Here is a 57,671-nt window from a genome sequence, read left to right on the forward strand (position 1 = left end):
ATGACGGAACAGCCCATCTCTGAGACATGGGCGACGGTCCTGGACCGGTTGGGGGGCGACGCGTCGATCACCCCGATGCTGCAGGGCTTCCTGAACCTCGTCGAGCCGAAGGGCATCGCCGCCGGCACGTTCTATCTCGAGGTCCCGAACGACTTCACGGCGAGCATGCTCAACCAGCGCATGCGAGTCCCGCTCCTCCAGGCGATGGGCGTCATCGAGTCGCCGAGTCCGGTCACGTCGTTCTATGTGGTCGTGAACCCCGAACTCGAGGAGCCGCGCCTGCCCGAGACCCCCGGGCCGGGCGGTGCGGGTCACGCCGGAGGCGGCGCGTACACCGACGACTACCCCGACGCGGCCGAGGTCCCCCAGACTCCGCACTCGGTCTTCGAACAGACCGCCGGCGATCGCCCGCGCGATGCCCGGCTGAACCCGAAGTACTCGTTCGACAGCTTCGTGATCGGCCAGTCCAACCGGTTCGCCCACGCCGCGGCGGTCGCGGTCGCGGAGGCTCCGGCGAAGGCGTACAACCCGCTGTTCATCTACGGCGATTCCGGGCTGGGCAAGACGCACCTGCTCCACGCCATCGGCCATTACGCGATGAGCATGTACCCGGGGATCCGGGTGCGGTACGTGAGTTCCGAGGAATTCACGAACGACTTCATCAACTCGATCGCGAACAACCGCGGGTCGCTGTTCCAGCAGCGGTACCGCAACGTCGACATCCTGCTGATCGACGACATCCAGTTCCTGCAGGGCAAGGCGGAGACGCAGGAGGCGTTCTTCCACACCTTCAACAACCTGCACGACCACAACAAGCAGGTCGTGATCACGAGCGACGTGCCGCCGAAGCATCTCACGGGCTTCGAGGATCGCATGCGCAGCCGGTTCGAGTGGGGACTCATCACGGACGTACAGGCCCCTGACCTCGAGACGCGTATCGCGATCCTCCGGAAGAAGGCGCAGTCCGAGCGACTCGAGGTGCCCGCAGACATCCTCGAGTACATGGCGTCGAAGGTCTCGAGCAACATCCGCGAGCTCGAGGGCACGCTGATCCGCGTGACCGCCTTCGCGAGCCTCAACCGGACCCCGGTGGACATGCCGCTGGTGCAGACCGTGCTGAAGGACCTGATCACCGACGACACCGACAACGTCGTGGCGCCGGTCGACATCATCACGGCGACCGCCGATTACTTCAAGCTCACGGTCGACGACCTGTACGGCTCGAGCCGGTCGCAGGCGGTCGCGACGGCGCGTCAGATCGCGATGTACCTCTGCCGTGAGCTCACCAATCTGTCGCTGCCGAAGATCGGCCAGCTGTTCGGCAATCGCGATCACACCACGGTCATGTACGCGAACAAGAAGATCTCCGAGCTCATGAAGGAGCGGCGGTCGATCTACAACCAGGTCACCGAGCTCACCGCGCGCATCAAGCAGAACGCCCGCTTCCGCTGATCCGCCGCCGGTCGCCATCCCCCACCGGTCGCGATCCCAGACCGGGTGCGGCACCACGCCGGTCGCGATCCCCCATGGGGGGCCGGATGCCTCCACGCGTATCCTCAGCCCGCCTGGCAGCCGTTTCCCCACAAGTGTGGAAAACCTGTGGAATGTTAACGAGTAACCGCCTGAAGGCTGTTGAACAGCGTGCGGCGCCTGTGCACAACCCCGTCGAGCACCATGCCGCCCGTGCGGCCACCCCCTCGTGATTCCACACACCGTGCACACGTCCGACGGGCCCCGATCGGCGTCGATCCGGGGATCTCTGCACACCATCCACAGTTTCCACAACGGTTAACACCGTTAAGAGAATTAAGAATTCAATGGGCGCTCGGCAACCTGAGCGGTTCAGCCCGCGGATCGGGCCCGATCCGAACCGGAGCACTGCCGCTAGCATGGGTTCGATCAGCACCTCCACGACGGGAGCACCGTGAGATTCCAGGTCAACCGCGACGTCTTCAGTGAGGCCGTCTCCTTCGCCGTCAAACTCCTGCCGCAGCGCACGACCCTCCCGATCCTCTCCGGCGTGCTCATCCAGGCGAACGACGACGGTCTCGTGCTGTCGTCGTTCGACTACGAGGTGTCGAGTCAGACCGAGATCCAGGCCGACGTCGAAGAACCCGGCACCGTGCTCGTCTCAGGCCGGTTGCTCGCGGAGATCGCGGGGCGCCTGCCGAACGCGCCCGTGCGGATCGCGACCGAGGAGTCACGCATCTCGGTGTCGTGCGGCTCGGCGAACTTCACACTGCTGTCGATGCCGGTCGAGGAATATCCGTCGATTCCCGAGATCGGCGAGCAGTCGGGCGTGGTACCCGCCGACGAGTTCGCGGCGGCGGTCGCGCAGGTCGCGGTCGCGGCGTCGCGTGACGACGTCACCCCGGTGATCACGGGCGTGCAGCTCGAGGTCCGTGAGAACAGCCTCAACCTCGTGGCCACCGACCGCTACCGGGTCGCCGTTCGTGAGATCGCGTGGGACGGTGGCGGCGTCGCAGCCGACACGACGCTCTCCGCGCTGGTGCCCGCGCGGACCCTGCAGGAGGTCGGCAAGACGTTCGGGCACTCCGGCACCATCCAGGTCGCGATCACGAGCCGCGACGACCGCGAGCTCATCGCCTTCAGTGCGGACAAGAAGACCGTGACTTCGCTGCTGATCAAGGGCAACTTCCCGCCCGTGCGCCGGTTGTTCCCCGACAACGTCGACAACTACGCCGTCATGAACACCGCCGAGCTGATCGAGGCGACGCGCCGCGTCGCCCTCGTGCTCGAGCGCGAGGCCGCGCTGCGCTTCAGCTTCAGTGCCGACGGTCTCACGCTCGAGGCCATCGGCAGCGAGCAGGCACAGGCCTCGGAGTCGATCGACGCGATCCTCTCGGGCGACGAGACCGTCGTGTCGCTGAAGCCGCAGTTCCTGCTCGACGGACTCGCGGCGGTGCCGAGCGAGTTCGTGCGCATCTCGTTCACGAAGACCGAGAATCCCAACAAGCCGGGCCCGGTGCTCATCACGAGCCAGACCTCTCGCGAGCAGGCCGGCGGCGACACGTACCGGTACCTGCTGCAGCCGAACCTGCTGCTGCGCTGACCCCCTTGTCGCTCCTCGACCGGTGGGTGGGTCGCTCGCCGGCGCTGGCTGCGCGACCCAGCCGGGGCTCGATGTCGGCGCGGCCAGGTAGCGTTGACGGGCCGAGTCGAACGGCCGGGTCCGGTCGAGAAGGGAGCCCAGCGTGCACGTCGCCCGCCTCTCCCTCACCGACTACCGCAACTACGCGAACGCCGATCTCGAGCTCGCCCCGGGCGCGACGGTGCTCGTGGGCCGCAACGGTCAGGGCAAGACCAACCTCGTCGAGGCGATCGGCTATCTCGCGACCCTCGGCTCGCACCGGGTCTCGGGCGATCAGGCGCTGATCAGAGCGGGCGCCGACGCGGCGATCGTGCGTGCGCTGCTCGCACACGGCGACCGGCAGGTGCTCATCGAGCTCCAGCTGAACCGGCAGGGCGCGAACCGGGCGCAGCTGAACCGGTCCGCGGTGAAGCCGCGCGAGCTCCCGCGGTACGCCCATTCGGTGCTGTTCGCTCCGGAGGACCTCGCGATCGTGCGCGGCGAGCCGGGGGTGCGTCGACGGCTGCTCGATGAGCTGCTCGTCCAGCGCACGCCGCGGCTGTCGGGGGTCATGAGCGACTACGAGCGAGTGCTCAAACAGCGCAACACGTTGCTGAAGAGCGCTCGGGCGCGCGGCATGGCGGCGAATGCGCTGCCCACGCTCGACATCTGGGATGAGCGTCTCGTCGAACTCGGATCCGAGCTCATCGACCAGCGGCTCGCGCTCGTGGCCGAGCTCGGCGAGCCGTTGGCGGTGGCGTACCGGTCGATCGTCGATGCCGATCACGCGCCGACGCTGCGACCCGTGCTGTCGATCGACGGCGGGGATCCCGATGCCGAGGCCGACGAGGGTGCCGCGGGTCTCGGCGGTGCCGAAGCCGGCGGCGACGAGGCGCGTGCGCCCGAGACATCCGTCAGCTCGACCGCCGACCGGTTCGCCGCGGCGCTCCGCAACCGACGCGGTCGTGAGCTCGAACGCGGACTGACGCTCTCGGGCCCGCACCGCGACGATGTGCTGCTGCTGCTGAACGGGCTTCCCGCGAAGGGATACGCCAGCCACGGCGAGTCGTGGTCCTTTGCGCTCGCGCTCCGCCTCGCGTCGGCCGAGCTGCTCCGCCGCGACTCGTCGACCGGCGATCCCGTGCTCGTGCTCGACGACGTCTTCGCCGAGCTCGACCGGCTGCGCCGCGAGCGGTTGGCCGCGGCGATCGGCGACTTCGAACAGGTGCTGGTCACCGCGGCGGTGCTCGAGGACGTGCCTTCGCCGCTCACCGCGCGTATCGTGCAGATCGAGGCCGGTCGTATCGTCGACGCGGCGGGTCAGGCGGCACCCGGAACTCGCTCGGGTGAGGAGGCGGCCGATGGCTGAGGCATCCGAGGCGGTGCGTGTCTATCAGCACTTCCGCGAGATCTTCGGCGCCGACCGGCCGCGCCCGCGTTCGCGGCGGCGGGAGCCGCGGCCCGGCAGCGAACCGTTCACGCCCGGGCGTGACCCGAAGCCGCTCGGCGACACGATCGACGTGCTCTCCAGCGAACTCGGCTGGAGCGGCCCGCTCTCGCAGCACGACCTGCTCGCGTCGTGGGCCGACGTCGCCGGGGAGGACACCGCGAAGCACTCGGAACCGATCGGCATCGAGGGCGGGGTGCTCCAGGTGCGCTGCGAGTCGACCGCCTGGGCGACGCAGCTGCGGATGATGCGCTCGCAGCTCGTCGCACGCATCCTCGAGCGGTACCCGGGGGCGGGCGTCGAGACGATCCGCTTCCAGGGGCCGGACGCCCCCACGTGGAAATGGGGTCCCAGATCGGTTCCAGGGCGTGGCCCGCGCGATACTTACGGCTGAGAGGACGAAAACGGTCGATGGGGTGACGAACTTCGCTCAGAAGGGCCGTTCAGCCCGGATGAGCGGGCTCGGTTTGATAGGATCGAACGTCGCTAGAACGACGGTTTGGAGTCCGATTCACCCATGACAGCGGAACCGACGAAGCCCCAGGGCACGCCAGAGTACGGCGCTGACGAAATCCAGGTTCTCGAGGGCCTCGAAGCGGTTCGTAAACGACCGGGCATGTACATCGGCTCGACCGGCCCTCGCGGGCTCCACCACCTCGTCTACGAGATCGTCGACAACTCCGTCGACGAGGCGCTCGCGGGTCACGCGACCGCCATCGACGTCACGATCCTGCACGACGGCGGGGTCCGCGTGGTCGACAACGGCCGTGGCATCCCGGTCGGCATCCACAAGACCGAGGGCAAGTCGACCGTCGAGGTCGTGCTCACGGTGCTGCACGCGGGCGGCAAGTTCGGCGGCGGCGGGTACGCCGTCTCCGGTGGCCTGCACGGCGTGGGCTCGTCCGTCGTGAACGCACTCTCGACGCGGCTCGAGGCCGAGGTGCGTCGCGAGGGTCACGTCTGGCGCCAGTCGTTCAACGTCGGCGTCCCGAACGCACCGCTGTCGCAAGACGAGCCCAGCGACGAGACCGGCACGACCATCACCTTCTGGCCGAGCACCGAGATCTTCGAGACCGTCGAGTTCGACTACGAGACGCTGCGCACCCGGTTCCAGCAGATGGCGTTCCTGAACAAGGGCCTGCGCATCACGCTCACCGACGAGCGTCGCGCGGGCGAGCCGGCCGATCCGGCCGACGTCGAGAACGAGACGGATGCCACGGTCGAGGCCGCGCGCACCGACACGTTCCTCTACGAGCGGGGACTCGTCGACTACGTCGAGTACCTCAACCGCTCGAAGAAGGCCGACCTCGTGAACGAGGAGATCATCTCGTTCGAGTCCGAAGACGGCGACCGCAAGATCGCGCTCGAGGTCGCGATGCAGTGGACGACGGCGTACACCGAGTCCGTGCACACCTACGCGAACACGATCAACACGCATGAGGGCGGCACCCACGAAGAGGGCTTCCGGGCCGCGCTGACGACGCTCGTCAACCGCTATGCGCGCGAGAAGGGCATCATCAAAGAGAAGGACGAGAACCTCTCGGGCGACGATGTCCGCGAAGGTCTCACGGCCGTCATCTCGGTGAAGCTCTCGGAGCCGCAGTTCGAGGGCCAGACGAAGACGAAGCTCGGCAACACCGAGGCCAAGTCCTTCGTGCAGCGCGTCACCGGCGATCAGCTCGGAGACTGGTTCGACCGCAACCCGACCCAGGCCCGAGAGATCATCCGGAAGGCGATCCAGGCGGCGACCGCGCGCCTCGCGGCGCGGAAGGCCCGTGAGGCGACGCGCCGGAAGGGCTTCCTCGAGTCGACCGGCATGCCGGGCAAGCTGTCCGACTGCACGAGCAAGGACCCGTCGATCTCGGAGATCTTCATCGTCGAGGGCGACTCGGCCGGCGGCTCGGCGAAGACCGGGCGCAACCCCGAGACCCAGGCCATCCTGCCGCTCCGCGGCAAGATCCTGAACGTCGAGAAGGCACGTCTCGACCGGGCGCTCGGCAACTCCGAGATCCAGGCGATGATCACGGCGTTCGGCACGGGCATCGGCGAGGACTTCAACCCCGAGAAGGCCCGGTACCACAAGGTGGTGCTGATGGCCGACGCCGACGTCGACGGTCAGCACATCACGACGTTGCTGCTGACGTTGCTCTTCCGGTACATGCGGCCGCTCATCGAGATGGGCTACGTCTATCTCGCGCAGCCGCCCCTGTACCGCCTGAAGTGGTCGAACTCCGACCACGAGTACGTCTACTCCGACCGGGAGCGCGATGCGCTGCTCGCCGCCGGCCTGGCGTCTGGCAAGCGGATCCCGAAAGAGAACGGCATCCAGCGCTACAAGGGTCTCGGCGAGATGAATCACCAGGAGCTGTGGGACACCACCATGAACCCCGATTCGCGCACGCTGCTCCAGGTGACCATGGACGACGCGGCCGCCGCCGACGAGATCTTCACCACGCTCATGGGCGACGACGTCGAGAGCCGCCGGAGCTTCATCCAGAAGAACGCGAAAGACGTTCGCTTCCTCGACATCTAGCGAGCGGATGCCTCGTGGCGAGGCATCCGCTCATCAGCCGATGGCCGGCCTGCAGCCGGCCTCATCGCGACCAGCCTCTCTAGGAAACGAGAATCCCCGACATGACAGACGAGACGGGCACCGAGGACTACGGCATCCACGGCCGTATCGACCAGGTCGATCTGCAGCTCGAGATGCAGCGGTCGTACCTCGACTACGCCATGAGCGTCATCATCGGGCGCGCACTGCCCGATGTGCGCGATGGGCTCAAGCCCGTGCACCGCCGCGTGATCTACACGATGTACGACGGCGGATACCGGCCCGACCGTGCGTTCTCGAAGTGCACACGCGTCATCGGCGACGTCATGGGTCAGTTCCACCCGCACGGTGACAGCGCGGTCTACGACTCGCTCGTGCGTCTCGTGCAGCCGTGGTCGCTGCGCTACCCGCTCGCGCTCGGTCAGGGCAACTTCGGCTCGCCGGGCAATGACGGCGCAGCCGCCCACCGGTACACCGAGACCAAGATGTCGCCGCTCGCCATGGAGATGGTGCGGGACATCGAGGAAGAGACCGTCGACTTCCAGGACAACTACGACGGTCGCACCCAGGAGCCGACGGTCCTGCCGAGCCGGTTTCCGAACCTGCTCGTCAACGGCTCGGTCGGCATCGCGGTCGGTATGGCCACGAACATCCCGCCGCACAACCTGCGCGAGGTCGCCGACGGCGCGCTGTGGGCGCTCGAGCACCCGGATGCCACGCGCGAGGAGCTGCAGGTCGCGCTCATGCAGCGCATCAAGGGTCCCGACTTCCCGACCGGTGCCCAGATCCTCGGCACCAAGGGCATCCAGGACGCGTACCGCACGGGCCGCGGCTCGATCACCATGCGGGCGGTCGTCTCGGTGGAAGAGATCGAGGGCCGCACGTCGCTCGTGGTCACCGAGCTGCCGTACCAGGTGAACCCCGACAACCTCGCGATCAAGATCGCCGATCTCGTGAAGGACGGCAAGGTCGCGGGCATCGCCGACATCCGCGACGAGTCGTCGGGTCGTACCGGTCAGCGCCTCGTGATCGTGCTGAAGCGCGACGCGGTCGCGAAGGTGGTGCTGAACAACCTCTACAAGCACACCTCCCTGCAAGAGAACTTCGGCGCGAACATGCTCGCCATCGTCGACGGCGTGCCGCGCACGCTCTCGGTCGACGGGTTCATCTCGCACTGGGTCGACCACCAGATCGACGTCATCGTTCGCCGCACCGAGTACCGCCTGCGCGAAGCCGAGGCCCGGGCGCACATCCTGCGCGGCTACCTCAAGGCGCTCGACGCGCTCGACGAGGTCATCGCGCTCATCCGCCGGTCGCCGAGCGCCGACGAGGCGCGCGAGGGCCTGATAGAGCTGCTCGACATCGACGAGCTGCAGGCGAAGGCGATCCTCGAGCTGCAGCTGCGCCGCCTCGCGGCGCTGGAGCGTCAGAAGATCATGGACGACGCGGCGAAGCTCGAGCTGGAGATCGCCGACTTCAAGGACATTCTCGCGACACCGTCGCGGCAGCGGACGATCATCGCGGACGAGCTCCGCGAGATCTCCGACAAGTTCGGCGATGAGCGTCGCACGCACATCATGCCGGGCTTCGACGGCGACATGTCCATCGAGGACCTCATCCCCGAGGAGGAGATGGTCGTCACCGTCACGCGCGGTGGCTACGTCAAGCGCACGCGCAGCGACAACTACCGGTCGCAGCACCGCGGGGGCCGCGGTGTGCGTGGGGCGCAGCTGCGCGCCGACGACGTGGTCGACCACTTCTTCGTCACGACGACCCACCACTGGCTGCTGTTCTTCACGAATCAGGGGCGCGTGTACCGGGCGAAGACGTACGAGCTGCAGGAGGGCGGCCGGGACGCCAAGGGCCAGCACGTGGCGAACCTCCTCGAGCTGCAGCCCGACGAGCAGATCGCGGAGATCCTCGACATCCGCGACTACGAGGTCGCGAAGTACCTCGTGCTCGCCACGCGTGAGGGTCTCGTGAAGAAGACCGAGCTCACCGCCTACGACACCAACCGCTCGCGCGGCGTCATCGCGATCAACCTGCGTGAGGGCGACGAGCTCGTCTCCGCCATGCTCGCCGACGAGCAGGACGAGATCCTGCTGGTCTCGCGCAAGGGCATGTCGCTCAGGTTCGAGGCGACCGACGAGGCACTGCGGCCCATGGGCCGGGCGACGTCGGGCGTCAAGGGCATGTCGTTCCGCGGGGACGACGCGCTGCTCGAGGCATCCGTCGTCGCATCTTCCGACGCCGTCGATGCCGTCATCGCCGACGAGAACGGTGCCGACGAGGCATCCGGTCAGCGGTTCAGCCCGACCGACACCTACGTGTTCACCGTCACCGACGGCGGGTACGCGAAGCGGACCCGCATCGAGGAGTACCGCAAGCAGCAGCGCGGCGGTCTCGGCATCAAGGTCGCCAAGCTGAACGACGAACGCGGCGAACTCGCGGGCGCGCTGATCGCCTCGAGCGCCGACGAGGTCCTCGTGGTTCTTGCCAGCGGCAAGGTGGTACGCTCTGACGTCGCCGAAGTGCCCGCCAAGGGCCGAGACACGATGGGGGTTGTGTTCGCGAAGTTCGCGAACGACGATCGAATCATCGCGGTGGCCAAGAACACCGAGCGCAACCTCGTCGAGGAGGTCGCCGAATCCGAGGGGGCCGACCCCGATGCGGTAGTGGCCGCGGAAGAGGAGTGATCCATTCATGAGTAGCGTCGCCGACAAGCTGGCTCGCAAGTCGAACCGCCGTCCGCCGGCGAAGCAGGTGCGCCTGCGCCTGGTCTACATCGACTTCTGGTCGACGGTGAAGCTGTCGTTCCTGGTGGCCGTGTGCCTCGCGATCGTGAACATCGTCGCGATGTTCCTGATCTGGACCGTGCTGAACTCCACCGGGATCTTCGACCTCGTGAACGACCTGGTGCAAGACGTCGCCGGCGGCGGCACCGACCTGTCGATGTTCCTCTCGCTCGGCAACGTGATGGGCTTCGCGGTCGTCGGATCGCTGATCAACCTCGTCGTGACCACGGTGCTCGGCGCGGTGATCGCGGTGCTGTACAACCTCAGCGTGAAGATCACCGGCGGCCTGCTCGTGGGCTTCACCAACAACTAGTCGTGCAGCAGCTGCCCGGCCGGGCTCGATTCGGTGAATCTTGGCCGGTCGGGTAGTCTGTCCTTCGGCCGAAATTCGGGGATATAGCTCAGGCGGTTAGAGCGCTTCGCTGATAACGAAGAGGTCCGAGGTTCAAGTCCTCGTATCCCCACTCGATACAACTCCACACGCTGGTTCGCCAGCACCCAGGGTCATCGGCCCGACGGGGCCTTAGCTCAGTTGGTAGAGCGCCTGCTTTGCAAGCAGGATGTCGGGAGTTCGATTCTCCCAGGCTCCACACTTTGGCACCGGTATGGTCGGCGTGTGCAGAGCAAACCGGTGTTCGCGCGGCTCCCGAATGTTCGGGCCGTTCGGCTGGCGCGTGCTGAGCTGTTCGTGAAGATCACGTACGGCCTGGTGACGATTCCGTTGGCGTTCGTCACCTTGCTGATGCTCCACATCGTCGCGCAGACCGTCTACGCGAATGCTCACGACCTCCAACCGTTCCAGCCGGTCGTGCCGACCCTCATCGAGGCTCTCGGCCCGATACTGCTGTGGGTCACTGGACTTCTCGGGTTCCGCCTGACGCGTGGATCGGCACGCAGCTGGGTACCCGGGGCTGTTGCGTATCTCGTAACGCTCGCAGTCGCAATCGCGTTCAGGCTGGTGCCTTTCATCGTCTACGTGATCGCGCATAGTGCGCGGGCGGAGCTGCCGTCCGGCCCAGTGCTGCCGTGACGACCGATGCCGGGGATCATGGCTTCGCGATCAACCGCCGTTCGGTGGCTCGGGATGCGTCCCGCATTCAGCTCCGACGACGCGGCCAGTACGAACTCGTATGCGGTCGACGCATACCAAAGGCCGACGGCTGATCCGGTGGTATGGGTCGCCCAGCGCACACGAACGCGGCGGCGCTCGATCAGTCGTTGAGGAGATGTTCGGCGAGGGTGCGCACCCGGCGGAGGAGCGCGTCGTCGCCGTCGATGCCGGTGTGCGCGATGGCGCCCTCGAGGAGCAGGAACAGGTGTTCGCCGAGTTGCTCGCGAGCGGCGGGTTCGCGGTGGTCCTCGGCCAGGAGCTCGTCGATGCGACGCCGCACCGCGAGCTTGTGCGCGCGGACGACGCCGTACGCCGGATGGTCGGCCGGCAGCTCGCCGGCGGCGTTCAGGAATGCGCATCCGCGGTCGTTCGGCAGCGGGTCGCCGGCGTACGCGTCGAACACCGCGAGCACCCGAGGTGAGGGTGCCTGGGCGATGCGTTCCTCGAGTCGATCCCACCACTCGCGGTGGCGGGCCTGCAGATAGACCGTCACCAGCCCGTCCTTGGAGCCGAATCGGTCGTAGAGCGTGCGTTTGGTGACGCCGGACTCGACGGCGATCGTGTCGACGCCGATCGCGTGGATGCCCCGCCGGTAGAACAGCTCGGAGGCGACCGTCAGAATGCGCGCCGCGCCGGGCGTCAGCTCGGGCACCCGCAGCCGACCTGCGTCGTCGGCGATGGCTCGCGTGATCTCCACGCCTTCACTATACAGACCTGTGTACTGTGGAGTTCACAGATCGGTAAAGTCAGCGGGAGGTGGGGAACGTGTCGGACAGCGAGACGAGGACCGGTCCGGTGCCCGCCCTTTCGCGCGCGAGCACATTGGCCCTCACGGGCGCCGGCCTTGCGTTGATCGCGGCCTGCTACGGACTCGGCCGGTTCGCGTACGGCCTGTTCATTCCGGTCTTCCGTGACGTGTTCGCCCTCGACCCGGCCGCTGCCGGGCTGATCGCGTCGGGGTCGTACGCCGCGTACTGCGTCGTGATCCTGGTCGCCACGATTCTCACTCCACGGTTCGGGGGACGTGCCGTGGCCGTCGCCGCGGGGGCGATCGCCACGGCCGGCACACTGCTCATCGCGCTCGCGCCGAACACGGCGATGCTCGCCGCCGGCGTCGTGCTCGCGGGCTCCAGCACGGGCGTCGCGTCGCCGCCGCTCGCGCACGCGGTCGCGCGCGCGGTGGCCGAACCCGTCAGGAACCGGACCCAGACGATCATCAACGCGGGAACCGGTGTCGGCGTCGCGATCGCCGGCCCCATCGCCCTGCTCACCACCGCGCAGTGGCGACTGGCGTGGCTCACGTTCGCGGTGCTCAGCGCGCTCGTCACCCTGTGGGTGACGGCCGCGGTACCGGCCGAGCGTGCCGGTCGAGCGCGCGTCGCTCCTGGGCGGACTCCCGTTCTGTTCCCATCACCGCTGTTCCCCGCGGGGAGCGGCCGTCTGATGACGGCGGCGGTGCTGATCGGGCTCGCCAGCAGCGCGACCTGGACGTACGGACGCGACCTGCTCGTGACCGCGGGCGGCATGTCCGCCGCCGACTCCACGCTCGTCTGGATCCTCCTGGGAGCATGCGGCGTGCTCGGCGCCGCAGCCGGTTCGCTCGCCGGCCGGCTCGGCATGGCGGGCGCATGGCGGATCGGCGTCGTGGTGCTCGCGGCGGGGACGGCATTGCTCGCCGGGTTCCCCGGCAGCCTCCCGATCGCGGCGATCGCCGCCGGCGCGTTCGGCGCCGCGTACATCGCACTGACCGGGCTGCTGCTGATCTGGGGAACCGAGGCCTACCCGCGCACGCCCGCCGCCGGTGTCGGCCTCGCGTTCCTCCTCCTCGCGATCGGTCAGGCGGCGGGCGCCCCCATCGTCGGCGCCGCCGTGGCGACCGGCGATCCGCGGGTGGTCTTCGCCGTCGCTGCACTCGTGGCGCTCAGTGGCATCCTGATCGGGCCGCGCCGCCTGCGGGTGGACTCGAAGGAGTAGACCCGGGCGCTGTCGATCCACCGAACGGTGGACGCGCGAATCAACCCGTGTCAGACGTGACGGTCGATGCGGCGGTGTGCGCGGCGCTCGATGCTGCTGAGTATGACCGCGCTCGAAGTACGACATCTGCACAAGCGATATGGACGGCATGTTGCCGTCGACGACGTCTCGTTCACCGTTGAAGAGGGGGAGATCTTCGGGATCATCGGGCCGAACGGCGCCGGGAAGACCACCACCGTCGAGAGCATCGCAGGCCTCCGCACGCCCGACTCGGGCTCGATCTCGGTGCTGGGACTCGACCCGATCAAGAACCGCGCGGAGGTCCGTGAGCGGCTCGGCGTGCAGCTGCAGGAGAGCAGCTTCCCGGACGCGATCACGGTCGCCGAAGCCCTCGAGCTCTACAGCTCGTTCTACCGGAACCCGGCCGACTGGCGTGAGCTCATGGAGCTCCTGAGCCTCACCGACAAGCGCAAGACGCGATACAAGGCGCTCTCCGGCGGGCAGAAGCAGCGGCTGTCGATCGCGCTCGCTCTGGTCGGCGCGCCCAAGATCGCGATCCTGGACGAGCTCACGACGGGACTGGATCCGCAGGCCAGGCGCGACACCTGGAGCCTCATCGAACGGGTTCGGGACACGGGCGTCACGATCCTGCTCGTCACCCACTTCATGGATGAGGCGGAGCGCCTGAGCGACCGTATCGCGGTCATCGACGGTGGGCGGGTCGCCGCGATGGATACGCCGGCAGGCCTGATCGCACGGGCGAGTGCGGTGCAGCAGGTCCGGTTCCGCGTGAGCCAACCACTGGACCGGAGCGTCCTGACCGAGCTTCGTGACGTGACCGAGGTCGAGGTGACCGACGGACGCTGGCTGGTCACCGGCAACGGACCGTTGCTGAGCAGCGTCGCCGGCGCGCTCGCCCGGGCGCAGGTCGTGGCGGAGGACCTCCGCGCCGACCAGCGCAGTCTCGACGACGCGTTCGTGGCCATCACTGGCCGCGCCCCGGAATCCTCAGAATCCCTCCAGAAGGAAGGCTGATCCATGACTGCGCTGACGAACATGATCAACGTCGAGACGAAGCTCTTCCTCCGTGACGCCGCAACCGTCGGCTTCGGGGTGCTGTTCCCGACAGGACTCCTGCTCGTGCTGAGTGTCATTCCGGCGCTCAATGAGTCGTCGCCGGAAACCGGGGGTCTCCGGGCGATCGACATCTGGGCGCCGACCGCGCTCGTGTTCGGGATGGTGATGATCGCCGTCCAGCACATTCCGGCGGTGATCGCGACGTACCGTGAGCGCGGCATCCTGCGCAGGCTGTCGACCACTCCCGCGCATCCGCGGACGGTCCTGCTTGCGCAGATGCTCGTCGCGTTCGCCTCGGTCGTCGTCTCCGCAGCGCTCATGATCTCCGTCGCGTGGGCGGTGCTGGGTATCGCGCCGCCTGAGCGGCCGTTGGAGTTCGTCGTCGCCTTCATCGTCGGCTATGCGGCACTGCTCGGGCTCGGCATGCTCTCGGCGGCGGTGGTCCGCACGAGCAGCGCAGCGAACCAGATCGGCACCCTGCTGTTCGTCGCACTGATGTTCTTCGGCGGGGCCTTCCTGCCCCGCGCGGTCATGCCCGACGTGCTGCGTGAGGTCGGCGAGTTCATTCCGCCGGGGCTGCAGGCGCTCACTTCGGCGTGGTCCGCCGAGGCGGGCGAGGTCACGGCCGCCGCCGGCGGACAGTCCTTCTGGCTGCAGATTGCCATAATGGCGGGTATCGCCGTGATCGCGAGTGCGATCGCCGCGAAGCTCTTCCGCTGGGAATAGGTGACGATGACGCGAGATGCTGCGGCCGACGAGCGCCCGCGTCCGAACACGCACGAATCGGCTATCGCCCAAGAGGCAGAGCTCGCGAATCGTTCGCGGTTGGCCTGGAAAGCGGAGCAACTCCGGGTCTGGGACCTGCTGCAGCTGGTCACGCCGTGGCTGCTGCTGACGATCTCGACGACGATCTATTTCGCGTGGGTGCTTCCGGCGTCCGGCGAACGCTTCTGGCCCGAGGGCGCATCGGTCCTCGGGCTGGTCGCGGTCTCGGTGCTGTGGGTGCTGTTCGGTCACACGCTGCCCATCAAGCGCAGGACGCTCCGGCCCGTATCGGCGGGCATCTTCTTCGTCGGCTTGCTGGCGCTGTGCGTCACGCTCATGTCGTACTCCGAGATCTTCCTCGTCTTCACCGTCGCCGGCTTCTTTCACGCGTACCTGCTCAGGCCGTGGCCAGTGGGAGTGCTCGGAGTTCTGGCCACCTCCGTGGCGGTCAACGGATCGGCGATGCGCGTGTGGGCAGACCCGAGCCCGGACACGCTTGCGGAGTTCACGCTGATCGTCGGCGTGCAGACGGCGGCGATCGGGGTGGGCATCCTGCTGACGTCGCGCACCGAGCCCGAGGAACGCAAACGCGAGCAGCTCGTCGAGCGGCTCGAGGCCGCACTGCACGAGAACGCCGGTCTGCACGCACAACTGGTCGCCCAGGCCCGCGAGTCCGGGGCGCAGGATGAGCGGCAGCGACTGGCCAGCGAAATCCACGACACGCTGGCTCAGGGTCTGGCCGGCATCATCACCCAACTCCAGGCAGCGGAGCTGTCCGCGAGCGTGCAGGGCGAGACGGAAGCGCATGTCACGCGTGCACTTCGGCTCGCGCGCAGCAGTCTGACCGAGGCCAGACGGTCCGTGCAGGCGCTCGCACCCCAGGAGCTCGGGCGAGCACACCTCCCGGACGCACTGCGCACGTTGACCGAGCGATGGTCGGAGGACGCTGGAATCAGTGCGCGGGTGGAGGTCACCGGCACCCGGGAGCCACTGAGTCCGGCGATCGAGGTGTCGCTGTTCCGGGTCGCGCAGGAATCGCTGACCAACGTGGCGAAGCACGCGCAGGCCTCGCGCGTCGGTGTCACGCTGTCGTACACGGGCCCCGAGGTGCTGCTGGACGTGCGGGATGATGGATGCGGGTTCGCCGATGGGGGCGACACCGGCTTCGGCCTGACCAGCATGCGTCAACGCATCAGAGGAGTCGGCGGTCACGTCGAGGTGCAGAGCGCACCGGGTGAAGGGACATCCGTCAGTGCGCGCGTTCCGGCGATCGCCCCGGGCGGCACGAGGGCAGAGGGGGAGACCGACCGATGATTCGACTCGTGATCGTCGACGACCACCCGATCGTGAGGGGCGGTCTTCGCGACACCTTCGCGGACGCCGACGACATCGTCGTGGTCGGCGAGGCCGCCGACGGCGCCGAGGGCATCGAACGCGCCGAGGCGCTGGCAGCGGACGTCGTCCTCATGGACCTTCGGATGCCCGGCATGGACGGCGTCGTCGCGACGGCGGCCCTGCGCGAGCAGGCACCGAATACCCGGGTGCTGATCCTGACCACCTTCGACAGCGAGAGCGACGTCCTGCCTGCGATCGAGGCGGGTGCGATCGGATATCTCCTGAAGGATGCGCTGCCCGACGACCTGATGCGAGCCGTCCGTGCAGCCGCCCGCGGCGAGTCGGTGCTCGCGCCGTCGGTGACGCAGCATCTCATGGGGCAGGTTCGCAGGCCCGGGGCGGGCACGTTGACCGATCGAGAGAAGGAGGTCCTGCAACTGGTGGCGAACGGCAGTTCGAATCGAGAGGTCGCGACCGCGCTGTTCATCGGTGAAGCGAGCATCAAGACCCACCTGCAGCACATCTACGACAAGTTCGGCGTTCGCGACCGGGCCTCAGCGGTCGCCGAGGGCTACCGCCGCCGCCTGCTCATCTGACGGCCCCGCTCGCGGCCGTACCGCACCCTCCCGCACCCGGCCGAACTCCTTGCTCAGGAAGGAGCGGCCGCGCCGCGGCGTGTCGCGCGGCGACACGCCGCCGGCCGCCGCGTTCTTCCTGAGCAAGGATCACGAGGACTCATCGGCGGAGCGCCGGCGTGCGGCCGACGGTCACTCCGGTGCGATCGCCGGGATGCCGTGGGAGATGGCGGCGTACGCCATGCGGTCGTCGTAGGTCACGATCCCCGCCAGGTCGTCTCCGAGCTTGAGCGCGGCGATGAGGTGCAGGGCGTCCAGCGACCTCAGGACGCCTGGGTCGAGGCGACCCGCAGCGTCGAACACTTCACGGTCGAGCGCGACGAGCTCGATCGAGTCGAGGACGTCTCGTGCGAGCACGACGTCGCCGCCCACCCGTCGAGTCGCCCGAAGCACTTCTGTCCGCGCGAGATCGCATGAGATCAGATCTGCGTCCGTGTCCTCGATCCACGTCCGCAGGGCGGGCGTCTCATCCTCGAGGACGACGAGCTTGACGAGTGCCGACGAATCGACGTAGTAGGCGGGCATCCGTCAGAACCGCTCGGCGTCTCGCATCGCCGCGAGTTCCGCCGAGATGCTCGGTCCAGGCTCGGGTGACGGCAGCGCCCGAATGTCACGCAGCGGCGGACGCGCTGCGCCCGCGGCACGGAGTCGTTCCAACGGCGAAGCGGGTATCGGGGTGATCTGGGCTACCGGCCGGCCGCGGTCTGTGATCGTCACCGTCTCGCCCGCCGCGGCTTCAGCGACCACCGCAGACGCGTTCTGCTTCAGGGCTCGGATTCCGACCGTGGTCATGTGCTCCAGTGTAGAACATTCAGGCGTCCCGCTGGCCGCTCAGGCGGCGGCGTCGATCGCGTCGATCGCGAAGCTGCCGACGCCGACCGCAGACCGGCCGTCGACGGCCTCGAGCACCCGCTCGATGTCTTCGGACCCGAAGCCGCCGTAGAGCTCGATGAGGAGCACGCCGTCGGCCGCGAGGCCGGCCGCTACGGCCGCGGCGGTCGTCGCGTCGGGGACGGGAACGAGGTGGATGGGCACCGCGTCGGGCGTCAGCACGATGCGGTCGGCCGGATCCGCGCCGGGCTCGAGCAGGATGAACGCCTGCGTCGTCTCGGCGCCCTCGGTGAACGCAGCGTTGTACCGCGCTGCGGCGCCCAGCGATTCGATGCCGAAGGTCACCGAGCTCACGCGCGCCCGTCCGCCGGCGGCTCGCGCGGCGCGGCCGCGCCAGACGGGGGAGACGCCACCGCAGAGCTCGATGAGACGGATGTCACGGTCGGCGAGCTCGTTCGCGATGGCGGGGATCTCCGCGGCATCGGAGACGGCGACGATCGTCGTCGACCCACCGGCCCGAGGTCTCACGACCCGGTCCTTCGCGGGGTCGGCGCCGGGCGCTTCGAAGATGACGGCTCGGTGTGCGTGCATCGCCTCACCGTATGAGGTCAAGTGCACTTGAGGTCAACCCGTCAACCCGCGGGCCCGCTCGGTCACCCCGGTGCGAGCGCTGGCGGGTCAGGCGCGTTCGACGGGGAGCCAGAGCTCGGTGGTCGCGGTGCTGAAGTCGTCGGCGCGATCGAGCACGGCGACGATCGACGGGCCGGGGCGCAGACGCCAGGGGTTCGACGGGAACCACTCGGTCGCGGTGGCCGCCCACGTGGACTGGAGCGCGGCCGGGTACGGCCCCGACGTGCGGAAGACGGCCCATGCGCCGGCGGGCACGTCGATCGCGTCGAGTCCGTCGGGCGTGGCCGTCGCCCCGTCGACGGCCACGCCGTGCAGGTAGGTCAGCTCGCTGCCCTCGGTGTAGTCGGGGTCGACGTCGGCGCTGACCTGGAGCAGCCCGGCGGGCTCGGTGCCGCTGAGTGCCGTGAGCCGGGCGTGCTCCTCTGACGGAAGCGAGGCGATGTGCGCCTGGATGTGCGGATTCGGGCCCTCGTGGATGAGCGGTACGCGAGCGGCATGGCCGACGAGCCGGAAGACTGGGCGGTCGGTGATGCGGGTGTCCATGCTGGTGTTCCCTTCGACGGTCAGGCGAAACCTGAGCTGCGGTTGCGTGCGAAGGGGTCCGCCGTCTCGTCGCACCTCGGCGGGCGTGGCGCCGTGAACGGCTCGGAATGCCCGGCCGAACGCCTCGGTCGAGCCGTATCCGGCGCGGACCGCGACGTCGAGCAACCGGTCGCCCCCGATCACGTCCGCGGCGGCGACGGTCATCCGCCGCCGACGCACATACTCCGAGAGCGGCATGTCCGCGAGCGAGGAGAACATCCGCCGTAGGTGGTACTCGGTGCTGCCGAGCCGACGCGCGAGCGCGCCGAGATCGAGGTCGTCCGACAGGTGCGCTTCGATCTCGTCGACGAGTCGGTTGAGTTCGGCGATCACGGTGACTCCCTTCGCGTCCAAGCCTGGGCTACGCGATCGGCGTACACCCGATCATCCCGGTCCGATCCGATCGACGGGTGACGGATCGTGGCGTTCGGGAGGCGGTCAGGCGAACTCGCCGCGCGCCATGCGCCCCACGAGTGCCGTCATCACCCGCAGACCGTCGATGAGGTCCTCGTCGCTGGTGAACTCCTCGACGCTGTGCGAGATGCCAGCGACGCTCGGTACGAAGAGCATGATGGTCGGCACGTCGTCCTTCATGTTCGTCGAGTCGTGGCCGGCGATCGTCATGACGCGGCCGTGGGGGAGCCCGAGCGCGGCGGCCACCTCGGCGGCGAAGGCGACGCCGTCCTCGGCGTAGGGGTTCTGCCCCCAGGCGTGCTCGGCGATGACCTCGATCTCGACGCGATCCGAGCGCTCGGTGCGCTCGATGACCTCGCGCAGACGGGCAGACGCCGCCTCGAGGACGTCGGCGTCGGGGGAACGCAGGTCCATCAACAGGCGCGCTTCGCTCGCGACCACCACCGGCGAGTTCGGATACACGTGCAGCTCGCCGACCGCCGTGTGCAGGATGCCGGGCTCGAACTCGTCGACGAGCTCACGGGCCGCGACGACCAGCCGCGAGGCCGCCAAGAGGGCGTCGCGCCGATCTTCCATCAGGGTCGAGCCGCTGTGCGCCTGGGCTCCACGGACCCGGAACTCGTACTTGTGCGCACCCCACGTCGCGTGGACCAGACCGATCTTGAGGCCGTCCTCCTCCATGCTGCGACCCTGCTGCACGTGGATCTCGAGGTACGACCCGATCGGCGCGGTCAGGGCGTCGCCGCGCTCGCCGATCGCGTCCAGTGCCCCTCGCACCGTGATGCCCGCGGTGTCGGTGGTCTCGAGCGCCGCCTCGATCGGGAGCTTGCCGGTGAAGACCCCGCTGCCCATCATCGACGGCTTGAACCGCGAACCTTCCTCGTTGAACCAGTTGACGATCGCGAGGTTCCTCCGAGCGTGCTCCGGTGCGCGGCGCAGCTCCTCGGCCGCCCGGATGCAGGCGTGCGCGGACGCGAGCACCCCGTAGGCACCGTCGAATCGACCGGCGGTCGGCTGCGAGTCCAGGTGCGAGCCGGTCAGGACGTAGGGTGCGCCTGGGACCAGCTCGAGCAGGCCGAACTGATTGCCGATCTCGTCTCGGACGACGGCGAAGCCGTGACGCTGGAGCAGATCGGCGAACCACCGGCGCTGTTCCGCGTCTGCGGCCGTGGCTGCCTGCCGGTCCACGCCGTCGGTGCCCTCGACGGCGCCGAATCGGCTGAGCTCCTGCCAATCGGAGAGGAATGCCTCGACGTCGACGCTCATGATGACTCCTTCAGGTGTTCGGTGCGCAGGTTCGCCGGCCGCCACGATTCGGCGGCGAAGTCGTTCGCGGTGATCCGGATGATGGTCGGACGGCCCGCACCGAACGCCTCGCGAACGGCGCTCGCCAGGTCGTCGGGCCGATTCGCTTCGATGTACCCGCAGTGAAACGCCCGGGCGAGCGCGTCGTAGTCGGGCGGGGTCAGCGCGACGGCGAACGGTTCGAGGTCGGCGTCGCGCATGTTGGTCTCGATCTCGGCATATCCGCCGTTGTCGAAGACGACGACCGGAAGGCCGATGCCGAGCTCGGACGCCGTCGCGAGCTCTTGGACGCTGAACATGAACGCGCCGTCCCCGAGCAGTGCGACGACGCGCGCCTCTGGGACCGCGAGCGTCGCCCCGATCGCCGCGGGCAGGCTGTAGCCCAGGGTGGCGTACCCATCGGTCGTCAGGAATCGTCGCGGCCCCTCCAGCACGGCGGTCTGCACGGTTCCGAGCCAGGAGATCTGCGAACTGTCACCCGTGAGGACGACCGGCCCGTCGCCCGCACCTCGCGCGCCCTCGATCACGGCGGCGTGCAGCACGGACCAGGTCGCCATCGCCGGTGCGGCGCCGGCGTCCGAGGCATCCCGAACCGTGGCCACCCAGCCAGGCGACACCGTGTCCCGAGGCAGGCGCGGATGAGCCGTCATGGCGCGGAGCGCATGCGCGACGTCGCCGAGCACGGGAAGCTCGGCGCGACGGTGCTTGTGCAATTGCGCGGCGTCGATGTCGATGCGCACGAGCGTGGCGGTGGGGGCGATGTTCGCGTGCTTCAGTTCGGTCCCGAGTGCGAGCACCAGGTCGGCTTCCGCGAGCACGGCGAACCCGAATGAGTCGCCGGCGCGAGCACCCAGGGAGAGCGGGTGCGTCTCGTCCACGACGCCCTTGCCCTGCAGTGTCGTGACCACCGGTACGCCCGTGAGCTCGGCGAACACGGTCAGTTCGGCGCCGGCGTCGACGGCGCCCCCGCCCGCGACGACCATCGGTCTGCGCGCGCGGGCGAGCGCATCGACGGCCGCGTCGACGGATGCCTCGGGCGCAACGGCCGGCGTGCCCTCCCAGCGCGTGGTCGGCGTGACCGGACTGCGCTCGCCGATGAGATCCGTCGGGATCTCGATGTGCACCGGTCGGGCTCGCCCGGTGCGCCAGGAGAGGAACGCCTGGTGGATCGCCTCGGCGAGCGCGGGCTTGGACTCGACCCGGATGCTCGCAGCCGCGAACCGGTCGATCCCGGCGCGCTGATCCTTGGCCTCGTGCAGAAAGCCCAGATCCCGACGCTCCTGGCCCTGCGGTGCGCCGGGCGAGATGACGAGCAGCGGCACGCTGTCGGCGTACGCGTTCGCGATCCCGGTGATGCAATTGGTCGCGCCCGGGCCGCTCGTCGCGATGACGACGCCGGGGCGGCCGGTCGCTCGCGCGTACCCGTCCGCCCCATACGTCGCGCCCTGCTCATGGCGGGTGAGCACGTGTCGCACCCCGTGTCGGCGCACGCCTCGGTACAGCTCGATGTTGTGGGTCCCCGGAATCCCGAATACCGTGTCCACGCCGTTCGCCACGAGGCAGGCGACGGCGAACTCACCGAGGCTCTCGGTCGGTTCAGGACCAGTCACGGATGAGTTCCGTCGTGGAGCAGTGGATGTTCCCGCCGTTGTGGATGATCTCGTCGTAGTCGATCACGACCACCTCGAAGCCCCGCTTGCGGAGCATCTCGATCGTGTTGGGGTAGATCGACGCCATGATGATGCGGCCCGGCCGCACCATGAGCGAGTTGCAGGAGTTCTGCTCGTCCGGGTGGGGGTGGATGATGTCGTAGCCGAGCTCCGCGAGCTGCGCGAGGTACTGGTACGGCAGGCGGTGCGGGTTGGCCATCACGGTGTGGTCGTCGAGCACCATGAACTGGCCGTCGGTGTGGATCGTGTAGCCGGGCAGCGGAACGGTGATGAGTGTGATGCCGAGCGGCTCCAGGATGCGCTCGAGCTGTCGCGCACCCTCCTCGTTGCAGCGGATCGACGTGCCGTAGACCGCCAGGTCCTTGCGCAGCATGTGGAACGAGCCGCCTTCGAGCATGCCGGTGCCGGTGATCGTGCCGAGGATCGGCATGCCGAGCGCCGCGATCGTCTGCGTCACGCTCGCTTCCTCGCCGCGCCGCATCCGCGGGGCGAGGCGGGCGATGACGGCACCACCCGGCACGGTCAGCAGCGGGTCGCGGGCGTACACGGACTTGGTGAACGTCCGGGGGAGTTCGGGGGCGATCACGACCTCGATCCCCTCCGCCTCGAGCGCGTCGACGAGCTGCTGGTGCTGGTCGCGGACCTTGTCCATGTCCGGCGGGGTCGCCCGCTTGTAGTACCAATTCCGGTCGGGGTCGACCAGCGCTTGCGCCTCCTCGCTCCAGGCATCCGCGCGGATGTCGGCCATGCCGGGGTTCGGTCGGCGCACGAGGACCATGCGCAGCGTGCTGGTCTCGTCGCCGCGGCCCCATCGCCGACCCCAGTTGCGCTCGAGTTCGACGGGGTCGGAGAACCCCGGCTCCGGCTCGGGCCCGAGGAGCTTATGGAAGTAGTTCTCGGCGGGGCCGTAGAAGTCGTCGGTGGTCATGGTTCTGCCTTTCGTTGGGCGCGCGTGCGGGCGCGCGATGGTGAACGCGCATGGACGCGCGGTGCACAGGAGTGGAGTGCGGGTGCGGAGGGAGCGACGCCCTCGCCCGGTCAGCGACGGTGCCGGCTCGGACGGTGCCGGCTCACCGCACGGTGAAGCCTCACCGCACGGTGCCGGCTCACAGCACGGTGAAGCCTCACAGCACGTGGTCGAGGAAGGCGTGCGTGCGCTCGGACGCGTGCTCCGAGAAGAACCGCTCGGGCGCGCAGTCCTCGACGATCCGCCCGTCCTCGAAGAGCATCACGCGGGAGGCGACGTTCCGCGCGAATCCCACCTCGTGGGTGACGACGATCATGGTCATCCCCTGCTCGGCGAGCGACTCCATGACGCGGAGGACCTCGCGCACGAGCTCGGGGTCCAGTGCCGACGTCGGTTCGTCGAACAGCATGATCTTCGGATTGAGCACCAGGGCCCGCGCGATCGCCACGCGTTGCTGCTGCCCGCCGGAGAGCTCGGTCGGGAACTTCTTCGCGAACCCGTCGAGCCCGACGCGATGCAGCATCTCCCGCGCGACGTCCGCGTTCTGCGCCTTCGTACCCCGGCGGTGCACCCCGAGCGACAGCGTGATGTTGCGCTCGACCGTCATGTGCGGGAACAAGTTGAAGTTCTGGAACACCATGCCCACGGCGGCACGGTCACCCGCGAGCTGTCGTTCCGACGCGGGGACGAGGCGTCCGCGTCGCTCGCGCTGGCCGACGAGCCGGCCCTCGAACCGGATCTCGCCGCGGTCGATCGGTTCCAGCAACGCGACGCTTCGCAGGAAGGTCGACTTGCCGGAGCCCGACGGCCCCAGGATCGCGGTGACCTGGCCCTTCATGGTCTCGAACGACACGTCGTTCACCGCGGGGTGATCGTGATAGATCTTCGTCACGCCCGTCGCCCGGAGCAGCGGAGTCTGATCAGACATGTGCGGCCTCCTTCACTTTGGCGCCCGACTTCACGCGTTTGCGGGCGATCTTGCTCGTCCAGGAGAACTTCCGCTCCAGCCACCCCTGCAGCAGCATGAACAGGGACACGAGCACGAGGTAGTAGACGGCAGCGGCCGAGTAGTACTCGGCGTAGCTGAACGTCCGGGAGACATCCTGCGCGGCGGTGTAGAGCAGCTCCTGCAGCGAGATCACGGATGCCAGGCTGGTCATCTTGACCATGTTGATGAACTGGTTTCCGGTGGGCGGGATCGCGACGCGGATGATCTGCGGGATCTGGACGTGCCAGATCGCACTCCACGGCTTGAGTCCGAGCGCCTTCGCCGCCTGTGCCTGGCCCGGCGAGATCGAGCTGCGAGCCGATCGGAGGATCTCGGCCATCAGCGCCGTCTCCAGCAGGGTGAGGCCGAAGAATGCGGCCAGGTACGGCGTGAACCAGGCTTCCTTCATGAACGGGACGACCTGCGGGAGGGCGTTCCAGATCAGGATCAGGATCAGCAGCGCCGGGATGGCCCGGAAGAGCCAGACGTATCCCGCGCTCGCCACGCGCAGCCAGGGCCGGGTGCTCTCCCGGCCGAGTGCCACGAAGAAGCCCAGCACGATGGCGACGGCTTGCACGAGCACGGCGAGCGTGATCGCGGTCAGCGCACCGCGGAGGTACGCGGCGGAGAACAGCGCTCCGAAGAAGATCTCGGGATCGAACGTCACGACCGCGACCTCAGGGGGTGACGAGGCGGGTCGGAAGCAGTCCGTACTGCTCGGCGAGCGTGGCGAACGTACCGTCCTCGGTCAGCTCGACGGCGATCCCGTGGATCGTCGCCGTCAGCGGGCTGTCCTTCTGCAGGAACATGCCGAACTCGGTCTCGGCGGCGAACAGGTCGGCGGCCAGCTCGTAGTCGTCGCCGAGCGTCTTGGCGGCCTGTGCCGCGGCGACGTCGGTCTCCATGGTCGCGTCGACGCGACCGTTGGTGAGCGCGGCCATGGTCTCGGGCAGCTCGGGGTAGCTGGAGATCTCGATCGCGGCCATGCCGCGCGACTCGAAGTCCGCGCTGAGCTCCTGGAGGATCTTCTCGTTGGCTGACGCCGCCTGCACCGCGACGCGCGCACCCGACAGGTCGTCGGCCTCCTCGAACGTCAGCTCGCCGTCGACGGGCACCACGAGCGCCGGCCCGGTCTGCAGGTAGCCGATCGCGTCGGCGGCGGCCTTGCGGTCGTCGTTGATGTAGAGCCCGGAGCGCAGCACGTCGCAGCGACCCGAGGTCAGTGCGGGGAGGAGCCCGTCGAACGCCATCTCGCTGAACGTCACGTCGAGGTCGAGCTCGCCGGCGATCGCGGTGATCGCGTCGACGTCGAACCCGGTGAGCGTGCCTCCGTCGTTCCAGTACATCGGCTCGTAGGCGTTCTTCGAGATACACACGGTGAGCGTGCCGGCGTTCACCAGGTCGAGGTCGCTGCCGGCGCCGTCGGCGGCGGGTTCGGTCGTTCCGCTGCACGCGGAGAGGGTGAGGGAGACCGCGGCTGCAGCGGCGAAGCCGACGGCGATCTTGGTGCTGAGGGTACGCATCGAATCGTCCTCCTGGTCCGGAATGAGTGTTGTCTCACCGTAGGCGGACGTTTGTTGCGAGGGAATATCGTTAATGCGTGAATGATATTGACCCGGTTCTCGGGGTGATCAGAGCGGGAATGGTCCGGCCCGACGCCGATGCCCTCGTCGATGCGGTGCTGCGGGCCGCGCGGACCGGGGAGCTTCGGGTGGGCGCCCGGTTGCCGACCATCGCGACGCTCGCCGACGAGCTGCATCTGTCGATGTCGACCGTCAGTCGTGCGTGGGCGAGCCTCGTGCAGATGGGCGTGATCGAGACGAGGCGCCGCGGCGGCAGCCGGGTCGCCCGGCCCGTCGAGGCGACCGCGTATCGTGCCCCCGAGGGTGAGATGGCGCGGTTCCGGTATCGGCTGGCGGCCGGGTATCCAGACCCGGACCTGCAGGTCGATCTCCGCGACGTCCTGCGTCGGGTCGCTGACGGTCCCGCCTTCCGCGGGTACCCGGGCAAGGACGAGATCCCGGCCGCGCTGCACGATGCGTTGCTCGCCAGGGTCGGCTACCAGCCGGAGTCGATCATGCTCGACACCGAGGTGATCGGTGCGCTCCCGAGGATTCTGCAGGCGGTGAGTCACCGCGGCGCGCCGGTCGGCGTGAGCGATCCCGAGTTCCCGCTGTTCACGGTCATCCTGCGGCAGTTGGGCATGACGGCCACGCCCATCCCGTTCGCCGACGGCGCGTACGACCTCGACGTGATGGAGAGCGTACTCGCGGCGGGGACACGCGTGCTGATGCTGCAGACGCGCGTGCACAACCCGACCGGGCTGATGGTCTCCGCGGAGAACGTCGCCGACATCGCGGGCCTGCTCCGGCGGTTCGGCGCCACGGCGATCGAGATCGACCATCACGGTCACCTCGTGCCCGAACGCCCGGTCCGTCTGGCGTCATTGGCACCCGAGAGGGTGATCCTGCTGTCCTCGTTCGCGAAGGAGATCCACCCGGATGTGCGCGTGAGCGCGATCACCGGTCCCCGATCGGTCCTCGACCGGGTCTCCGTCTGGCGCGCGGGCGGCGAGTGGGTGAGCGCGATCAACCGCGCGGTGCTCGAGGCGTGCCTCACCGACGACGTCGTGTCGAGCACCCTGGTCCCGGCGGCGCGTGCGGAGTACGCCGCGCGCCGGGAGACGTTCCGTGCCGCGTTCGAGGCGGTCGGTCTCACGATCGAGTCGAACGCCGGCCTGAGTCTGTGGGTGCCCGTCGCGTCCGAGCAGGAGGCGATGGTGCAACTCGCGGCGGACAGCATCTCGGTGGCGCGCGGCTCGGCGTTCGGACTCGGCACGAAGGCCGCGCCGCACGTGCACCTGTCGCTTGGACTGGTGGGGTCCGAGAGTGGGTTCCTGAGCGAGCGGCTGCGCCGCGCCGCGCTTCTCGTGCCGAGAGATTCGGCGTTCTACTGACCCGGCTGACAAGTGCTGCCCCGCGAACGCACGCGACCGTGTGGTCCACGCGGAGGTGTGCGGCCGTCGTGCTACCCGGCGGCGTCGACGAGCGCTCGCTTGACCAGGCGGTCCATGCGTGCGGGTGACAGCGCCGCCTCCAGGATGAGCTGGGTCGCCCCCCGGATCGCGGCTTTGTCGGGCTCATGGGCGGCGCGCACGTCGAGATGGTCGGCCGCGATCGGCAGACAGCGCTTGAAGAGCTCGGCGCGGATCGCGGCGACCAGCGGCGTGGATGCCGACATCGTGCCGCCGAGCACGACGTCGCCCGGGTTGAAGAAGTTGACGCATGAGGCGAGCACCGCGCCGATGCGCTCGCCGGCCTCCCGCAGCGCCTCGATGACGACGGGGTCGCCGGTTCGGCCGAGCGCGACGACGTCGCCCGCCGTGTGCACGTCATAGCCTGCGGCGGCGAGTCGTGCGACGAGCGCGCCACCGCTCGCGACGGACTCCAGGCAATTCGCCATGCCGCATGTGCAGGCGATGTAGGAGGTGCCGTCGACCGGGGTATGACTGATCTCACCCGCCGCGCCGCCGTGGCCGCGGTGCAGACGGCCCTCGGTGACGACGCCGCAGCCGATCCGGCTACCGAGCTTGACGGCGAGGACATGCTGGGCGGTGGGATCGTCGGCGCCGGCGATCTCGGCCAGCGCGTTCAGATTGGCGTCGTTGTCGACGACGACCGGAAGATCCGTGTGCGCCGTGAACAGCGCCGGTAGGTCGACTCGGTCCCAACTCGGTCGGAACGAGGGGTGCACGATGCGACCGGACGGGACCTCGACGGGTGCGGGGGCGCCGACGCCGAGGCCGAAGAGCGGGCCGGCACCGCTTTCGGCGTGGAGGCGGGCGACCCGTTCCCAGAGCTGGGCGACGGTGGTCGTGGGGTCGGGATCTTCACTCACGGCCGTCTCCTCGGCGAGCATCCGACCGTCCAGGTCGGCGATGGCCACGGTCGCGTGATGCGCACCGAGGTCGACGGCCGCCACGCTGCCGGCCGAACCCACGAGTGAGAGCCGTTTCGCGGGCCGCCCGCCGCGTGAGTGCTCGCTGCCCTCCTCGACGATGAAACCGAGACGCACGAGTGTGTCGACGCGCAGCGAGACAGTCGAGGGCGCGAGACCGGTGTACTTGGCGAGCTGCGATCGTGAGCGAGCCTCGCCGGTGCGCACCAGCCGAAGGACATCGCCGTACGAACCGGGCTTCGCGGTCTCCGCGCGTGCGGGCATCGTCATGCGTCCAACATACCTGAAATCGAACAAAGTATCTCTAGAATCGAATTACTTGTTACATATATCGCTGCTATCGTTCGAGGAATCCCACGACATGAACGTCTGGAGCGACGATGGCGAGCACGACCGGCATGAGCGATGGCGCAGTCCGTACTGCGCCGGCCCACGAGGCATCCGCCGTACGTGAGCTGCTGACCCGCCATCTCGGCGCACGCGCCGACGAAGTCGTCCTCGAGCCCTTGCCTCGGCTGGACGGTGTCGACCGCTACGAACACGAGATCGCCGGCGGCCGCCTCATCCTCCGCGGCACCGACGCCATCACGCTCGCCGTGGCGGCGCGCGATGCCGCGGCCGAGCTCGGCTCGGGCTCCAGCTGGGACTCACCGCGTTGGCTCGACCTGCCCGCTCGACTCGACGACCGTCCGCCGATCGCGCGAGCGACCCGACTGCGCACGCGCTACTACCTCAACTTCGTCACGTACGGCTATACGGCGGCCTACTGGGACTGGGACCGTTGGGAACGCGAGATCGACTGGATGGCACTGCACGGCATCACCATGCCGCTCATGGCGATCGCCCACGAAGCGGTGCTGACGGAGACGCTCCGAGAGCTCGGTCTGTCCGATGCCCGTATCGCCGAATGGATCGGCGGCGCCGCGCATTTCCCCTGGACGTGGATGGGTGGCACGAACGAGTGGGGCGGCCCGCTGCCGGCCGACTGGACCACCCGGCACCTGCAGCTGGCCCGCCGCGTCCTCGAGCGTCAACGCGCCCTCGGCATGACTCCGGTGCTCCCGGGCTTCGCGGGTCATGTGCCGCCCGAGCTCGCCGCCGACGCCGCGCGAACCATCGAATGGCAGGGCTGGACGACGCCGGTGCTCGATGCGCGCGAGCCGGAGTTCGCGCGGATCGCCGAGGTCTTCTACCGTCACCAGCACGAGCTGCTCGGGACCGACCACCACTACGCGGTCGATCCCTACATCGAGTCGGTTCCTCCGAGCGGTGAGGTCGCGGACCTCGCCGAGACGTCGGCGGGCATCTTCGGTGCGATGCGGGTCGCCGACCCGAATGCCGTCTGGGTCCTGCAGGGGTGGCCGTTCCACTACCACTCGGGCTTCTGGACCGAGGAGCGCGTGCGCGCCTTCCTCGACCCCGTGCCGAACGACGCGATGCTGCTGCTCGACCTTTGGGCCGAGCACGCGCCGATGTGGCGGCGCTCCGAGGCGCTCTGGGGCCGACGGTGGCTCTGGTGCGCAGTGCACAACTTCGGCGGGCGGCCGGCGCTCTTCGGTGACGTCGCCGGACTTCGGCGCGACCTGACCGAGGTGCAGTCCGACGCGGCACGAGGTGAACTCGTCGGGTTCGGACTGACGATGGAGGCGATCGAGAACAACGCGGTGTTCTACGAACTCGCGACCGATCTCGTGTGGCAGCCGACGCCCGGCGCTGACGACTGGCTCGCGCGCTTCGTGCGCGCGAGGTACGGTGTGGATGCCCCGGCGGCGCTCGAGGCGTGGCAGATCCTCACCGCCACGCTCTACGCGCCTGGTCGTACGAGGTCGATCCCCTCCCCGGTCATCGCGCGTCCGTGGTCGGCGTCCGCCCCGTTCGCGGGCCAGCGACTCGCGGGGGAGTTCATCGACACCGCCGCACCGGAACGACAGTCCGCGAACATCGATGCCGAGAACGACCCCGCGGTGCTCGGCGACCTCGCGACGATCGCCGACGCGGTGGAGCTGCTCGCCACGGTGGCCGGCCTCGACGGCGTGGACCGCCGGCCGCTGGAACGCGACCTCGTCGAGCTCGCCGGCCATGTCGTCGCCCAGCACACGCGGCTCGCGATCCGCGGAATCCTCGCGGGTGCGTCGTCGTCGGATGCCTCGGCCATCGAGCGTTCGGCCGAAGCGCTCGACGCGGCGCTGCTCGAGCTCGACGCGCTCGCGGCGACGCACGAGGAATCGCTCGTCGGTCGCTGGCTCGCCGACGCGCGCGCCTGGGGGAGTACCGCGGAGGAGGCGGCGGCACTCGAACTCGACGCCCGCCGGCTCATCAGCGTGTGGGGGCGCCAGACCAGCGGCTTGCACGACTACTCGGGCCGGCACTGGTCCGGACTCATCCGCGACCTGTACCGGCCGCGTTGGCGCGCCTGGTCCAGCTGGCTGGCGGCCGCAGCGCGCGATGCGGCGCCGCCCGACGTCGACGTGCTGCGCGCGGCGATCGTCCGCATCGAGGAGACCTGGGCGACCGGCCGCGAGCCGTACCCGTCGACGACCTCCGGCGATCCGGTGGCGGCGGCGGTCGCCGCCATCCTGGCACGCCGCGCAGATCTGGAGCGCCTGCGTTCCACGCCGCCCGGGGATCCGGGAGTCCAAGAGCACCACACCGAGATCAGATCGTAAGGAGCACAGCGCACCATGAGCACACGCAGATCCAGGCTCGCCGTCATCGCCGTCGGCGCGTCGGCAGTCCTCGCCCTGACCGCTTGCAGCCCCGATGCCTCCGAGCCGGACACCGGCGAGCAGAGCGACATCGTCTTCTGGACGCCGCAGGTGACCCCGGAGCGGATCGCCGCGCAGGAGGAGATCGCCGCGGCGTTCGAAGCCGAGACCGGCATCGGTGTCGAGGTCGTGCCACTCGGCGGCGCCGACCAGAACCAGGCGCTCGTCACGGGCGCGGCGTCCGGCGACGTGCCCGACGTCATCTTGCACGCGCCCGATCAGACCGCGGCGTGGAACGAGCAGGGGCTGCTCGACACCGAGGTCGCCCAGCGCATCGTCGACGAGCTCGACCCGAGCACGTTCAACGAGCGCGCGCTCGATCTCGTCACGCTCGACGGTGAGGTGGGCGCGGTCCCGAGCGACGGATGGGTGCACCTGATCGCGTACCGCGCCGACCTGTTCGAGGCGGCCGGCGTCGAGGTGCCGGGCAGTCTCGAGGAGCTCGCCGAGGCGGCGACCACGCTCGCGGGTTCCGGGGTCACGGGCATCGCGCTCGGAACCCAGCCCGGAACGCCCTCTTCGACGGAGGCGGTCGAGTCCACCTTCCTGACGACGGGCTGCCAGCTGGTCGAGGACGGCACCGTGACCATCGACTCCGACGAGTGCACGAACGCGGCCGAGTCGTTCAACGTGCTGGCGCAGTCGAGCCTCGCGGGGGAGTTCGACGTGCCGAGCGCGCGCGCCGCCTACCTCGCGGGCAACGCCGCGATGCTGCTCTTCTCGACCCACATCCTCGACGAGGTCGCCGGGCTCGACCCCGACAACCCGGTCACGTGCGCCGAGTGCGCGGCGGACCCGACCTTCCTCGCCGCGAACACGCAGTTCATCACGATCCTCGATGAGAGCAACCCGGCGCAGTACGGTTCCACGCTGAACTACGGCGTTCCCGTGGGCGCGCACGCGGAGGAGGCGCAGATGTTCATCGAGTACCTGCTGAACGACGGCTACATCGACACGCTCGCCATGGCCACCGAGGGCCGGCTGCCGCTGCGGCTCGGCACCCCCGACGAGCCCACGACGTTCATCGACGAGTGGGGCACCCTGCCCTTCGGTGTCGACCGCGCGTCCGGCCAGTCGATCGCCGACGTGTACGGCGCGGACATCGTCGAAGCGTTGAGTGGCGGCATGGACGCGATCAGCCGCTGGGCGTTCGGCACGCCCGACGCACCGTTGGAAGGCGCGGTGTTCTCACAGAACGTGCTGAGTCAGAACCTCGACCAGCTCTACGCGGGTACGCCGGCGGCCGACGTGACCGCCACGATGGCCGAGCAGGTGAGCGCACTGCAGGCGGAGCTCGGGCTGCAGTGACCTCCGTCTCTCCACGGACCTCCCTCTGGTCGCGGCTCAGCCGCGGCCAGAGGGAGAACCTGAACGGCTACCTCCTCTCCGGGCCGTCGCTGCTCGTCGTCATGCTCGTCGTCATCGTGCCGTTCCTCGCGGTGATCGTGTTCGCGTTCGCCGACATCCGCCTCATCGACATCCCGACCCTCTCGCTCTGGGACATCGAGTGGACGCTGGACAACTTCACGGCTGCGATGAGCTCGGGCGCGTTCTGGGGTGCGCTGTGGACCACCATCGTCTACGCGACCTTCACGACCCTCGGCGCCATCGTGGTCGGCCTCTCGGTCGCGCTCGCGATGCGCCGGCCGTTCCGCGGGCGCGGCCTTGTTCGTGCGCTGCTCCTGGTGCCCTACGTCCTCCCGGTGATCGCCGCGGCGACGATCTGGCGCACGATGCTGAATCCGCAGTACGGCGTCGTGAACGCGTTCGGCATGGAGTTCCTCGGCTGGGAGCGGCCGATCAGCTTCCTGTCGACGACCACGGGCGAGATCGCCGGCATCCCCGTTCCGGTCGCATTGACCACCGTGATCGTGTTCGAGATCTGGAAGACCGCGCCACTGGCCTTCCTCTTCATCACGGCCCGGCTGCAGAGCATCCCCAGCGACATCGAAGAGGCCGCGGCGCTCGACGGCGCGAACTCGCGCCAGATCCTGACGAAGATGATCATGCCGCAGCTGCGCAACGTGATTCTCTTGCTGCTCCTGCTGCGCTTCATCTGGTCGTTCCAGAGCTTCAACGACATCTACCTGCTGACCGGCGGTGCCGGCGGTACGCAGGTCATGGCGGTGAAGGTGTACACCGAGCTCATCACGCGCGCCAACATCGGCAGCGCGGCCGCGTACGGACTGCTCATGTCCGTGATCCTCGCCGCCCTGCTCGTCGTCTACGTCCTCGTCTCCCGGCGGAAGGAGCGGATGTGAGTACCCGCCGTAGGAACAGCCTGAGCAGCTCCCCGGTCGATCGCGTCCTGCGATGGAGCGTCATCGTGATCGCCCTTGTGCTCAGCGTCGGCCCGGTGCTGTACGGCATCATCCTCTCGGTGCGGCCGTTCAGCGCCGTCACCAACGAGCCGCTGGACCTGCTGCCCGCGCCGTCAGAGCTCGATTTCTCCGCGTACTGGGACGCGCTGCTGCCGGCGAGCGAGGGCGGTTTCGGGCTCGGCCAGTTCGTGCTGAACTCGGCCCTGCTCGCGATCGGCACGGTCGTGCTCTCGCTGCTCGCGAGCGTCTTCGGCGCCTATGCGGCCGCCCGCCTACGCTATCGGGGACGTTCGACCACGAACGCCATCATCCTCGCCGTGTACCTCTTCCCGGGGATCGTGCTCGCGGTGCCGCTCTTCGTGATGCTGAGCCGTGTCGGCCTCACCGGCAACCTCATCGGCCTGCTCATCGTCTACGTGGCGCTCACCGTGCCGGTCGCCCTCTACATGGTGCGCAACTACTTCCTCGCCCTGCCCGAGAGCGTCGAGGAGGCGGCCCTCATCGACGGCTGCTCGCTGCCGCGGATGCTCTGGACGGTGGTGCTGCCGATCGCGATGCCCGGCGTGGTCGCGACCGCGATCTATGTGTTCATGATCGCGTGGAACGAGTACCTCTTCGCGCTGCTCTTCCTCGTGCAGAGCCGGTCACTCTGGACCGCACCGCTCGGCATCTCTCAGCTGACGGACTTCAACGTGCCCGTCACGGTGCTGCTTGCGGGCTCGATCGCGGTGACCATCCCCGTCATCCTCGCGTTCTTCTTCTCGCAGCGCTTCCTGGTCGCGGGCCTCACGTCGGGAGCCGAGAAGTGAGCGAGCCGAAGCGATTCGTCGTGCTGGGGGCCGGCGGTCGCGGCCGGGAGGCCTACGGCAGCTGGATCCTACGTCACCCCGAGCGCGCGAAGGTGGTCGCCGTCGCCGACCGCGAACCCTCGAGGCGCGAGGGCTTCGCCGAGGAGGCCGGCGGTGCGGCGCGCTACGAGGACTGGCGCGAGCTGCTCGCCGACCTGCCCACGCTCGGTGCCGACGCGGCCATCGTCGCGCTGCCCGACGCCGAACACGTCGACCCCGCCATCGCGCTCATGGCCCACGGACTCCCCATCCTCCTGGAGAAGCCCGCCGCGAGCACGTCGGATGAGCTCGAACGTCTCGCCGACGCGGCACGGTCCGCCGACGCGCGGATCGTCGTCGGCCACGTGTTGCGCTTCACCCCGTTCTGGCGCGCCGTGCGCGGGATCCTCGACTCGGGTGCGATGGGCGACCTGATGACCATCGACCTCCGCGAGAACATCGGGTTCTGGCACTTCGCGCACTCGTACGTGCGGGGCAACTGGAAACGCGCCGCCGACGCGAGCCCGATGGTGCTCGCGAAGACCTGCCACGATCTCGACCTCATCCGCTGGTTCGCAGGGGAGTCCCCGACGACCCTCTCGAGCGTGGGAGAGCTCTCGCACTTCCGCCCGGAGCACGCGCCGGAGGGCGCGCCCGAATTCTGCGTGGACGGCTGCCCGGTCGCCGCGTCGTGTCCGTTCTTCGCACCTCGGTACTACGTCGATGCGCTCGAGCACGTGCACGGGGTACCGGTGACGTTGCTCACCTCGGACACGTCGCGAGCGGGGCGTCTGCGCGCACTCGCCCACAGCGACTACGGCAGGTGCGTCTACCGGTCGGACAACGACGTCGCCGACCACCAGCAGACGGTCATGCGATTCAGTTCGGGCCTCACCGCCACCCTGACGGCGTCGGCGTTCACGGGCGAGAACACGCGCCACATCTCCATGACCGGCACCCGCGGGCAGCTCATCGGGCACATGGACGACGGCCGCATCGAGCTCGACCTGTTCTCGCCCGCAGCGCAGTTGCCGGAGCTCGCCGGCGTCTCCGTCGTCGAAGCACGCACCCGGCCACCGATGGGTCACCGCTCGTATGTGCTCTCGGCTCGTCCGGAGCGCGCCTCGGCGGGCGACCACCGCGGCCACGCCGGCGGTGACGACGGACTGATGGCGGCGTTCGTCGCCGGGGTCGAGTCGGGTGCCTGGAGCGAGGAGCTCTCCCTCGAGACCGCGCTGGACAGCCACCGCATGGCTTTCGCAGCCGAACGGGCGCGGCTCGCCGCCCGCTGACCGTACCCTCGCGTCGCCGTGCGACGCCTCCAGGGAGGAATCCGATGCAGTCCCGAATCCCGCCGACCGAGGCGCGCAACCCGCGCACGACCGACCTCGACCGGTGGCCGTCCGAGCACGTGATCCGCGCGATCCTCGCCGAGGACGCCCGCGGCGTCGCCGCCGCGGAGGCCGCCGCCGATGCGCTCGCCGCCGCCGTCGAGGCGGCGCTGCTGCGACTGACGCGCGGCGGTCGCGTGCATGCATTCGGGGCGGGGGCATCCGGTCGACTCGCGGTCCTCGACGCGACCGAAGCCACCCCGACGTTCGGCGCCCCCGCCGGCCTGTTCAGTGCGCATTTCCCAGGTGGAGCGGCGGCGTTCGCCGACTCGTCGATCGATCTGGAGGACGCCGAGCAGCTGGGCCGGGAGACCGCGGCCCGCGCCCTCGCACCCGCGGACATCGCCATCGGCATCACCGCGTCCGGGTCCACGGCGTACGTCGCGGGCGCACTCGCGGCCGCCCGTGCGGCGGGGGCGCTCACGATCCTCATCTGCTGCGACCCCGGCACACCGCTCGCCCTGCTCGTCGATCACGTCGTGGTCGCCGACACGGGAGCCGAGGCGATCACCGGCTCCACGCGGTTGAAGGCCGGTACCGCGACGAAGGTGCTGCTCAACGCGTTCTCGACCACCCTCATGGTCCGCGCTGGCCGCACCTACTCCAACCTGATGGTCGATCTCGTGGCGACGAACGTCAAACTCCGCGAACGTGCGATCGGCATCGTCGCGGCTGCCGCCGAGGTCGACCGCGCCGAGGCCGAGGCGTTGCTCGAGCGCGCCGACGGAGCCGTCCCGCTCGCGATCGTGCATGCCCGCAGCGGGCGCAACCTCGACGTGTGCCGGCGGGCGATCTCCGGCGGCGGCGGGGTGCGCGCCGCCCTGGCCCGGCTGGGAGCCGGGGCATGAACGGGGAGACGCACGTCGGGGTGGACGTCGGCGGCGGTGGCATCCGGATCAGGGCAGACGTCGGCGGCCGGCCGTTCGACGAGCGGGATCGCGCACCCGTTCCGCGCGCACGCGGGCGCATCGACGAGATCAGGCTGGCCACTCGGATCGGGGAACTGCTCGCCGCGGTCTCGCCGCCGGGGGAGCCGATGCGCGCGACCCGCCTCGCCGTGGGCCTCACGGGCATGCCCGAACTGCTCGACGCCGCCGCGTTCGCCTCGGCGCTCGCGGCCAGGTGCGACACCACATCGATCATCGTCGCCAACGACGGGCTCACCACGCATCTCGGGGCGCTGGGGGGTGAGGCCGGCACCGTCATCGCAGCAGGCACGGGCGTGGTCGCATCGGCGACCGACCTCGCGAGCATCTGGCGTCGCGGGGATGGCTGGGGCCATCTCATCGGCGACGAAGGAGGGGGTGCGTGGATCGGAGCGGCCGGATTACGTGCGGCGCTGCGCGCCGCCGACGGGCGGGAGGGTTCGTCGCCGACGCTGCTCGCAGAGGCCAGGCGTCGCTTCGGCAGCACCGACGACCTCATCGCACGCGTGTACGGCGGTGAGGCGCCCGCACACGAGCTGGCCGGATTCGCGCCCGTCGTCGCCGAGGCCGCGAGGAGCGGCGATCAGGTCGCCGCGGGAATCTGGGACCGCGCGGGCACCCTGCTCGCCGAGACCGCGTTCGCCGTCTCGAGCGGGCTTCCCCCGCGGTACTCGTGGGGCGGCAAGCTCTTCGACGCCGGTGAGCTCCTACTCGACCCCTTCCGGAAAGAGCTGCATCGTCGCGCCCCAGGGGCGCGTGTGGATCCGCCCGTCGGGCAGTCGGCGGACGGGGCGCTGCTGCTCGCCCGGCGCGGCCTCGGTGAGGCCGCGATCGCGCTCGCCGGGTTCGCCGAGGAGTTCCGGCTCAAGCCGCATCTCGCGCCGAGACCGTGACAGCGCACCCCATGCACCCGTATGGTGTGCACCATCGAAAGGTGGTGCGCCATGTCGATCTTCACGCGAGGGTTCTCGGGCCGAGGCCGCGACCGGGATGACCGGCTGCCACCGGGCCAGACGCTGGTCGGCGACTGGCCGGTGCTGTCGGCCGGGCCGACGCCCGACGTCTCGACCGACGAGTGGCGTTTCACGGTGCGCACCGAGACCGGGAACCACGAGTGGTCGTGGGATGAGATGCAGGCGCTCGGTGTCGAGGATGTGACCGTCGACATCCACTGCGTCACGCACTGGTCGAAGCTCGCGATGGGGTGGCGCGGCGTACCGCTCGACACGATCTTCGAGCACGTCGAGACGTCGTACGACTTCGTCATGGCGCACAGTTACGGCGGCTACACCACGAACGTGCCGCTCGACGAACTGCTGGACGGGCAGGCGTGGATCGCGTTCGAGGCCGACGGCGAGCCGCTCGACCCCGAGCACGGCGGGCCGGCTCGCCTGCTCGTGCCCCATCTCTACTTCTGGAAGAGCGCCAAGTGGGTGCGCGGCCTCACCATGATGCCGGCGGATGAGCCGGGGTTCTGGGAGCAGAACGGGTACCACCTGCACGGCGATCCGTGGCGAGAGGAGCGCTACTGGTGACGCTGGTCTCGCGGCCCGAGGTCGGCGCGTGGTGATCGGCCGAACCCCGGCGGCCTGGCATGCGGCGACGGTCGCGACGGTCGCCGACGAGACGCCGACCGCTCGCCGGATCGTGCTGGACATCCCGACGTGGCCGGGCAATGCGGCCGGCGCGCATCTCGACGTGCGGCTCACCGCCGACGACGGCTACCAGGCGAGCCGCTCGTACTCGATCGCGTCGTCGGGGCCCGGCATGCGCGTGGTGCTCGCGGTCGCCGAGGTGGCGACGGGCGAGGTGTCGCCGTTCCTGGTGCGCGATCTGCGGCCGGGCGATCAGCTCGAGGTGCACGGTCCGCTCGGCGCGTACTTCGTGTGGGCGCCGCCCGAGGCGGGCGGCACGGGTGATGCGGCCGGCATGGAGGGTCCGGATGCCTCGGAGGGCGCGCATGCCTCGGGCGCCGACCCCGGCGCGCTCGCACCAGTGCAGCTCATCGCCGGCGGCTCCGGGGTCGTCCCGCTGTTCGCGATGGCCGAGGCGCATGCGCGGGCGGCGGATGCCACGCCGTTCCGCCTGCTCTATTCGGTGCGCACCCCGGCCGACGTGTTCTTCTCCGCCGAGCTGGCCCGCTTCTCGATGGCGGCGACCCCACCGGCCGTGCCCGGCGGCCTCGATCTCGACGTGGTCTTCACGCGGGAGGCGCCGCCCGGCTCGCCCCGCCCGCCCGGACGTCTCTCGCCCGAGCTCCTCGCCGAGCTGACCTGGCCGCCTGACCGGGCACCGCGCGTCTTCATCTGCGGTCCGACGCCCTTCGTCGAGACCGTCGCGGGCTGGCTCGTGGCCGGCGGGCACGCACCCGGCGCGATCCGCACCGAACGATTCGGAGGCGCATGATGATTGGGAGGCCGAGCATGCAGCATCTCGACGGCAACTCGCTCGCGGGCGACCTCGCCTCGGTGTTCGGCGGCGACCTCACGGCGATGCTCGGCTCGTGCGCGTTCTGCCACGCGCGGGGAGCCCTCGCCGAGCTCATGGTCTATCGCACGGCGATGGGTTCGGTCGGCCGGTGTCCGACCTGCGGCGAGGTCCTGATGGTGCTCGTGGAGCATGGCGACCGGCCGATGGTGAGCCTCGTCGGCATCCGGGCGCTCGAGCCGGCGAGCACCGCGCTCTGAGCGGCGCACCGTGAGCGGCCCGGTGAGTACAGTGTCCTGATGGACATCCGCATCGCGGCGTACGGGGTCATCATCGAGGGCGAGCGCATCCTGCTCGCGCACTGGAACGAGCACGGCCGGTCTGGCTGGACCCTTCCGGGCGGCGGCATCGAGGGTGACGAGCACCCGATCGCCGGGGCGAGACGCGAGATCTTCGAGGAGACCGGGTACGAGGCATCCGTCGACCGCCTGCTCGGCATCGACACCATGGTGATTCCCGCGGAGCGCCGGCACACCGGCGCCGCGCCCCTGTACGCGCTGCGGGTCATCTACCGCGCGCGCGTCACGGGCGGCGAGCTGCGCAATGAGGTCGGCGGCTCGAGCGACGAGGCCCGTTGGTTCGACCTCGCAGTGGTGCCCGACCTCAAGCGCGTCGGCCTCGTCGACATCGCCTTGCGGCTCAACGCCGCCGAGCCCGCCGACGGCGTCCCGCCCGCCGCGTAGCGGTCGGACGCCCGCTCCGCATGGGAACGGCCCCGTCCGGAATCGGACGGGGCCGTTCGTCGGGGTCCCGATGACGGCGTTCATGCGTCAGCTGGACCTGGTGAGCGTGGCGACACCGGTGTAGGTGGTGTCGCGCAGTTCCGCGGCGACGGCGGCGTTGCGGCGGGCGGTGGCGACGGCCTCGTGCGTGAGGCGCTCGTCGGCGCGCCGGCCCCAGGCGACGAGCGCCAGGCCGAGTCGGATCGCGAGACGCTCGCGCGCGGCGCGCGCTCGTCGTCGTACACGGTCGCTGCTGCCCGCGGTCGCGGGGAGCGCGGTCATGGAGGTGTTCACGGTGGTTCCTTCTTCTTCGAGCGTCGGGCGCGCGGGTCGCGCGCCCCGGTGGGGCGACATGATCGGTCGGATGCCTCGGCGGCGGGGTCGACGGACGGTCGATCCGGGCGCGCAGGATCATCGGGACGCGGCATCCAGAAACGGTCGCGAGGCGACGGCGTCGGATGACGCGGGGCAGGGGAGTGCGGTGTCGTCACCGGTCCCGTGCGAACGGGGGCGCTTCAGCCTGCCGGCCGCGCGCTGCGGAGCTCCGCTAGCAGACGGCCGCGGCGGTGTGATCGCCGAGGAGGGTGAAGCCGTGGTGTGGGTTCGTCGAACGAATCATCGGTCATCACTCCTCTCAGATACTCAGCGGACCGTCGATGACACTATCGGTGTTCTCCCAGGGAACGCAACACCCAATGCGTATGCATCCGAAACCGACCACGGGGCGAGGTCAGGGAGCGAGCTCGGGGCGGAGCGACCACCAGCCCGCCCCGCGCTCGCGAGGTGCGAGGCGCACGAGGTCGGCACCCGTCGCGAACGCGTTGGGTGGGCAGGTCTGCGGCTCGACCGCGAGCCCCGCACGGCGAAGGCCGGGCTCCGGCAGGTCCGCCGTGAACAGCTGCACCCAGCGGAACGCACTCGAGCAGGTGATCGTGATCCGACGGGTACGTGACGCGACCTGCACGGTCGCGACTCCGCGTTCGTCGCGTTCGAGCTCGCCGTACGCCCGGCTGAACGAACGCGCGCCGATCCGTGCCGGGTCGACGAAGTCGACCTCGGGCGCGGTCGGCCTGGCATCGAGCGGGAGCTTGGTCGAGCCGTCGGTGTCCATCACGGAGCCGGCGGGAAGATGGACGGTCCAGGTCTCGAGCGCTCCGTCGAGGCGCAGATACGGGTGGAAGCCGATGCCGAACGGGGCGATCGTGTCGCCGACGTTCTCCCACGTCGCGCTGCACCGCAGTGTGCCGTGTTCGACGCGGTAGGCGACCTCGAGGTGGATCTCGAACGGATAGCCGGGTTCGTCGGCGAGGTCGGTCGACAGGCGCACCGCGTGCTCGCCGTGCGCTTCGACGTGCCACTCCCGGTCGAAGACGAACCCGTGGATCGCGTGTCCGAACGCGTGATCGTTGACCGGGAGCCGGTGCTGCACGCCGTCGAACCGGTAGGCGGCGTCCGCGACGCGGTTCGGCCACGGCGCGAGGACCGCGCCGTGATGGCCCCGCGAGGGTTCGACCGCGTAGGGTGCGGAGAGCACCTCGACCGCGCCGTGACGCACACGGTGCAGCGTGGCGCCGGTCGGCGAGACGAGGCAGCTGAGCTCCTCGTCGCCGATCTCGAGGAGCCTCGGGTCGCTCACGGCGACGATTCCTCGGGGCGCACGCCGTACGCGGCACGGGCGACGCGCCCGGCGGTGACCCGCGCCTCTCTGCCGAGATCGGCGAGCCGACCCTTCATCCGGTACTTGGGTCCATAGATCGAGACGGCGGCGAGGGGACTTCCGTTGCGGTCTCTGACGACCGCCGCGAGTCGTTCGACGTCGTCGGTGCGCCGGATCCAGACGTAGCCGCGCGACTGCGCGAGGTCGATCTCGCGCGCCCATTCGTCGTGACCCAGCCGAACCTCGGGATGCTCGACCTCGGCGTCGGCGAGCTCGTCGATGAGGCGATGCTGCTCGGCGACGGGCAGGGCGAACATGATGGCGCGGCCTGCCGCGGTCGCGTAGAGCGGCGCGGTGTTGCCCACATGGGGGACCATCCTGAACGGATGTTCCGGATCGAACTGGTCGATGCTCACGGTATGCGACCGCTGGCGGATCGTGAGGATGACCGTCTCGTCGACGCGGTCCCGCAGGTCCACGAGGTGCGGCCGGGCGATCTCGCTCAGGTTGTACTGCTGGCGGAAACCCTTGGCGAGCCCGAGCACCCGGCCGGTCAGCACCACGCGCCGGCTCTCCACGCGCGCCACGAGCCCGAGGTCCGCGAGCGTCGCGATCAGGCGCGAGACCGAGCTCTTGTCGATGCCGGTGAGTTCGCTCAGCTCCGTGACGGTCAGGCCGCCGCGTGCCTCCGCGACCGCCTCGAGGATCCGGACGCCTCGCGCGAGCGCTCTGTGCCTGCTGTCTTCCATCGCTACTTCCCGGTCGACGACATGATGCGCTCGACGTCCTCCCGCATGCCGGAGGCCACGGGGCCGTCGTCGACGCCCCCGACCGCCTCGATCGCGTTCCGGAACGGCGCGGCGACCTCGAACGCGTCGTACGCCGGAGCGTAGTCCAACTTCGCCCGGGCCTTGTCGATCGGCAGCCGCGAGAACCGGTTGCCGCTGACGGCGTTGTAGATCTGGAACCCGGAGCGGTCCGCGTCGATCACGGCGGCGAGCAGCTGGAACAGATCCTCGGGCGCGCAGTAGTCGCGAAGCATCCAGCCGGCCCGGTCGTCGGCGAGCCGTTCGGGATCCTGGAACGCGCCGATGCGCAGCGCCGTGAAGGACACGCCCTCCGTGGCCGCGACATACGCGCCGAGCGCCTCGCCGAAGCACTTGGTGACGCCGTACAGGTCTCCGGGCCGCACGGGATCGGTCTCGCGGACCTGCAGCTGGGGTTCGTATCCCGTGACGACGTGGACCGACGAGCCGTAGATCACGTGCCGGCACCCGGCGGCGACGGCGGCCGCGACGACGTTGTACGTGCCCACGATGTTGACGGGCAGCAGGGTCGACCAGAGCGACGCCGGCCGGCGTTCGCCCCCGAGGTGGATCACGGTGTCGATGCCGCGCATGGCCTCGCCGACCGCCTCGAGATCGGTGAGGTCGGCTTCGACGAGCCGGCCCCATGCCGCATGCGCCTCGGTGAACCGTCCGGGGAGGTCGAGCAGCGTGAGGTCGTAGACGCCCGAGACCCGTTCGGCGAAGCGCGTCGCGATGTTGCCGGCCCCGCCCGTGATGAGCACCGAGCGCGGAGCGGTCATCGGTCGCCCCCTTCGAGCACCCGCACGGCGACGTCGTGCGGGTCGATCCGCACACCGTCCCGTTCGGCGGGCTCGTCGGTCCGGTTCCAGAACACGTCGAGGGCGTCGGTGTCGGTCTCGTACCGCACGTGGTGCAGCGGGCCGTCGTCGACGAGCCGGAACGCCCCCTCGGCGAACGGCCGCGCGTGAGCCGTCCGGATGGCGATGAGCTTGCCGACCCGGGCGGCGTAGCCGGGATAGGCCTCGATGCTGCGCCGGGACCGGTGGATCGCGACATCGAACGTGAGATTGTGCACGAACGCGTGGTTGAGCTGATCCTCCCAGCCGACGCGCTCGTCCTGGATCAGGCGGTTCGACACCACCGGCTCGGGGAAGACCGTGCGGAAGAGCGCAGCGAACGCCTCGGGGCCGTCCTGGAATCCGAAGCCCCAGCCGTGGTGGTAGTTCAGGTGCCCGATCATGCAGTCGGCCATCCCCTCGGACCCCAGACTGCGCGCGCCGGCCGCGTCGCGGATCGCGCGCAGGGTCTCGGCGCGGTACCGGCCCTCGATGCCGGTGCGCTCGCCGTGCTCGTGCGAGGCGTCGTAGCAGGGCCACGCGGCCAGGTGATAGGCGGTCTGATCGAAGAAGACTGCCTCGGTGCCGAGGCTCGCCTGGAGCCGGGCCACCTCGGCCATCTTCTCGCGCCATTCGGGAGCGCCGTGGCACGCCATGGTGAAGTGCCCCGGCGAGAACAGTCGCAGTGTCTGGGACTCGCGCGCGAAGTCGTAGCCCGCGACGTAGTCGAGGCCGTCTGCGTCCTTCTTCGTGACCCGGGGGCCGTGCTCGGCGGCGTAGGGCGTGGTGCGATCGATCAGGTTGCCGTTGGCGTAGAGCGAGATGAACCCGCCGCGCGACCGGATCTCGCGGATCGCCCGCGCGAACTCCTCGGCGCCGCCGAGCTCGTCATCGGGTTCGTAGTCGGGGTAGCCGCGATCGAAGCCCGCCTTCCACCAGCCGAAGAGCAGGATGCCGTCGAGACCGTACCGGCGTCCCTCCTCGAAGAGGTCCACCAGGTCGGTGTAGCGGTAGTTGATCTGACCGAACTGGTGGCGCAGGATGATCCGCTGCCACCCTTCGAGTTTCGTCGTGTCCGGGTGCGGCCCCGTGTACCAGCGCTCCGCCCAGCTGCGGTAGAAGGCGGCGCCGTCGCGCCAGGTCCCGTCGAAGCGGCGCAGCACGACCGGCCCGGCCTGTGCGTGGGCGCGGCCTGAGGGCGTGACCGCGGCGAGCCAGAGCTCGTTCGGCCCGCCGCGAGGCGGGACGCCGGCGCTCAGCACCACCGAGCTGAACTCCGGGTCGTGCCGGCCGAGGTAGAGGAAGGTGCCGTCGCGTTCGACGCCCTGCCACGGCATGCTCAACTCGCCCGGGTAGGCGATCGGTTCCCAGGTGCCGGCTCCGTCGTCGACCATGTACTCGGTGTGCACCTCGGCGAGCCGCGCTCTCGGCCGCTCCGTCTTCCGGCCGAGGCCCTCTGCGCGATAGAGCACCTCGTCGGCGGAGGCGGTCCGCTCGGCGAGCTCGACGATCGGCACCGCGAGCTCGCGGACGGTGACGCCGGGGCCGGCGTCCGCCGTCGCCGAGAACTCGAGACCGCCGTCCTCGCCCGCGCGGATCTCGACCGTCACGGACACGTCGAGGACGTCCCCGTCGGCCGTGCGCACCGTCTCATAGGCGATCCGGAGCCCGTCGTCGAGCCGGGTCACGGTGCCGCGCTGGTCCTCCGAGTGCACGGGCACGTCCCGGTCGCGACCGTGCACCGCGCTCAGCGTCCAGAACCGGCCGCGCTCGGCGGTGAGCACCGCGTCGTCGCGCAGCTCGGCGCGGCCGGTTTCCTCGTCGTAGAGGAAGGTGAGACCGCCCGCCGCCGTGGCGGGCCGTGAAGTGAGAGCCATGCGGAGGATGCTAGGGATGAGGTGCAGCTACAGCAAATGAGTTGCCGTATCGGCACCAACTCCGGTTGAGATGCCGTATTGACATCAGGTTTGCCAGGGGCGAGCGCGGTTGTCTAGCGTGTGCCGCGGACCCAGAGGAGGAACCGGTGATCGATGGTCGTCAGCACCACGACGAGCGTGCAGCCGCCCGTGAGCGCATCGCGCCCGGCTACACCCAGCAGGACTCGCTTCCACCCGTTCCCTGGGACGACGGCGAGGGCGTCCGCATCAGCGGGCTCGACGTCTTCGTCGTCGCGCCGGACGGCGTGAACCTCGTCGTCGTGCGGGTCCGCACGACGACCGACGGGCTCGTGGGCTGGGGGTGCGCCACGTTCACGCAGCGCGCCTTCGCCGTGGCATCCGTCATCGAGACGTATCTCGCTCCGCTCGTGACGGGACGGTCCGTGCACGACATCACCGACGTCTGGCTGACGACGACGGTCGACTCCTACTGGCGCGGCGGCCCCGTGCTCAACAGCGCGCTCTCGGGGATCGACCAGGCGCTCTGGGACATCAAGGGGAAGCTCGCCGGCGTTCCCGTCTGGCAGCTGCTCGGCGGTCGCGTGCGGACCGTGGCGGAGGCCTACACCCATGCGTCCGGCCGTGACGTCGCGGAGCTCGCCGATCAGGTCGAGCAGTGCATCGAGGCCGGGTACCGTCACGTGCGCTGTCAGATCACGGTCCCGGGCACCGCGACGTATGGCGCGGCACAGCAGTCGAGTCGCGACGTGTTCTGGGATCCCGACGCGTACGTCCGTCTTCTGCCCCGGGTCTTCGAGGGGCTCGCCGAGCGATTCGGCGGCCGCGTGCGCCTGATCCACGACATCCACGAGCGACTCGCGCCGGCCGATGCCGTCGGGCTCGTCCGCGCGCTCGAGCCGTACGACCTGCTGTTCGTGGAGGACCCGGTGGCGCCGGAGGACGTCGAATGGCTGCGGCGGATCCGCGAGTCGACGACCGTGCCCCTCGCCTTCGGCGAGCTGATCACGGACCCGGCGCGGTACCTCCCGCTCATGTCGGAGCGGCTGATCGACTTCGTGCGCTGCCACATCTCGGCGATCGGCGGCCTGACCCCGGCGATCCGGCTCGCGTCGCTCGCGGAGGCGTACGGCGTCCGCACCGCCTGGCACGGCCCCCGCGACGTGTCGCCGATCGGCCACGCGGCCAACCTCGCCCTCGACATCGCGTCGCCGGCATTCGGCATCCACGAGCACTTCGAGTTCTCCGACGCCGCGCGCGAACTGTTCCCGGGGACCCCGGTGACCGTGGACGGCGCGCTCGCCCCGACCGAGGGCGCCGGGCTCGGCGTCGAGCTCGACGAGCGTGGAGCGGCGGCACACCCCCCTGTCTCAGCCACGACGAACTGGCACTACAGCCGAGTCCGTCGACGTGACGGCGCTTCGCAGCGTCCGTGACCCGAGACCGCACCCGCGGTCGCACACCCTGAAGGAAGGAAATCGCAATGAGGCGTCCTCTCATCGGCATCGGCGCGGCGGCGGCAGCGCTCGTCGTGCTGGCCGGCTGCGGCACCGGCGGCACCGGCCCGCAGTCGCAGACCACGGCAGACGACATCAGCACGGAGATGACCGACGAACCGGTCACGCTCACGATCTCCTACGCGAGCGACCCACCGATCACGCCGTTGGTCGAAGGGTTCACCGAGCTGTACCCCAACGTGACCATCGAACTCGTGCAGACCCCGTTCGCCGACTACCAGACGAGCCTCAAGCTCGCACTCGGCTCGGACGACGCACCCGACATCGTGCAGTACAGCCCCGGCCCGATGCGCTCCATCGTGCCGGCGGGACTCGTCGAGAAGCTCGACGGCTACGCCGATGCCTACGGCTGGCGAGACCAGGTCGACCCGTCGTTGCTCGGCATGCTGACCTCGAACGAGACCGCGACCGAGTACGGCACCGGCGACCTGTACGCCGTCCCCGGCGCGATTCAGCTCATCGGCGTCTTCTACAACAAGGGACTCGTGGACGCCGCCGGGATCGAGGGGATCCCGGAGACGCTCGCGGACTTCGAGGCGGATCTGGCGGCCGTGCAGGCGAGCGGCGTGAGCGCGCCCGTCGCGATGCCGGCCTTCGGGATCGGAGGCTTCCAGTTGTGGGGCGCGCTGGCGAGCGTCCTCGGTGACGTCGACGAGTTCAACGCGTGGGTCTACGGCAAGGACGGCGCGACCCTCACCGAGAACCCGGGCTTCACGGAGGCTGCCGCCCTCGTCCAGGAGTGGGCCGCCGCGGGCTACTTCACGTCCGGCGCGGCGGCCGTCGCCGACGCCGACGCGATCTCCGCGTTCCAGACCGGCCAGAACGCGTACTACGTGACGGGCAACTGGAACACCAAGGTGTTCGACGAGGCGCTCGGCGACGACCTCGGCTTCTTCCTCCTGCCCGGCGCGTCGGCGTCGACGCCCGCGGTGGCGACCGCGTCCGGCTTCCCGTACTCGATCTCCTCGCGATCGGAGCACAAGAACGTCGCGGCGGCGTTCCTGAACTTCATCGTCGGGCAGGACGCGGCCGCGGGGGTCGTCGAGAGCGGGTTCGTGCCCGTGACCCCGAACGCGTCGGACGGCGCAACCGGAGTGCCGGCGACGATCCAGGACGCGTACCTCAGTGTGATCGACGGCGGCGGGACCGCGCCGTTCGCCAACTGGGCGACCAGCTCGATGATCGACACACTCACCTCCGGTGCCCAGGGCCTCATCAACGGGACGACCACACCCGAGGCCTTCGTCGAATCGCTGCAGGCCGACTGGGAGTCGAACCGGCCGTGACCCAGGCGCTGATCGGGAGCGAGCGCGCGAGCGCGCGCTCGCTCCCCAAGCGGAGATCACGCAGGAAGCTCCGCGCCTTCCTCTACATCCTGCCGGCCGCGGCCGTGTACGTCGGGTTCAGCATCTGGCCGGCGCTCAACACGGTGTACTACTCGGTGCTGAAGTGGGACGGGCTGAACGCCGGGACCTGGGTCGGCCTCGACAATTACGTCAACGTCTTCGCCGACCCCAAGCTCGCCGGATCGGTGCTGCACAGCATTGTGCTCGTGTTCTTCTTCGCGGTCCTGCCGATCATCATCGGCCTGCTGCTCACGGGCCTGCTCATGGGCCGCGGCACGCGTGGCATGACGGCCTTCCGGGTGATCTACTTCCTCCCGCAGGTGGTTCCGCTCGTCGCCGTCGGCGTGACCTGGCGCTGGATCTTCGCCGACGACGGCATCGTCAACGTCGTCCTGCGAGCCATCGGCCTGGGCGCCTTCGCACAGCCCTGGCTCGCGCAGAACGAGACCGCGCTCATCGCGATCGGCATCGTCGGCACGTGGTGCATGACGGGCCTGTGCATGATGCTCTTCATCAGCGGCGCACAGAAGATCGACAGCTCCCTGCTCGAAGCCGCCTCGATGGACGGCGCGGGCGCGTTCCGCAGGTTCCTCGCGGTGGTGCTGCCCGGGCTCAGGGGCGAGATCTCGATCGCCGCGGTCATCACGACGATCGCCGCGCTCGCGAGCTTCGACCTCATCTACGTCACCACCGGCGGCGGGCCGCAGGATGCGACGACGGTGCCGGGCCTGCTCGTGTACCGACTCGCGTTCAGCTACAACCAGGTCGGCCAGGCGGCCGCGCTCGCGATCGTGCTCACCGTCCTCATCCTCGTCTTCGTGACGATCATCCGACGCGCCACGAGGGAGAAGGCATGAGACCGTCGCGATCCATCCTCGCCGTCCGCCACATCGTCCTGATCGTCTTCGCGGTCGCGTTCCTGGTGCCGTTCGTGGGCATCGTCGCGGCCGCGTTCGCGAACAGCAATCCGACCGAAGAGGGCGTCACGCTCGAGAACTTCGCCCAGGCGTGGGTCGAGGGGCGGTTCAACGACCTCCTCTTCTCGAGCCTGGTGATCGTCGCGCTCGTCGTGCCGACGACGGTCGTGCTCTCGGTGTTCGCGGGGTACGGCCTGGCGGTGCTCACCCCGCCGGGCAACCGCTGGATCACGGGTGCGTTCGTGCTCGGCCTGACCCTGCCGACCGAGCTCGTGATCATCGCGCTGTACTACAACCTGGACTCGGCGGGGCTGACGAACAACTACCTCGGCATCGCGCTCGCCGAGATCGCCCTGTTCCTGCCGTTCGGCATCTTCTGGATGCACACGCACTTCAGTGGCATCCCGAGGGAGATCGTCGAGTCCGGGAGGATCGACGGCGCCAGCGATCTGCGCGTGCTGCTCCGGCTGCTGATGCCGATCTCGGTGCCGGCCCTCACGACGCTCGCGGTGCTGTTCTTCGTGTGGGCGTGGAACCAGTTCCTCATCGTGCTGGTCCTCATGCAGAGTCCCGCGAAGCGCACGGCCACCGCCGGACTCGGGTACTTCGTGGGTGAGTTCTCGACGAACGTCCCGCTGCTCTCGGCCGCGTCGATCATCGTGATCGCGCCGGTTGTGATCGTGTACCTGATCTTCCAGCGCAGCTTCGTCGATGGCATCACGCAGGGCGCGGTGAAGGGCTGACGACGCCGATCGCCGACGCACCGCGCCCGGTCGTCACCCGGTGCGGTGCGCGCCCGGCGGCACGTGCCCGCCGAACAGGTGCGTGACGGTGACGAGCGTGAAGCCGCGATCGCGCAAGCCGTCCACGATGGCGGGGGCGGCGTCGACGGATGCCTCGTGCGTGTCGTGGAACAGGACGATGCTGCCCGGCCGGGAGCCGTCGACCGCGGTCGCGATGAGTTCCTCGACCGTGCGGCCTCGCCAGTCGTTCGTGTCGACGTCCCAGAGGATGGCCGGCAGGCCGGCCGCGTCGAGCACGGCCTGGTTCCACTCGCCATACGGCGGGCGGAACATGGTCACGGGTCGGCCCGTGAGCTCGCTGATCGCCTTCGCCGATCCCCGGACCTCCTCCGTCACCTGCTCGGGCGTGAGCTTCGGCAGCTGGGGGTGGCTCCACGTGTGCGTGGCGATCTCGTGGCCCTCGTCGAGGGCGCGGTGCACGAGATCGGCGCGCGCACGCGCCGCACCGGCCATGACGAAGAACGTGGCGGGCGCGCCTCGTTCTCGCAGGTCGTCGAGGAGGCGCTCGGTGAGGCCGGTCGGACCGTCGTCGTACGTGAGCGCGACACACGGCACGAGCGTGCAGTCGACCCCGTCCGCGGGGGGCGCCGACGGCCCCGAGAATGGCTCGGACGCCGAACCGGTGAACGCGAGGCCCGTCTCGGACGCCGTCTCGGCGAGCAGGTCGCCGCGCACGACGACGGACGTCGGCTCTGCGGTCGCCTCGAGGCCGAGCGCGAGGAGCTCCGGCGAGGTCACGCCGGGCGGGACCACGATCCCGAGCCCCCCGTCGACCGTGACGACGGGATGATCGAGCGCGGCATCAATGAGCCCGAGCTGCCCGGCGTCGGGCTGGGCGAGCGGTGCGGTGCTCAAGGCGCCGGCGTCCCGGCGCATCCGCTCGGCCACCTCCAGCCAGATGCGCTCGGCCGCACCGTCGAGCCAGAGCTCACGACCCTCGGTGACGCTGCCGGTCCCGGTATCCGCATAGAGCGTGACCAGGGTGTCCGACGTCGCGCCGTCGGTCGCCGTCCCCGCGACGGTCCGGATGGTCTGGCCCGCGATCGAGCCGAACGCCGCGATCGCATCGCAGGCGATCGCGACGCCCGTGCCGCCCGCCGGCCCGGTCCTCAGGTCCGCGAGGACGTCGGCGGCCGGCCAGCGGGACGAGCCGGTGACACAGCCGCGCTCGCCGAGGCCGGCGCCGGATGCGAAGACCTCTGGCCGGTACTCGACGCCGGCCTGCATCTCCGCCTGCGCGATGGCGCCACGCACGAGTGCGTCCACGCGTGTGTTGAACGCGTGCATGCCGGGGAGGAGCGCGAAGCGCGCCTGGACGCGGACCTCGTCATTGCGCAGGCGCTGGCCCGGGTAGGGCCATTCAGGAGCAGCGGATGCCTCGGGCGAGAGCGAGAGCTCAGGTGACGCCGCGGCGGCCGGCGGCCGCCAGGACCCGACCGCCGTGTCGCTCGGTCGGATCGCGCAGGCGGCGAGCGTGCTCGAGAGCGCGACGACGAGCAGGGCCGCGGTGACGCGCCCACCGGGTCGGCGTTCCGGTTCGGCGCTCATCCGGGACGGATCGTCTCGAGGAGGGCCGCGAGCGCGGTGCGGTACTCGGCGAGGTCGACGGCGCTGCCCGCGCGCACCGTGAGCGCGACGCTGCCCGACGGCGTGCCGACGACTGCGAGCAGGCCGTGTTCGGCCTCGATGTGGCGGAGCTCGAGACCCGAGGCGAGCGTCTCGATTCGGATCGCGGCGGCCGGGCCGTGGTCGGCGCCGGACGCCTCGCCGCCGGTGCCGGCCGTGTCGCCGTCGACGGTCTGATCGCCGGAGCCGCCGGAGCCGCCGGGGCCGGGCATCCCGCTCACCGGGGTGTCGGCGGCTCCGCCGATCAGCTGGGCGACCGCGGCCTCCGCCGCGTCGGGGACGAGCTCGAGCTCGATCGTCAGCGCCTGGTCGGGGGCCACGAGGTCGACGGTGGAGTCCGAGCCGAAACGTGGGTGCACGACCCATCCGTCACCCGGTGTGAAGGCGACGTCGTCGCCGTCCCGGTGCAGCACCACTCGCTCGATGCCGTCGGCGATGCGCGGCTCGGTCTCGGCGATCACCCAGGGCACGACGATCGCGGTGGCCGCCGCGATCGCGCCGACGACCGCGACCGAGATCGCGAGGATCCAGATCGTGCGCGTCCGTCGGCGTCGCGGCATGCCCACGCTCCCTTCGCCGACGCGCTGCTCCGCGCTGTGCTGCGCGAGCATCGTCAGCGTAGTGGGTGATCATCTCCGGTTCGGCGACAGTGACGGGAACTACCCGGTGTGTCCGGAGGACCGCTGAGCACCCCCTCGCGACCACTGAGAGCTTAAGCGCTTAATGTACGCTGGCTTTCGTCCCGACCTCGGTCTTCCGTCCGTCGCCCATGAGGAGTTGCTGTGCTCACCACGCTGGATCTGTCAGGACGCTGGACCTGGAGCGTCGACGCGGACGGTCCCACGCCGATGCCGGCGCAGGCCGAGCTCCTCGTCGGACGGGCGGTCGAGGCGGCCGTCCCCGGAGCGGTCCATGCGGACCTGCACGCGGCGGGCCTGATTGCGGAGCCCCTCGCCGACCGCAATGAAGATGAGGTCGCGTGGGTGTCACGAACCGACTGGCGGCTGAGCCGGAGTTTCGGACCGGTCGCCGACGCCGAGCGCGTCGACCTCGTGGTCGACGGCGTCGACACCGTCGCGTCGATCTCGGTGAATGGACGCCCGGTCGGGTCCACCAGGAACATGCATCGCACGTACCGCTTCGATGTCTCGCCGGATGTCGCGGCGACGAACGAGGTCGACGTGCATTTCACCTCCCCGTACACCGAGGCCGAGCACTGGGAGCGAGAGCTGGGTGCGCGTCCGAGCGCATACCCGCAGCCGTTCGCATTCATCCGCAAGATGGCCAGCAGCTTCGGCTGGGACTGGGGGCCGACGCTGCCATCGTGTGGGCTGTGGCGGGGCGTCCGCGTCGAGACCTGGAGCACCGCACGGATCGCCGCGGTGCGCCCGCTCGTCGACGTCTTCGAGGACACCGGGATCCTCACGGCGCACATCGAGGTCGAACGCGCGGCGTCGGGGATGACGCGCGCACTGCACCTCGAGGTCGAGATCGCCGGACAGGCCGTCCATGCCGAGGTACAGCCCGGCGAGACCGAGGCGACGGTCGTCGTCGCCGTCCCTGACGTGCAGCGTTGGTCCCCCCGCGGTCTCGGCGAGGCCCACCTGTACGCGGTGGGCATCTCGCTCTGGAGCGCGGGGGAACATCTGGACACCCGAAGCACCCGCGTCGGCTTCCGCACCGTCTCGATCGAGCGATCACCCGATGCGGACGGCACGCCGTTCGTCGTCACGGTGAACGGACTGCCGCTGTTCGTGAAGGGGGTCAACTGGATTCCCGAGAGCGTGTTCCCCGGCACGGTCCCGGCCGAGCGCGTTCGCGAGCGTCTCACCCAGGCGGCCGAAGCGAACGTCAACCTGATCCGCGTCTGGGGCGGGGGCGTGTACGAGAGCGAGGAGTTCTATGCCGCGTGCGACGAACTCGGACTGCTCGTGTGGCAGGACTTCCTCTTCGCCTGCGCCGCGTACCCGGAGGAGGAACCGATCAGGTCCGAGGTGCTCGCCGAGGCCCGCGACAACATCGTGCGGCTGAGTGCACACCCGAGCCTGGCCGTCTGGAACGGCAACAACGAGAACCTCTGGATGCGCCTGGACAAGAACTGGGCCGAGCAACCGGGCGGTGAGCTCACCTGGGGTGAGCGCTACTACCTCGAGTGGCTCCCCGACCTCCTCCGCGACCTGGATCCGAGCCGGCCCTATACGGAGGGCAGCCCGTGGTCGGGTGGGTGGGAGCACGACCCCAACGACGTCGACCACCAGACCTTCCACTCGTGGGACGCGTGGAACGAGGACGACTTCGCGGTCTACCGGGACAGCTCGCCGCGGTTCGTGTCGGAGTTCGGGTGGCAGGGTGCCGCCACGTGGCGGACCCTCCGCGACGCGGTCACGGATCCGGAACTGCGTGTCGACTCCGAGAACCTGCGGCACCACCAGAAAGCCATCGACGGCCACGTCAAACTGGCGCGCAACCTGGCACGGCATCTGCCGGTCACGGAGGACTTCGACCGGTGGCATCTGCAGACGCAGTGGATGCAGGTCGAAGCGGTTCGCACCGGCGTGCTGCACTGGCGCGCCGGCTGGCCGCGTACCGCCGGCACCATCGTGTGGCAGCTGAACGACCTCTGGCCCGTGGTCTCGTGGTCGGCGATCGACGGTGCCGGTCGCTGCAAACCGTTGTACTTCGCGCTGCGCGAGATGTACGCGCCCAGGGTCGTGACGATCGAGCCGAACGGGGAGGGGCTGGAGTTCTGCGCCGTCAACGATGACGACGCGACGTGGCGGACGACCGTGCAGATCACGCGCCGCCGCGTGGACGGCCGGTTCATCGCCGCTGAGTCGGTGCCGCTCTCGGTGCCGCCGCGAGCGGTCGGCCGGGTCGCGCTCGCGCGGGCGATCTCGGAGGCCGACGATCCCGAGGCGGAGTTCATCGTCGCCTCCGCTGACGACCGGCGTACGATCTGGCACTTCGCGGCGCCGTCGCGAGCCCGGACGGGCACACTCCCGCCCGACCTGACGGTCACCGTCGTCGACGGCGGTCTGGACCTCGCGGTCTCGTCGACCGACCTGTTGCGCGACGTGCTCGTGCAACCGGATCGAATCCATCCGGCGGCGACGGTCGATCGCGGCTTCACGACGGTGCTGCCCGGCGAGACCGCCGTGTTCCGGGTCCGGGCGCCCGAGCCCCTCGACCCGGCAGCGGCACGCGCCGCGTTCGTCGTCACCTCCCTCAGGGATATCATCGGTCCGGAGTGAGGGGGGCTTCGATGACAGTTGCCCCTGAACCGCGTCGCGTCACGGCATCGCACCAGGTGGCCGGGTCACGCCGGGTCACGATCGCGGATGTCGCGCGCGAGGCGCAGACCTCGACCGCGAGCGTCTCCTACGCCCTCAACGGGCGTCCCGGGGTGTCCGCGGACACCCGCGAGCGGGTGCTCGCCGTGGCGGAACGGCTCGGCTGGTCGCCGACGAGCGCGGCACGTTCCCTGGCGGGTGCGCGGTCGGGAACCATCGGGCTCGTGCTCGCCCGCGATCCTCGGGACCTCGCCGTCGAGCCCTTCTACATGCAGTTCATCGCGGGCGTGGAGTCGACGCTCGCTCCGCGGTCGATGGGACTGCTCCTCGAGGTCGCCCCGAATGCCGCCGCCGACGTCGCCGCCATCCGGCGGTGGCAGAGGGCGCGCCGCGTGGATGGCGTGCTGCTCACGGACGTGGTCGCCGACGATCCGCGCATCGCGATGCTCACCGCGCCCGGTGCGCTGCCCGCACTCGTCGTGGGCGACCCGTGCGTCGCGGGCGGGCTGACCTCGGTCTGGACCGATGACGCGACGGCGATGCGGCAGGCGGTCGACCACCTCGCCGCGCTCGGTCACCGCCGGGTGACCAGGTTCGCGGCTCCCGGCCGGTATGCCTACACCGCGATCCGAGACTCGGCGTTCGAGGGCGCCGCCCGGTCCGCCGGCCTGGACCATGCGATCGTGCGGACCGACCTCTCGCCGGAGTCGGGAGCCACCGCCGCGCGGACCGTGCTCGCGTCGGCGCGGCCACCCACCGGCCTGCTCTTCGACAACGACGTCATGGCGGTCGCCGCCTTGACCGCCGCCCACGACCTCGGACGCTCCGTGCCCGGGGACGTCTCGATGATCGCCTGGGACGACTCGATGCTCTGCCGGCTGGTGACGCCGGCGCTCACGGCGCTCAGCCACGATGTCGCCGCGCTCGGCGCGCACGCCGCGCGCCGTCTGCTGGACGCCGTCGACGGCGCGGCGGCGGGTGCCCATCAGGACGCGACGCCGACCCTGCGGATCAGAGCCTCCACCGGGCCGGCGCCGGCGAGCACCTGAGGCTCCCGCCCGCGGACTACCACCGGAGTTCAGGGTCCCAGCGCAGCTGGACACCGCCTCGCTCGAGCTCGTCCTGGAAGTCGCGCAGTCGGCGCGCGTCCGCACGCACCGCGGTCGGTTCGATCCCACGGTCGAGGCAGTAGGCCGCCAACGCGCCGACGGCTTCGCCGATCGACCACTCGACGGGTTGGAGTCGGTAGCTGCCGTTCGAGATGTGCGTGGTACCGATGTTCTTGGCTGCGGGCAGCAGGTTCCTCACGCGTTGCGGGAGCAGTGCGCCGAGCGGGATCTCGAACGGCTCGGGCAGCCCGCCGCCGCCGGCGCTGCCGCCGGTCGTCGCGTGGCGATCGAGCCAGTAGTAGTGGCCGACACCCACGGTGTCCGGGTAGCGTTCCGCGCCGTGGCCGTCGCGGAACGCGCGGTCGAAGTCGTGCTCGAGGATCGTCCGCTGCGCCCGGATGCGGCGTGACTCCCGGAAGTACGGCATCATCGCGAACCCGTCGTCCGTGCCGGTGACCTGCGGCGCGAGTCGGAGGCCGGGCCAGCCGACGCCGCCGTCCGGCCGCGGGGCCTCGGTCTGCAGCCAGTACAGCAGGGATCTGCTGAGCGACTTGGACCGGTCCCAGTGCAGGGATGCGTCCTCGGTACCGAAGAGCGGTCCGCCGACGTAGTCGTTCATCGGCCAGTTCACGATCACGATGTCGCTCTCGTACGTGCCGTCCTCGAACTGACGTCGGGCGGCGACGCGGCGATAGTTCCACAGCTCCGGTGCCTCGCCCATGTTGCGGTGATCCACGTCGATGGCGAATGGGTCGTCGTCGGGGTTCACGTGCAGCGTGTACTCGCGCGCGATCGACCCGTCGTGGGCCGCGCGACGGAATCCGAGCATCGGCTCGCCGTCGAGCTGCGGCGGACGCCAGTCCCGGAAGAAGTCGTAGTCGGCCGGGCGGTCGATGGTGTGATCCTCGCCCTCGAGGTGCTCGACCGCGAAGCACCACGTGACGCTCTGCATGTCGGACGGGTCGGCCGTCTCGGGCGCGCCGGGTTCGCCGGTCTCGTGCCGGCTCTCGCGCCCGGTGACGAACTCCACCCCGCCGAGTTCCAGGAGATCACCGAGCTCGGTCGCGTCGAGCACGTACGGGGCGGAGAGTTCACGCACCGTGCCTTCCCGGTCGCGCACCTCCACCGCACTGATCAGGTCGCCATCGGCGTGGACGGCGATCGGTGTCGCCTCCCGCAGGATCGTGAGCTTTCCGGATGCCTCGTATGGGCGGAGCAGCCCGTCGATGACGGAGAGGATGACCTTGGGCTCGACGCTCAACGGGCTCACCCACGCCGCGCCGGGGTTCAGATGCCGATCGGCTCTGGCCGCGGCGGTCAGGGGATAGTAGGTGCGGTAGTGCTCCCGGACCAGGTCGCGGAACTGCGAGTAGCTGCGGTTGCGACCGGTCGTCTCGATGCGGCGGTGCTCGTCGCTCGGCACCAACTGTGCGGTCAACTGCCCACCGAGCCACGGGGTCTGCTCGGTCATGATCACTGACCTTCCTCGGCGCAGGGCGGCGAGGGCGGCGGAGACGCCGCCGACGCCGCCGCCGACGATGAGAAGATCAGCTTGCTGGTGCGCCACGAGAGAACCTCTTTCTTTCTCGAAAATATAACGCACTTTTCGCGACGCTTGACAAGTAAAATCTCACTGGGCGACGACTCGCCCTAGAATTCCAGCACCGATCGATCGAAGGGATCACATGCGCGCGAAGGAGCGGCGGCCGTCGCTTGCCGAGGTGGCAGGCGCGGCGGGGGTCTCGATCTCCACCGTGTCGAAGGTCGTCAACGGGGCCCCTGACGTGGCGGCCGACACACGCGTGCGGGTCGAGTCGGTGCTTCGCGACAAGCAGTACCTCTCGCCCAAGCAGCGTGCACGCAGCGACGTGGCGACCGTGGTGGTCGTCCTGGCGAGCTCCAGCATGTCGTCGCCGCTGACGGTGGAGCTCCTGCGAGGCACGATGCGGGCGGCGCACGAGGCCGACCTCGAACTCGTCCTCCTCGACCTGCCCGACGGAACCCCCGCAGTCCGCTGGCTCGAGCGGACCAAGCGGAACGGCCCGACCGCGGTCATCGCCGTGAAGTCGCGACTCAGCGCCGAGGAACGCGGCATCCTCGCCAAGAACGGCGTCCCGCTCGTTGAGGTCGACACCTATCAGCTGCCGGCCAGCGACTCATACTCGGTCGGAGCGACGAACTTCGCGGGCGGGATGGCGGCGACGCAGTACCTGCTCGAGCTCGGGCACACCCGTATCGGGTTCCTCGGCGGCGACGCCGTCACGCAGGCGTCACTCGGCCGGAAGCATGGGCACCTCGCCGC

The 57,671-nt window shown here is 69.7% G+C and carries 52 protein-coding genes and 2 tRNA genes (1 of these 54 running past the window's edge); 34 read left to right on the forward strand and 20 right to left on the reverse strand.

The features are described 5' to 3' along the window. The 10 genes from dnaA (at window position 1) to QU602_RS00050 (ending at window position 10,914) form a co-directional block, all read left to right on the forward strand. Window positions 1–1,452 carry a chromosomal replication initiator protein DnaA gene (dnaA, locus tag QU602_RS00005; RefSeq protein WP_308798055.1) on the forward strand — a complete coding sequence of 484 codons (1,452 nt, stop codon included), beginning with the start codon at window positions 1–3 and terminating at the stop codon, window positions 1,450–1,452. A 472-nt stretch (window positions 1,453–1,924) separates the two neighbouring features. Then, window positions 1,925–3,073: a DNA polymerase III subunit beta gene (gene dnaN, locus QU602_RS00010; RefSeq protein ID WP_308798056.1), complete on the forward strand. Its 1,149-nt coding sequence runs from the start codon at window positions 1,925–1,927 to the stop codon at window positions 3,071–3,073. 142 nt (window positions 3,074–3,215) lie between these two features. Next, window positions 3,216–4,460: a DNA replication/repair protein RecF gene (gene recF, locus QU602_RS00015; protein ID WP_308798057.1), complete on the forward strand. Its 1,245-nt coding sequence runs from the start codon at window positions 3,216–3,218 to the stop codon at window positions 4,458–4,460. After that, window positions 4,453–4,932: a DUF721 domain-containing protein gene (locus tag QU602_RS00020; RefSeq protein WP_308798058.1), complete on the forward strand. Its 480-nt coding sequence runs from the start codon at window positions 4,453–4,455 to the stop codon at window positions 4,930–4,932. Before recF ends, QU602_RS00020 begins: the two co-directional genes overlap by 8 nt. A gap of 123 nt (window positions 4,933–5,055) precedes the next feature. Continuing rightward, on the forward strand, window positions 5,056–7,071 hold the full coding sequence (gene gyrB, locus QU602_RS00025; RefSeq protein ID WP_308798059.1) for a DNA topoisomerase (ATP-hydrolyzing) subunit B: 2,016 nt from the start codon (window positions 5,056–5,058) through the stop codon (window positions 7,069–7,071). 101 nt (window positions 7,072–7,172) lie between these two features. Then, window positions 7,173–9,785: a DNA gyrase subunit A gene (gene gyrA, locus QU602_RS00030; protein ID WP_308798060.1), complete on the forward strand. Its 2,613-nt coding sequence runs from the start codon at window positions 7,173–7,175 to the stop codon at window positions 9,783–9,785. Between the two features lie 7 nt (window positions 9,786–9,792). Next, on the forward strand, window positions 9,793–10,197 hold the full coding sequence (locus tag QU602_RS00035; RefSeq protein ID WP_308798061.1) for a DUF3566 domain-containing protein: 405 nt from the start codon (window positions 9,793–9,795) through the stop codon (window positions 10,195–10,197). A 77-nt stretch (window positions 10,198–10,274) separates the two neighbouring features. Continuing rightward, window positions 10,275–10,348 (forward strand) — tRNA-Ile (locus QU602_RS00040). Window positions 10,349–10,401: 53 nt separating this feature from the next. After that, window positions 10,402–10,474, forward strand: a tRNA-Ala gene (locus tag QU602_RS00045). Between the two features lie 26 nt (window positions 10,475–10,500). Then, window positions 10,501–10,914 carry a hypothetical protein gene (locus QU602_RS00050; RefSeq protein ID WP_308798062.1) on the forward strand — a complete coding sequence of 138 codons (414 nt, stop codon included), beginning with the start codon at window positions 10,501–10,503 and terminating at the stop codon, window positions 10,912–10,914. A gap of 181 nt (window positions 10,915–11,095) precedes the next feature. Here the strand turns inward: QU602_RS00050 and QU602_RS00055 are convergent, their stop codons facing one another. After that, complete coding sequence (locus QU602_RS00055; RefSeq protein WP_308798064.1) at window positions 11,096–11,692, reverse strand: TetR/AcrR family transcriptional regulator; 597 nt, start codon at window positions 11,690–11,692, stop codon at window positions 11,096–11,098. A gap of 98 nt (window positions 11,693–11,790) precedes the next feature. Here QU602_RS00055 and QU602_RS00060 point away from each other — a divergent pair, with 98 nt between their 5' ends. From QU602_RS00060 to QU602_RS00080, 5 genes are all read left to right on the forward strand, one after another. After that, window positions 11,791–12,969 carry an MFS transporter gene (locus QU602_RS00060; protein ID WP_308798065.1) on the forward strand — a complete coding sequence of 393 codons (1,179 nt, stop codon included), beginning with the start codon at window positions 11,791–11,793 and terminating at the stop codon, window positions 12,967–12,969. A 102-nt stretch (window positions 12,970–13,071) separates the two neighbouring features. After that, window positions 13,072–14,004, forward strand: coding sequence for an ABC transporter ATP-binding protein (locus QU602_RS00065; protein WP_308798066.1), 933 nt, complete (start codon window positions 13,072–13,074; stop codon window positions 14,002–14,004). A gap of 3 nt (window positions 14,005–14,007) precedes the next feature. After that, window positions 14,008–14,772 (forward strand): ABC transporter permease, encoded by a 765-nt coding sequence (locus QU602_RS00070; RefSeq protein WP_308798067.1) that lies wholly within the window; start codon window positions 14,008–14,010, stop codon window positions 14,770–14,772. A gap of 99 nt (window positions 14,773–14,871) precedes the next feature. Continuing rightward, complete coding sequence (locus QU602_RS00075) at window positions 14,872–16,125, forward strand: sensor histidine kinase (RefSeq protein ID WP_308798068.1); 1,254 nt, start codon at window positions 14,872–14,874, stop codon at window positions 16,123–16,125. Then, window positions 16,122–16,742, forward strand: a complete 621-nt coding sequence (locus QU602_RS00080) for a response regulator transcription factor (RefSeq protein WP_308798069.1) — start codon at window positions 16,122–16,124, stop codon at window positions 16,740–16,742. Before QU602_RS00075 ends, QU602_RS00080 begins: the two co-directional genes overlap by 4 nt. 171 nt (window positions 16,743–16,913) lie before the next feature. Here QU602_RS00080 and QU602_RS00085 read toward each other — a convergent pair whose 3' ends face one another. The 10 genes from QU602_RS00085 to QU602_RS00130 form a co-directional block, all read right to left on the reverse strand. Further along, complete coding sequence (locus QU602_RS00085) at window positions 16,914–17,306, reverse strand: type II toxin-antitoxin system VapC family toxin (protein WP_308798070.1); 393 nt, start codon at window positions 17,304–17,306, stop codon at window positions 16,914–16,916. A 3-nt stretch (window positions 17,307–17,309) separates the two neighbouring features. Further along, window positions 17,310–17,573, reverse strand: coding sequence for a type II toxin-antitoxin system Phd/YefM family antitoxin (locus tag QU602_RS00090; RefSeq protein WP_308798072.1), 264 nt, complete (start codon window positions 17,571–17,573; stop codon window positions 17,310–17,312). Window positions 17,574–17,612: 39 nt separating this feature from the next. Further along, window positions 17,613–18,203, reverse strand: coding sequence for a DUF6506 family protein (locus QU602_RS00095; protein ID WP_308798074.1), 591 nt, complete (start codon window positions 18,201–18,203; stop codon window positions 17,613–17,615). A gap of 87 nt (window positions 18,204–18,290) precedes the next feature. Continuing rightward, window positions 18,291–19,157, reverse strand: coding sequence for an AraC family transcriptional regulator (locus QU602_RS00100; protein ID WP_308798075.1), 867 nt, complete (start codon window positions 19,155–19,157; stop codon window positions 18,291–18,293). A gap of 105 nt (window positions 19,158–19,262) precedes the next feature. After that, complete coding sequence (locus QU602_RS00105; RefSeq protein ID WP_308798076.1) at window positions 19,263–20,504, reverse strand: M20 family metallo-hydrolase; 1,242 nt, start codon at window positions 20,502–20,504, stop codon at window positions 19,263–19,265. Beyond that, window positions 20,501–22,153 carry a thiamine pyrophosphate-binding protein gene (locus tag QU602_RS00110; RefSeq protein ID WP_308798077.1) on the reverse strand — a complete coding sequence of 551 codons (1,653 nt, stop codon included), beginning with the start codon at window positions 22,151–22,153 and terminating at the stop codon, window positions 20,501–20,503. The genes QU602_RS00105 and QU602_RS00110 overlap by 4 nt, the downstream gene beginning before the upstream one ends. Continuing rightward, window positions 22,140–23,141, reverse strand: coding sequence for a dimethylarginine dimethylaminohydrolase family protein (locus QU602_RS00115; RefSeq protein ID WP_308798078.1), 1,002 nt, complete (start codon window positions 23,139–23,141; stop codon window positions 22,140–22,142). The genes QU602_RS00110 and QU602_RS00115 overlap by 14 nt, the downstream gene beginning before the upstream one ends. A gap of 196 nt (window positions 23,142–23,337) precedes the next feature. After that, entirely contained in the window at window positions 23,338–24,108 is a 771-nt protein-coding gene (locus QU602_RS00120; protein WP_308798079.1) for an amino acid ABC transporter ATP-binding protein, read from the reverse strand. Beyond that, entirely contained in the window at window positions 24,101–24,835 is a 735-nt protein-coding gene (locus QU602_RS00125; protein ID WP_308798080.1) for an amino acid ABC transporter permease, read from the reverse strand. Before QU602_RS00125 ends, QU602_RS00120 begins: the two co-directional genes overlap by 8 nt. Window positions 24,836–24,845: 10 nt before the next feature. Further along, the gene (locus tag QU602_RS00130; RefSeq protein ID WP_308798081.1) at window positions 24,846–25,691 is read right to left on the reverse strand and encodes a transporter substrate-binding domain-containing protein; all 846 of its coding nucleotides are present in this window, start codon (window positions 25,689–25,691) and stop codon (window positions 24,846–24,848) included. A 77-nt stretch (window positions 25,692–25,768) separates the two neighbouring features. On the opposite strand from QU602_RS00130, the gene QU602_RS00135 reads away from it, so the two are divergent. Then, window positions 25,769–27,124 (forward strand): aminotransferase class I/II-fold pyridoxal phosphate-dependent enzyme, encoded by a 1,356-nt coding sequence (locus tag QU602_RS00135; protein ID WP_308798082.1) that lies wholly within the window; start codon window positions 25,769–25,771, stop codon window positions 27,122–27,124. Between the two features lie 71 nt (window positions 27,125–27,195). On the opposite strand, the gene QU602_RS00140 is transcribed toward QU602_RS00135, so the two are convergent. Further along, window positions 27,196–28,395 carry an ROK family transcriptional regulator gene (locus QU602_RS00140; protein ID WP_308798083.1) on the reverse strand — a complete coding sequence of 400 codons (1,200 nt, stop codon included), beginning with the start codon at window positions 28,393–28,395 and terminating at the stop codon, window positions 27,196–27,198. Window positions 28,396–28,505: 110 nt separating this feature from the next. Here QU602_RS00140 and QU602_RS00145 point away from each other — a divergent pair, with 110 nt between their 5' ends. Genes QU602_RS00145 through QU602_RS00195 form a run of 11 tightly spaced genes read left to right on the forward strand, consistent with a single transcriptional unit; the run spans window position 28,506 to window position 39,525 of the window. Beyond that, complete coding sequence (locus QU602_RS00145; protein WP_308798084.1) at window positions 28,506–30,791, forward strand: alpha-N-acetylglucosaminidase; 2,286 nt, start codon at window positions 28,506–28,508, stop codon at window positions 30,789–30,791. A gap of 15 nt (window positions 30,792–30,806) precedes the next feature. Beyond that, complete coding sequence (locus QU602_RS00150) at window positions 30,807–32,198, forward strand: ABC transporter substrate-binding protein (protein ID WP_308798085.1); 1,392 nt, start codon at window positions 30,807–30,809, stop codon at window positions 32,196–32,198. After that, entirely contained in the window at window positions 32,195–33,151 is a 957-nt protein-coding gene (locus tag QU602_RS00155; protein WP_308798086.1) for a carbohydrate ABC transporter permease, read from the forward strand. Before QU602_RS00150 ends, QU602_RS00155 begins: the two co-directional genes overlap by 4 nt. Beyond that, the gene (locus QU602_RS00160) at window positions 33,148–34,020 is read left to right on the forward strand and encodes a carbohydrate ABC transporter permease (protein WP_308798087.1); all 873 of its coding nucleotides are present in this window, start codon (window positions 33,148–33,150) and stop codon (window positions 34,018–34,020) included. The genes QU602_RS00155 and QU602_RS00160 overlap by 4 nt, the downstream gene beginning before the upstream one ends. Further along, window positions 34,017–35,330 carry a Gfo/Idh/MocA family protein gene (locus tag QU602_RS00165; RefSeq protein WP_308798088.1) on the forward strand — a complete coding sequence of 438 codons (1,314 nt, stop codon included), beginning with the start codon at window positions 34,017–34,019 and terminating at the stop codon, window positions 35,328–35,330. Before QU602_RS00160 ends, QU602_RS00165 begins: the two co-directional genes overlap by 4 nt. 44 nt (window positions 35,331–35,374) lie before the next feature. Beyond that, complete coding sequence (locus tag QU602_RS00170; protein WP_308798089.1) at window positions 35,375–36,277, forward strand: N-acetylmuramic acid 6-phosphate etherase; 903 nt, start codon at window positions 35,375–35,377, stop codon at window positions 36,275–36,277. Continuing rightward, a complete protein-coding gene (locus QU602_RS00175) occupies window positions 36,274–37,248 on the forward strand; it encodes an N-acetylglucosamine kinase (protein ID WP_308798091.1) in 975 nt (324 codons plus the stop codon). Before QU602_RS00170 ends, QU602_RS00175 begins: the two co-directional genes overlap by 4 nt. A gap of 51 nt (window positions 37,249–37,299) precedes the next feature. After that, complete coding sequence (locus tag QU602_RS00180; RefSeq protein WP_308798092.1) at window positions 37,300–37,890, forward strand: molybdopterin-dependent oxidoreductase; 591 nt, start codon at window positions 37,300–37,302, stop codon at window positions 37,888–37,890. Window positions 37,891–37,918: 28 nt separating this feature from the next. Further along, on the forward strand, window positions 37,919–38,761 hold the full coding sequence (locus tag QU602_RS00185) for an FAD-binding oxidoreductase (protein ID WP_308798093.1): 843 nt from the start codon (window positions 37,919–37,921) through the stop codon (window positions 38,759–38,761). Window positions 38,762–38,778: 17 nt separating this feature from the next. Then, window positions 38,779–39,042, forward strand: coding sequence for a DUF6510 family protein (locus QU602_RS00190; RefSeq protein WP_308798094.1), 264 nt, complete (start codon window positions 38,779–38,781; stop codon window positions 39,040–39,042). A 39-nt stretch (window positions 39,043–39,081) separates the two neighbouring features. Further along, window positions 39,082–39,525, forward strand: a complete 444-nt coding sequence (locus QU602_RS00195) for an NUDIX hydrolase (RefSeq protein WP_308798095.1) — start codon at window positions 39,082–39,084, stop codon at window positions 39,523–39,525. Between the two features lie 87 nt (window positions 39,526–39,612). Here QU602_RS00195 and QU602_RS00200 read toward each other — a convergent pair whose 3' ends face one another. The 5 genes from QU602_RS00200 to QU602_RS00220 form a co-directional block, all read right to left on the reverse strand. Beyond that, window positions 39,613–39,858, reverse strand: coding sequence for a hypothetical protein (locus QU602_RS00200; RefSeq protein ID WP_308798096.1), 246 nt, complete (start codon window positions 39,856–39,858; stop codon window positions 39,613–39,615). Between the two features lie 436 nt (window positions 39,859–40,294). After that, window positions 40,295–41,200 (reverse strand): aldose epimerase family protein, encoded by a 906-nt coding sequence (locus tag QU602_RS00205; protein ID WP_308798097.1) that lies wholly within the window; start codon window positions 41,198–41,200, stop codon window positions 40,295–40,297. Next, window positions 41,197–41,970, reverse strand: coding sequence for an IclR family transcriptional regulator (locus QU602_RS00210; protein WP_308798099.1), 774 nt, complete (start codon window positions 41,968–41,970; stop codon window positions 41,197–41,199). Before QU602_RS00210 ends, QU602_RS00205 begins: the two co-directional genes overlap by 4 nt. A 2-nt stretch (window positions 41,971–41,972) precedes the next feature. Continuing rightward, complete coding sequence (locus QU602_RS00215) at window positions 41,973–42,809, reverse strand: NAD-dependent epimerase/dehydratase family protein (RefSeq protein WP_308798100.1); 837 nt, start codon at window positions 42,807–42,809, stop codon at window positions 41,973–41,975. After that, a complete protein-coding gene (locus QU602_RS00220; RefSeq protein WP_308798102.1) occupies window positions 42,806–44,743 on the reverse strand; it encodes a DUF6259 domain-containing protein in 1,938 nt (645 codons plus the stop codon). The genes QU602_RS00215 and QU602_RS00220 overlap by 4 nt, the downstream gene beginning before the upstream one ends. Window positions 44,744–44,889: 146 nt before the next feature. Between QU602_RS00220 and QU602_RS00225 the strand changes: the two genes are divergently transcribed. From QU602_RS00225 to QU602_RS00240, 4 genes are read left to right on the forward strand one after another with little or no spacing between them, the layout of a single operon-like run. Beyond that, window positions 44,890–46,197: an enolase C-terminal domain-like protein gene (locus QU602_RS00225; protein WP_308798103.1), complete on the forward strand. Its 1,308-nt coding sequence runs from the start codon at window positions 44,890–44,892 to the stop codon at window positions 46,195–46,197. Window positions 46,198–46,244: 47 nt separating this feature from the next. Then, window positions 46,245–47,564 carry an ABC transporter substrate-binding protein gene (locus QU602_RS00230; RefSeq protein ID WP_308798104.1) on the forward strand — a complete coding sequence of 440 codons (1,320 nt, stop codon included), beginning with the start codon at window positions 46,245–46,247 and terminating at the stop codon, window positions 47,562–47,564. After that, complete coding sequence (locus QU602_RS00235; protein WP_308798105.1) at window positions 47,561–48,481, forward strand: carbohydrate ABC transporter permease; 921 nt, start codon at window positions 47,561–47,563, stop codon at window positions 48,479–48,481. The genes QU602_RS00230 and QU602_RS00235 overlap by 4 nt, the downstream gene beginning before the upstream one ends. Continuing rightward, a complete protein-coding gene (locus tag QU602_RS00240; protein WP_308798106.1) occupies window positions 48,478–49,284 on the forward strand; it encodes a carbohydrate ABC transporter permease in 807 nt (268 codons plus the stop codon). Before QU602_RS00235 ends, QU602_RS00240 begins: the two co-directional genes overlap by 4 nt. Before the next feature lie 33 nt (window positions 49,285–49,317). On the opposite strand, the gene QU602_RS00245 is transcribed toward QU602_RS00240, so the two are convergent. Beyond that, complete coding sequence (locus tag QU602_RS00245) at window positions 49,318–50,892, reverse strand: polysaccharide deacetylase family protein (RefSeq protein WP_308798107.1); 1,575 nt, start codon at window positions 50,890–50,892, stop codon at window positions 49,318–49,320. Next, window positions 50,889–51,530, reverse strand: coding sequence for a hypothetical protein (locus QU602_RS00250; RefSeq protein WP_308798108.1), 642 nt, complete (start codon window positions 51,528–51,530; stop codon window positions 50,889–50,891). Before QU602_RS00250 ends, QU602_RS00245 begins: the two co-directional genes overlap by 4 nt. Before the next feature lie 222 nt (window positions 51,531–51,752). Between QU602_RS00250 and QU602_RS00255 the strand changes: the two genes are divergently transcribed. Together QU602_RS00255 and QU602_RS00260 are read left to right on the forward strand one after the other, a co-directional pair. Then, window positions 51,753–54,221, forward strand: coding sequence for a glycoside hydrolase family 2 protein (locus QU602_RS00255; protein ID WP_308798109.1), 2,469 nt, complete (start codon window positions 51,753–51,755; stop codon window positions 54,219–54,221). An 11-nt stretch (window positions 54,222–54,232) separates the two neighbouring features. After that, window positions 54,233–55,309, forward strand: a complete 1,077-nt coding sequence (locus tag QU602_RS00260) for a LacI family DNA-binding transcriptional regulator (protein WP_308798110.1) — start codon at window positions 54,233–54,235, stop codon at window positions 55,307–55,309. Between the two features lie 16 nt (window positions 55,310–55,325). Here the strand turns inward: QU602_RS00260 and QU602_RS00265 are convergent, their stop codons facing one another. After that, complete coding sequence (locus QU602_RS00265; RefSeq protein WP_308798111.1) at window positions 55,326–56,972, reverse strand: FAD-dependent oxidoreductase; 1,647 nt, start codon at window positions 56,970–56,972, stop codon at window positions 55,326–55,328. A gap of 82 nt (window positions 56,973–57,054) precedes the next feature. On the opposite strand from QU602_RS00265, the gene QU602_RS00270 reads away from it, so the two are divergent. After that, on the forward strand, window positions 57,055–57,671 hold the 5' portion of the coding sequence (locus QU602_RS00270; RefSeq protein ID WP_308798112.1) for a LacI family DNA-binding transcriptional regulator. 418 nt of this gene lie beyond the right edge of the window; 617 of the gene's 1,035 nt are visible here — the first part of the coding sequence; the start codon lies at window positions 57,055–57,057; its stop codon lies beyond the right edge, outside the window.

Origin of the sequence: Agromyces protaetiae, from assembly GCF_030866785.1 — a bacterium.
Taxonomy (GTDB): Bacteria; Actinomycetota; Actinomycetes; order Actinomycetales; family Microbacteriaceae; genus Agromyces; species Agromyces silvae.

What these genes read in the sequence shown, in the direction of transcription:
- dnaA (WP_308798055.1), top strand. Translation starts at nt 1, where the DNA reads ATGACGGAACAGCCCATCTCTGAGACATGGGCGACGGTCCTGGACCGG.
- QU602_RS00020 (WP_308798058.1), top strand. Translation starts at nt 4,453, where the DNA reads ATGGCTGAGGCATCCGAGGCGGTGCGTGTCTATCAGCACTTCCGCGAG.
- gyrB (WP_308798059.1), top strand. Translation starts at nt 5,056, where the DNA reads ATGACAGCGGAACCGACGAAGCCCCAGGGCACGCCAGAGTACGGCGCT.
- gyrA (WP_308798060.1), top strand. Translation starts at nt 7,173, where the DNA reads ATGACAGACGAGACGGGCACCGAGGACTACGGCATCCACGGCCGTATC.
- QU602_RS00035 (WP_308798061.1), top strand. Translation starts at nt 9,793, where the DNA reads ATGAGTAGCGTCGCCGACAAGCTGGCTCGCAAGTCGAACCGCCGTCCG.
- QU602_RS00065 (WP_308798066.1), top strand. Translation starts at nt 13,072, where the DNA reads ATGACCGCGCTCGAAGTACGACATCTGCACAAGCGATATGGACGGCAT.
- QU602_RS00070 (WP_308798067.1), top strand. Translation starts at nt 14,008, where the DNA reads ATGACTGCGCTGACGAACATGATCAACGTCGAGACGAAGCTCTTCCTC.
- QU602_RS00080 (WP_308798069.1), top strand. Translation starts at nt 16,122, where the DNA reads ATGATTCGACTCGTGATCGTCGACGACCACCCGATCGTGAGGGGCGGT.
- QU602_RS00085 (WP_308798070.1), bottom strand. Translation starts at nt 17,306, where the DNA reads ATGCCCGCCTACTACGTCGATTCGTCGGCACTCGTCAAGCTCGTCGTC.
- QU602_RS00090 (WP_308798072.1), bottom strand. Translation starts at nt 17,573, where the DNA reads ATGACCACGGTCGGAATCCGAGCCCTGAAGCAGAACGCGTCTGCGGTG.
- QU602_RS00095 (WP_308798074.1), bottom strand. Translation starts at nt 18,203, where the DNA reads ATGCACGCACACCGAGCCGTCATCTTCGAAGCGCCCGGCGCCGACCCC.
- QU602_RS00105 (WP_308798076.1), bottom strand. Translation starts at nt 20,504, where the DNA reads ATGAGCGTCGACGTCGAGGCATTCCTCTCCGATTGGCAGGAGCTCAGC.
- QU602_RS00115 (WP_308798078.1), bottom strand. Translation starts at nt 23,141, where the DNA reads ATGACCACCGACGACTTCTACGGCCCCGCCGAGAACTACTTCCATAAG.
- QU602_RS00120 (WP_308798079.1), bottom strand. Translation starts at nt 24,108, where the DNA reads ATGTCTGATCAGACTCCGCTGCTCCGGGCGACGGGCGTGACGAAGATC.
- QU602_RS00130 (WP_308798081.1), bottom strand. Translation starts at nt 25,691, where the DNA reads ATGCGTACCCTCAGCACCAAGATCGCCGTCGGCTTCGCCGCTGCAGCC.
- QU602_RS00140 (WP_308798083.1), bottom strand. Translation starts at nt 28,395, where the DNA reads ATGACGATGCCCGCACGCGCGGAGACCGCGAAGCCCGGTTCGTACGGC.
- QU602_RS00145 (WP_308798084.1), top strand. Translation starts at nt 28,506, where the DNA reads ATGGCGAGCACGACCGGCATGAGCGATGGCGCAGTCCGTACTGCGCCG.
- QU602_RS00150 (WP_308798085.1), top strand. Translation starts at nt 30,807, where the DNA reads ATGAGCACACGCAGATCCAGGCTCGCCGTCATCGCCGTCGGCGCGTCG.
- QU602_RS00170 (WP_308798089.1), top strand. Translation starts at nt 35,375, where the DNA reads ATGCAGTCCCGAATCCCGCCGACCGAGGCGCGCAACCCGCGCACGACC.
- QU602_RS00175 (WP_308798091.1), top strand. Translation starts at nt 36,274, where the DNA reads ATGAACGGGGAGACGCACGTCGGGGTGGACGTCGGCGGCGGTGGCATC.
- QU602_RS00180 (WP_308798092.1), top strand. Translation starts at nt 37,300, where the DNA reads ATGTCGATCTTCACGCGAGGGTTCTCGGGCCGAGGCCGCGACCGGGAT.
- QU602_RS00190 (WP_308798094.1), top strand. Translation starts at nt 38,779, where the DNA reads ATGCAGCATCTCGACGGCAACTCGCTCGCGGGCGACCTCGCCTCGGTG.
- QU602_RS00195 (WP_308798095.1), top strand. Translation starts at nt 39,082, where the DNA reads ATGGACATCCGCATCGCGGCGTACGGGGTCATCATCGAGGGCGAGCGC.
- QU602_RS00210 (WP_308798099.1), bottom strand. Translation starts at nt 41,970, where the DNA reads ATGGAAGACAGCAGGCACAGAGCGCTCGCGCGAGGCGTCCGGATCCTC.
- QU602_RS00215 (WP_308798100.1), bottom strand. Translation starts at nt 42,809, where the DNA reads ATGACCGCTCCGCGCTCGGTGCTCATCACGGGCGGGGCCGGCAACATC.
- QU602_RS00220 (WP_308798102.1), bottom strand. Translation starts at nt 44,743, where the DNA reads ATGGCTCTCACTTCACGGCCCGCCACGGCGGCGGGCGGTCTCACCTTC.
- QU602_RS00230 (WP_308798104.1), top strand. Translation starts at nt 46,245, where the DNA reads ATGAGGCGTCCTCTCATCGGCATCGGCGCGGCGGCGGCAGCGCTCGTC.
- QU602_RS00240 (WP_308798106.1), top strand. Translation starts at nt 48,478, where the DNA reads ATGAGACCGTCGCGATCCATCCTCGCCGTCCGCCACATCGTCCTGATC.
- QU602_RS00245 (WP_308798107.1), bottom strand. Translation starts at nt 50,892, where the DNA reads ATGAGCGCCGAACCGGAACGCCGACCCGGTGGGCGCGTCACCGCGGCC.
- QU602_RS00250 (WP_308798108.1), bottom strand. Translation starts at nt 51,530, where the DNA reads ATGCCGCGACGCCGACGGACGCGCACGATCTGGATCCTCGCGATCTCG.
- QU602_RS00260 (WP_308798110.1), top strand. Translation starts at nt 54,233, where the DNA reads ATGACAGTTGCCCCTGAACCGCGTCGCGTCACGGCATCGCACCAGGTG.